The sequence below is a fragment of the Micromonospora echinospora genome, from assembly GCF_900091495.1.
GTDB lineage: Bacteria > Actinomycetota > Actinomycetes > Mycobacteriales > Micromonosporaceae > Micromonospora > Micromonospora echinospora.
In genome coordinates this window covers 1,773,736-1,831,406 of record NZ_LT607413.1, presented here as the reverse complement: position 1 = coordinate 1,831,406, position 57,671 = coordinate 1,773,736, and the positions used below count along the sequence as shown (strand labels likewise).

Below are 57,671 nucleotides of genomic sequence, written 5' to 3'. Positions count from 1 at the left end.
GGTGGAGTCCTTCCTGCTCAAGGCCCGGGTGGCCACGATCGCCGAGTTGGAGCGGCTCATCGTCCGGCTGAACCGCACCCCCGGAGTGGCCTCCACCCGCACCGGCATCGCCCTGTCGACGAAGTGGGAGAACCGCCCCCAGCCGGGCACCCCGCCCACCGGTTGAGCCGCTCCGTGCACGGGGTGGGCGCCCCGCCTATCGGTTGAGCCGGCGCCGTCCACCGGCTGAGCGCCCCGCCCACCCGGGCCGCGCGCGGTACGGTGCGGCGGTGGTGACGGATCGGGCTCCCGGGACGGCGGTGGTGACCGGTGCGGCCGGCGGGCTCGGTCACGCCATCGCCGTCGCACTGCACGCCGACGGTTGGCAGGTGCTCCTCACCGACCTGGACGCCGAGGCCGTGGCCGCCGTCGCCGGTCCGCTCGGTGGCTGGTCCCGCCCGCTGGACGTCCGCGACGAGGCGGCCTGTGCGGCGGTGGCCGCCGAGGCCGCCACCCGCGCCGGTGGCCTCGGGCTCTGGGTGAACAACGCCGGCCTCCTGGTCACCGGCCCGTCATGGAGCCACGACGCGGCCACCCGCCGTCGGGTGGTCGAGGTGAACACCCTCGGCGCGATGAACGGCACCCTGGCCGCCCTGGCGGTGATGCGCGGCCAGGGAGTCGGGCACGTGCTCAACGTGGTGTCGCTCGCCGGGCTGGTCGCCCCGCCCGGCGAGACCGTCTACGCCGCCAGCAAGCACGCCCTGCTCGCCTTCAGCCTCGGCACCCTCGCCGACCTGCGGCTGGCCGGGCACCGGGACGTACACGTCTCCTGTCTCTGCCCGGACGGGATCTGGACGCCGATGCTGCACGACCGGCTGGACGACCCCGGGGCGGTGGCCTCCTTCACCGGGACGCTGCTGTCACCGCAGCGGGTGGCCCATCGGGCCGCCCGGCTGGCCCGGCGGCCCCGACCGGTGGTCGCGCTGCCCCGCTGGCGTGGTGCGCAGGTCCGCCTGCTCGACGCGCTACCGGGGCTCGCGCTCCGGTTGGCCCCGCTGGTCCGCGCCGCCGGCCGGGCCGGGCAGCGCCGCCAGCGCCGGCGGATCGGCGGTACGTGAGTCGGCCGGTACCGTCCGGACGCGAAGGTTGCTAGTTTCTCGGCGTGACTCATCTCGACCGGTGCGACGAGGCTGTCCGGGCGTGGGTGACCGAGGCGATCGCCGCCGTGGAGGCCGACGCGAACCGGTCGGCCGACACCCACCTGCTGCCGTTCCCGCTCCCCCGGGACTGGGGCATCGACCTCTATCTCAAGGACGAGTCGGTGCACCCGACCGGCTCGCTGAAGCATCGGTTGGCCCGCTCGCTCTTCCTCTACGGGCTCTGCAACGGCTGGATCGGCCCGAATACCACGATCATCGAGGCCTCCTCCGGCTCGACCGCCGTCTCCGAGGCGTACTTCGCGCGGATGCTGGGGTTGTCGTTCATCGCGGTGATGCCCGCCTCCACCTCCCCGGAGAAGATCGCCCAGATCGAGTTCCAGGGCGGCCGGTGCCACCTGGTCGACGACCCGGCCAAGGTGGTCGTCGAGGCCCGCTGGCTGGCCGAGGACACCGGCGGGCACTTCATGGACCAGTTCACGTACGCGGAGCGGGCGACCGACTGGCGGGGCAACAACAACATCGCCGAGTCGATCTACGCCCAGCTCACCCTGGAACGGCACCCGGTGCCGGCCTGGGTCGTGGTGGGGGCGGGCACCGGCGGCACCGGTGCCACCATCGGCCGGTTCACCCGGTATCGCCGGCTGCCCACCAAGCTCTGCGTGGTCGACCCCGAGAACTCCGCGTTCTACCCCGCCTGGCAGGCGGCCGACTGGTCCGTCCGCACCGGCCGGGGCTCCCGGATCGAAGGGATCGGCCGACCCACCGTCGAGGCGTCCTTCCTGCCCAGCGTGGTCGACCGGATGGTGCAGGTGCCGGATGCCGCCTCGCTGGCCGCGATGCGGGCCGGCTCGGCGGTCCTCGGCCGGCGGGTGGGTGGCTCGACCGGCACCAACCTCTGGGGTGCCTTCGGGCTGATCGCCGCCATGCTCGCCGAGGGGCAGACCGGCTCGGTGGTGACGCTCATCTGCGATGCCGGCGACCGGTACGTCGACACGTACTACGCCGACGACTGGGTGGCCGCGCAGGGGCTGGACCTGGCTCCGCACCTGGCGACCGTCGAGCGGTTCCTGGACACCGGCGTCTGGCCCGCCGCCTAGCTCGGTCGGCCCGGTTCGCTTCCGGGGCGGAATGCGGTCAGCCGGCAGCCGCCGAGTACCGGCAAGAAAGGGTCGGCGGCTTCGTCGGGCGCGTCCGGCCGACGGGAACGCCGGTCAGCGCTCCGGGACGACCCGGTCGGCGAGTCCCGGGTAGTGCCGCACGTAGCCGTCGGGGTCGAGGTCCAGGTCGGCGGTGAAGTCGCCGCTGGCGAACCGGACCCGCCCGCCGCCGAGCGCCGTGTACGTCTGCTCGGCGGGCAGCACCAGCAGACTCGGCACCAGCACCCAGGCGACCTCGATCCGGCGTTCGGTGCCCGGCTCGGCGTCGCGCAGTCCGAGCCGGCGTACCGGGAGGCTGTTGAACAGCGGTGACCCGCCCAGGTCGACGTCCACCACGTCGGCCAGCCGGTCAGGGTCGTCGGTGCCGGGCAGCCCGACCGGTGGCCGGCTGGCCGCACGGAGCGCGGCGTCGAGGTCGCCCTGCTCGTTGGTCACGACCCGCCAACGGTCCGGCTGCCGCTCCAGCCGGACCCCACGTGACCAGCCCGCCCCCTCGACCTCGACCTCCAGCCGGACGGTCGCCCACTCAGCGGTGGTGGTCAGGGTGTACCGGCAGGTGTACGGGAGGGTGTCGACGGCCAGTGCCGTACCCCGGGCGGTGAGGCCGTTCGCGTCGTCCAACCGGGCGTGCTCGCAGCCGGCGGTGTCGGTGCGGTTCCAGAACAGCGACTTCGGCATGGTCGGCATGAGCCGGACACTACGGCAGGTCGGCACCGCCGGCACCCGGGTCGCGGTGTACCGCCAGCGCACGGACACCGCCGTGGTGACAGGTGCACCACGGCGGCGTCCGGTCGACGTGCCTCAGTAGCTGCGGGCGGGAGCCCGTCCGCCGAACCCGCGTCGGTCGTCGCTGCGGCCACCGAACCCGCGCCGGTCGTCGCTGCGCCCGCCGTGGCCACGCCGGTCGTCGGCGCGCACCGGGTAGGCCCGGTGGTCGTCGGTCCGGCTGCGGTAGCCGGGACGCTCGTCGGTGCGGTGGTGACCGGGACGCTCGTCACCGAAGCGTCGCTCGTCGCGGCCGGTGGGCCGGGTCTCGCCCCGGTCGGCCCAGCGCTGCCCGGCCGGAGCCGCGCGGTGCTCGGCCTGGTCACCGTAGCCGCGTCCACCCCGGCTGTCGCGGTCGCCGAACCGGCCGTCGCGCTCGCCGAACCGTTGTCCACCTCGGCCGTCCCGCTCGCCGAACCGCTGTCCACCTCGGCCGTCGCGGTCGCCGAAGCGTTGTCCGCCCCGGCCGTCGCGGTCGCGGTCGCGGTCGCCGAAGCGTCGGGGACCACCCGGGCGGTCGCCGAACCGGCGCGGCTCCTGCGGCTCGTTCGACACCGGCACCCCACTCGGCTGCCGGGCACCGGTCAGCTCGGTCAACTCCGGGTCACCGGCCCGGACCCGCAGCTCGCCCGGCTCGACACCGGCCTTCTCCATCATGGCCAGGGTGGTCCGCCGCTGCTTCGGCAGGACCAGCGTGGCCACCGCGCCGGACTCGCCGGCCCGCGCGGTACGCCCGGCCCGGTGCAGGTAGTCCTTCGGGTCCTTCGGCGGGTCGATGTGCACCACGAGCGAGACGCCGTCCACGTGGATGCCACGGGCGGCCACGTCGGTGGCGACCAGCACGTTCATCCGTCCCTCGCGGAACTCGGCCAGCGTGCGGGTACGCATCCGCTGGGTCTTGCCGCCGTGCAGGCCGCCGGCCCGGACGCCCACCGCGCCGAGCTGCTCCACCAGCCGGTCCACCCCGAGCTGGGTACGGGCGAACATCATGGTCCGGCCGGGACGGGCCGCGATCGACGCCGCCACCGCGAACTTGTCGTGCGGCGGGATCAGCAGCAGGTGGTGGTCCATCGTGGAGACGGCAGCGGTGGCCGGGGCGGTGGAGTGCGTCACCGGGTCGGTCATGAACCGCTTGACCAGCGAGTCCACGTCGTTGTCCAGAGTGGCCGAGAAGAGCAGCCGCTGGGCGTCGGCCGGCGTCTTCGCGAGCAGTTCGGTGACCTCCGGCAGGAAGCCCATGTCGGCCATCTGGTCGGCCTCGTCCAGGACGGTGATCTCGACGTCGTCGAGGTGGCACACCTGCCGGGAGATCAGGTCGCCGAGGCGTCCCGGCGTGGCCACGATGATCTCCACACCGCGCCGGAGGGCGTCGATCTGACGGTCGTAGGGCACCCCGCCCACGGCGGTCTTGAGGAACACCCCGACCGCCTTGCCCAGCGGCACGAGCGCGTCGTTGACCTGCATGGCGAGTTCCCGGGTGGGCACCAGCACCAGGGCCCGGGGGTGCAGCGGCCGGGCCCGGCCACCGTCGGCGACCCGGGCCAGCAGCGGCAGGCCGAAAGCGAGGGTCTTGCCGGAACCGGTCTGGCCCCGGCCGAGGACGTCCCGCCCGGCGAGGGCGTCCGGCATGGTGGCCCGCTGGATCTCGAACGGGGCGGTGATGCCCTGCCGGGCCAGGGCCCGGACGAGCGGCTGGGGGAGCCCCAGGGCGGCGAAGTCGGGTTGCTCCCCGCCGTCGGTGGGGATGGTCTGGTCGCCGGTGGTCACCAGCGGGATGTCGATGGCGGACGGGGACGTGCTGAGGTCAGCAAAGGTCGTCAAGAAATACCTCTCCAGCGGGGCGCATCTTCGCGATGGCCCGCCGCGGAAGGTGACGCCGCCGGTTCGCCCGCAAGATCGCCCATAAGCACGCGACGACGCGCACCAGGTCAGTGATCAATAACAGTGTACGGCGACCCGCACGGTCGGCAACCGCGCCGCGACGGGGTAGTGGGCGGGCTCACCCCGGCCCGTCGGCACCGGTGCCGGCGTCGGGACGGGGACTCACCCGTTGAGCAGGTTCTCCATCAGGCCACCCAGCGCGTCGTTCGCGATCAGGGCCACCACCACGCTGATCGCGACCAGCAGCCCGAGCGAGGCGACCAGCACGATGATCACCCGGGTGTTACGGGACCGCTCGGTGGGGGTGTCGGCCCAGCCCTGGGCGAGGATGTGCCCGGTCAGGGAGCCGGTGTTCTCGACCGGGTTCCCGGTGGGCAGGGCGACCGTGGCGAAACCGGGCCCCTCGGTCACCGAGCCGCCGTAGACCGTCCCGGAGCGGGCGGACGTGCCCGGACGACCGTCGGCGCCGATGTCGTTCCCGGCGGCCGGGGTGGCAACGATCGCGTTGGGCGGCAGATGGTGGTGCACCGGCGCGCCGCCGCTGGGCACGAGTGGTGACGGTCCGGCCGGCGCCGACCGCCCACCCGGGTCGGTCCCGGTGTGTCCGCCCGGCACGGTCGGTGGCGGCCAGGTCGGCAGGGCCGGCTCCGGGACGACCGACGGTGCCGCTGCGTCGGAGGGCGGGGTGGCCGGTGGGGCCCACGGCGTGGACGGCGCGGAGGCCGGGGTGGCCGGTGGGGCCCACGGCGTGGACGGCGCGGAGGGCGGGGTGGCCGGTGGGCCGGAGGTCGGTGGGACCGATGGCGAGGACGGAGCGGAGAACAGGGAGGCTGGCGTCGGCGGTGCCGAGACCGGGTTGCGGCTTTGGCCGACCGGCGACCCCGGTCCGCCGGGCGGAGCCGGATCGGCCGACGCCGGAACGAAGGGCGGTGCCAGTGACCCGGGAACGGCGGCGCTGCCGCTGATCCGTGCCGGCCCCGGAGCGGACGCCGTCGCGGCAGGAGCCGGGACACCCGAGACCGGGCTGGTAGGCGAGGGGCCGGACGAGTTGGTAGGTGCGGAGGCCGGTGGCGGCGGGAACGGCGGTGCCGGCATCGGTCCGGGCGGTGGCGGTGGCGGGGGAGTCGGCGGGCCGGGCGGCGGCGCGGGCGGACCCGGAGTCGGCGGCACCGGACCCGGTGGAGTGGGTGCCGGACCGGGCGGGACGGGTGCCGGAGGCTTCGGCAGGGGCGGCGTCGGAGTCGGCACCGGAGGTTCGGGCAGCGGCTCGGGTCGCGGCTCCGGGACCGGGGTGGGTGCGGGCAGCGGCTCGGGCTGTGGTTCCGGGACCGGGGTGGGGGCGGGCCGTGGCTCGGGCTGTGGTTCCGGGGCCGACGTGGACTCGGTGGACCGGTACACCTTCGCCCCGCCGGTACGCACCCCGGCGGCGATGCCGGCTTCCTGCGGCGACATCCGCTGCCCGCCCGGCACGGCGGCGCTGGCCCGGGCCGGGGAGGCGGGACCGCGCTGAGCCGGGACGACGGGCGTGTCCGGCGTACCCCCGGACGGGTTGGTGATGCTGGCCCGCCCGCGAGCCGGGGCGGACGCAGCCGGCGCGGCGTCGCCGGCGCCGGGCGGACCGCTCAGCGGGCGGGATCCGGCGCCGGACTCGACGGTCTCAGCCGGACCCTGTTGCTCGCCCATGTTCGTCCTCCGTGCTCGCACCCGGACCCGTGGCGCCGAGCCGGGAGTGCCTGGCTCTCACGGTGCCACATTCCGGTCCGGCCGCACAGCCGGAGTTGGGTTACTGGTCAGCCACCGGTGCTCGGGCTCGCGGAGCCGCTCTGCGCCGGGCTGCCGCTGGGCTCGCCGGTGCTGCTCGCCGAGGCGCTCGGCTCGCCGCCCCCGGTGCTGGTGCTCGGCTCCGGAGCGGTCGTGGTGCTCGGCGTCGGGCCGACCGACGGGGTCGTCGTGGGCGTGGGGTTGGGCGACGTGGACGGCGTACCGGTCGGCTTCGGGGTCGCGCTGCCGGTGGGCTTGGGCGTCCCCGAGTTGGTCGGCTTCGGCGTGGGCGACTTGGTCGGGGCCGGCGACTTGGTGGGGGAGGGCGTGGGCGACGGGGTGGCCCCCGGTGCCGGCACCGCGTCGATGACCCGGGTGGCCGCGAACAGCCGCGACCAGCGGACGGTCGAGATCTTCACCACGTCGCCGGTGGTCGGGGCGTGCACCATCTTGCCGTTGCCGATGTACATGCCCATGTGGTGGATCGACGTCCAGCTGCTGCCCGAGGCGTAGAAGAGCAGGTCGCCGGGGAGCAGGGCGCTCCGGCTGACGGTCTTGCCCTTCGTGGCGTTGTACTGGTCGCGGGAGACCCGGGGCAGGCCGGAGTAGTCGGCGCCCTTCGACCGGTACGCCGCCCAGACCAGGCCGGAGCAGTCGAAACGGTCCGGTCCCTCGGCCGCCCAGAGGTACGGGTCGCCGAGCTGCGCCAGGGCGTACCGGACGGCGGCCATGGCACGCGGGTGGGAGGTCAGCCCGTTGGCGGTCGTGCCTTGGAGGTACTGCTCACCGAGCTTCTGCTCGGCGGCCTCCTGCTGGCGCTCGATCTCGGCGAGCTGGGCGGTGTTGTCCTGCCGCAGCTTGAGCAGGGCCGCTTCCTGGGTGCGGTAGTTCTTCTGGGTGGCGGTGAACTGCTCCGTCGCGGTCCGCAGCCGGCTCTCCGCCGCCGTGTACGCCTGCTGGGCGGCCTGCTCGGTGGTGCGGGCCCGGTTCAGCTCGCCGGTCGCGGCGGTGGTGGTGCCCTCGACCTCCTCGCCCCGGTAGATCCGCTCCAGCACGCTCAACCCGTGCAGGTCCGATGCGAAGCTCCCCGGCGGCAGCTTGGCGGCGGTCTTGAGCGCCTCGGCTGCGGCGGCGTCGGCCTCCCGCTGGGCGACGGCGAGGGTGTCCTTGGCGAGCTTCAGGTCGCGGTCGGCGGTGGCGAGCTGGGTCTTCGCCTCGGACTGGAGTTGTTCGAGCTTGAGTAGTTCCTGCCCGAGCAGGCCGACCTGTGCCTCGGCGGCGGCGATCTGCGCGGCGAGCGGGCCGGTGCCGACCGGGACGATCGGGGTGGTGCCGAGCGGGCCGTTGCCGCCGGGGGCCCCGCCGGGCAGGTGCAGCGGCCCGGCCAGGACCGGACGGGCGCCGGTGTCCGGGACGGTCTGGGGCAGGGCGGGGTCGGCGAAGACCGGGGTGGCGATGGCCGCTGCGGCGACCATGCCGAGCAGCGCGGACCAGAGCTTGGGACGCAGGACCGGCGAAACCAGCGGTGTCCTCCGTCGCGGCCGTCGCATGCGCTTGCTGTCGGTCATCCTGCTCCCGTCCGGCGTGGCGAAGCCGCGCCCTCCCCGAGCGCGGCGTCCGGACGCCGAGTTGCGCGTCCCACTTTGTCTTACCTCAATGTTTCGACTGTGTCGATGGTGCGGCGGTAACGAGAGCCTGAGAGTCCGGTGAAGTATGTCGCTGCTGATGGCCGTGCTCGAAGGTCGGGGGAGGCCGCGACGTAGGCTCGACCGGGACGAGGTGGAAGGGACGGGCTTTTCAATGGACGCCGGACTCAAGCGTGAGCTCGAAGCCAAGGTGTACGCGGGTGAGCGGCTGACCCGGGAGGACGGCATCGCCCTCTACGACAGCGACGACCTCACCTGGCTGGGCCGTCTGGCCCACCATCGGCGTACCGAGCTCAACGGCGACCGGGTGATGTTCAACGTCAACCGGCACCTCAACCTGACCAACGTCTGCTCCGCCTCCTGCGCGTACTGCTCGTTCCAGCGCAAGCCGGGCGAGAAGGACGCCTACACGATGCGGATCGACGAGGCCGTCCGCAAGGCCAAGGAGATGGAGGACGAGCAGCTCACCGAGCTGCACATCGTCAACGGCCTGCACCCGACCCTGCCCTGGCGCTACTACCCGAAGGTGCTGCGCGAGCTGAAGGCGGCGCTGCCCAACGTCAAGCTGAAGGCGTTCACGGCGACCGAGGTGCAGTGGTTCGAGAAGATCAGCGGCCTGCCCGCCGACGCGATCCTCGACGAGCTGATGGACGCCGGCCTGGAGTCGTTGACCGGCGGCGGCGCGGAGATCTTCGACTGGGAGGTCCGGCAGCACATCGTGGACCACGCGTGCCACTGGGAGGACTGGTCCCGGATCCACCGGCTGGCCCACGCCAAGGGGATGCGGACGCCGTCCACCATGCTCTACGGCCACATCGAGGAGCCCCGGCACCGGGTGGACCACGTGCTGCGGCTGCGGGAACTCCAGGACGAGACCGGTGGTTTCGTGGTCTTCATCCCGCTGCGCTACCAGCACGACTTCGTCGACTCGGCGGACGGCAAGATCCGTAACCGGATCCAGGCCCGGACGACGATGGCCTCGCCGGCCGAGTCGCTGAAGACCTTCGCGGTCTCCCGGCTGCTCTTCGACAACGTCCCGCACGTGAAGTGCTTCTGGGTGATGCACGGCCTCTCGGTGGCGCAGCTCTCGCTCAACTTCGGCGTCGACGACCTGGACGGTTCGGTCGTCGAATACAAGATCACCCACGACGCGGACTCCTACGGCACGCCGAACACCATGCACCGGGACGACCTGCTCCACCTGATCTGGGACGCCGGGTTCCGCCCGGTCGAGCGGAACACCCGCTACGAGGTCGTCCGGGAGTACGACCCGGCCCCGTCGCTGGCCGAGCGGCGTTCCGAGCCGCAGCAGGTGTGGGCCTGACCGCCGCCGGGCCGGTCGCCGCCGGGCGGCCCGCCTGCTCACGTACCCTGCAAGCGTCATGAGCGACCGAGAGACACGGGACGGCTTCCCCCGGCGGGATGCCGAGGGGCGGGTCGTCGCCCTGGGCGACCTGCTCGGGGTGACCCTGGCCGGCGTGGTCATCGGGGCCCTGGCCCTGGTGCTGTTCGACTGGACGTTCGAGCTGATCGGCTCGGGGGACTTCGGCCAGGCCAACGGCTGGCTCGCGGTGATCCTGCCGGCCTGGCTCTTCCTGGAGGACTTCCGCGCCTGGAGTTTCGGGGCGGCCCGGGTGGTCGCCGCGCTGGTCGCGGTGGTGCTGGGGGTGGCCGGTGGCCTGCTGGTGGCGGGGCTGGCCGACGGGTTGCCGCCGTTGGCCTCCGGCACGCTGGCGGCGACGGTGTTCACCGTCGTCTACGCCATCGTCTGGTTCAACGGCGTGCACTGGCTGGCCCGCCGGACGGGCTGACCGCCGGCCCGGGCACGGGCTGGACAGTTGGCCCGTCGGGTGGCCGGGCACCGGCCCGGCGGACGGGTCGAGACCTCTCGCCGGACGGTTGTCCGGCGCGGGAGAACGGAGTGGAACGTGAGCGCGGCGGTCAAGTACACGCTGGGCCGGATCGGGCTGTTCACTGTCGTGCTGCTCGCCCTCTGGCCGGTCGAACTGAACATCTTCATCAAGTTGATGGTGGCGCTGGCCTTCTCCGCCGCGCTCTCCTTCTTCCTGCTGCGCGGCTGGCGGGACGAGATGGCCGAGGAGATGGCGGTCGCGGCCGATCGCCGCCAGACCGAGAAGGAGCGGCTCCGCTCCGCCCTGGCCGGCGACGACCAGACCGACACCACGCCGGGGCCGGACGCCCCGCCCGCCGACCAGCCCCGCCGGTAGCGGCGTACCGGCGGGGTTTGTCAGCGGACGGACCGGGCGGGACCCGCCGGTGACCGACGGACCGGACGGGCCCCGCGAACCGGTGGCTCGGACTACCAGTTGGTGGAGCCGGCCGGGCGGCCCGGCCAGGGGGTGTCCAGCGGCTTGATCAGGTAGACGACGCCCCCGGGACCGCCGGCGACGCCACCACTGGCCGTGGTCCGCTTGGTCCGCAGCCAGATCTGCTCGAACTGCTCCCGCTTGTAGACGTTGCGGACCACGTCGTTGCTCGACGACGCCGGGTCGTTGACGATCACGTCACCGTCGGCGGTGAAGCCCACCACCACGAAGAGGTGGCCGGAGGTCCCGTAGTTCGCCCCGTCGAGCTCGCTGGCGAGGAACGACTGGCTGGTCACCACCGGGATGCCGGCGGCGATGAAGCGCTCCAGCTCGTCCAGCGAGTGCAGTCGGGTGACCCGCCCCTCCAGACCACGGAAGCTGGCCGCGTACGCGGTGTTGAAGGGCCAGTTGCCGGCCCCTTCGTAGGTGTAGTCGTAGACCGACCGGGCGGCGTGGTTGACCGTCGGGTCCGGGTAGGTCGGGTCGACCCAGGCGGTGTCCTCCGCGCTGGGACGGCGGCCCCAGTACTCCACCACCATCTCGGTCGAGGTGGGGGAGCACCAGGCCTGGCCACCGCCGTCGTACTCGGGGTAGTGGCCGGAGTGGACCATCTGCGAGTAACGGGGCACCGGCAGCTCGACGCCCCAGGCGATGCCCCCGGCGCTCGGGGTGACGGTGAACCGGTCGGGGACGTGTGAGCTCATCGCGCCGACCATCCGGACCACCGGGGAGACCGACTGGTCGGTCGCCCGGTACAGGGTCAGCCGGAGCTGGTACTCGTGCAGCAGCGGTCCGGCCGTCTTGTTGCGGACGGAGAGGGTGTCGGTCCACACGTCGGAGCGACCGTCCCCCTGGTCGTCGACGGTGGTCCGCCGGATGTCGGCGTCCCCCGAGGCCCAGCGACCCATCACGTACCACGGGGTCCGGACGTCGTCGGTGTACCGGCCCTGCACCTCGACCTGGATCCAGGTGCCGGCCGGGGTCGTCGCGTTCCAGGAGGCGATCATCTCGCTCGCGTCGAAGCCGATCCGGGTGACCGGCGAGGTCCACGTGCCGTACGCCCAGGTGCGGGTGGTGCCGGTGTGCGGGTCCCGGTAGGTGGTGGTGCCGGCCGGGATGCCGAGGGCGAGCCCGGCCGGGGTGGCGACCGTGCCGGCGGTGGTGCCCTGCCGCCACTCGCCCCGGCCGGTCCAGTCCTGCCAGGTGATCTGTTCGTCGTGGGTGGTCTGGCCCTTCCGGTCGGAGCCAGGGGACGCGACGGTGGCGGTGGCGGTGGTGGCGAGGAGGGCGAACGCGGTGACGCCGACGACGGCGACCGCGCGCAGACGTGGTCCGGCCATGGAAGCTCCGCTGCTGGTAGGGGTTGATGCATCGTCGACTTTCACTATCCCGTTCGGTGGGAAGTTTCGCCAGATGTCCATCGAGGGGAAAATTTTTGCCGATGCGAGGATGCGCTTGGCATGAAAGAGATGGCCGTCAATATTGATATGACCATGTGACCGGTGGTGAAGTGTGATCCACCAGCGGAGAAACTCCGCGCCGTCAGGAGGTTGGCATGGCCTTCCGAAAATCCGTCACACTCCGTCGTGGGATGGTGCTCGCCGTCAGTGCCGCGGTGGGGCTCTTCGCCGTCGTCTCCGGACCGGTGGCCGCGGAACCCCGCGCCGACCGGTCCGAACCCGTCGCCGCGCAGTACCAGGTGCACGGTCCGCGTACCGTCGACGACCGCAGCGCGGTGGCCCGCACCGGCGCCAGCATCGACGGCATCGAGCACGGCCGGCTGGTCGTCTCGGCCACCCCGGCCGAGGCCGCCGCGATCACCAAGCTCGGCTTCCGGCTCGACCCGATGGCCGCCCCGCACGACGACCACTCGCACGAATCGTCGGACGTCGGCCCTGCGGCGTTCCCGCCGGCCGACTCGAACTACCACGACTACGCCGAGTTGACCGCGGTGGTGAACAAGGTGGTCGCGGACCATCCCACCCTCGCCCGCAAGATCAGCATCGGTCGGTCGTACGAGGGCCGCGACCTGATGGCGGTCAAGATCTCCGACAACGTCGCCACCGACGAGAACGAGCCGGAGATCGTGTTCAACTCCCAGCAGCACGCCCGGGAGCACCTGACCGTCGAGATGGCGATCTACCTGCTCAACCTCTTCACCGACAGCTACGGCACCGACTCGCGGGTCACCAACGTGGTCAACAGCCGGGAGCTGTGGATCATCCCGACGGTGAACCCGGACGGCAGCGAGTACGACATCGCCACCGGCTCATACCGGTCCTGGCGGAAGAACCGGCAGCCGAACAGCGGCTCGGCGGCGGTCGGCACCGACCTGAACCGGAACTGGGGCTACCAGTGGGGCTGCTGCGGCGGCTCGTCCGGCTCGCCCGGGTCGGACACCTACCGGGGCCCGTCGGCGTTCTCCGCGCCGGAGACCGCGGCGTTCCGGGACTTCGTGAACAGCCGGGTGATCGGCGGCGTCCAGCAGATCAAGGCGAACATCGACTTCCACACGTACTCGGAGCTGGTGCTTTGGCCGTTCGGCTACACGTACAACAACACCGCCCCGGGGATGACCACCGACCAGTACAACACCTTCGCCACCATCGGCCAGCAGATGGCGAACCTCAACGGCTACACCCCGGAGCAGTCCAGTGACCTCTACATCACCGACGGCGACAGCCTCGACTGGATGTGGGGGCAGCACAGGATCTGGGCGTACACCTTCGAGATGTACCCCCGCAACGCCTTCAGCGGCGGCTTCTACCCGCCGGACGAGGTGATCACCCGGGAGACCACCCGGAACAAGGACGCGGTCCTGCTGCTCAGCGAGTACGCCGACTGCCCGTACCGGGCGATCGGCAAGCAGGGCACCTACTGCTCGTAACAGCCTGACCAGGGACGTCGAGGGCGGGCCGGCCACGCCGGTCCGCCCTCACCGTCCGTGTTGCGCTACCGTTCCCCCCGGACCACCCGCAGCGAAGCCGGTCAGAATCCGGCGCTGTCCCGCAACTGTGACGCCTTCCGCCCCGGCCCTCCGGCCGGGGGCGTTCCGGCCTCCCGGGCCGGGGCGCCGCTCCCCGCCGGGTCACCGGCCCGAGTCGGGCGGGAGGACGAGCCAGGCCGCCTGCGGAGGGTCGCGACCCGCGCTCTCGAGGAAGGGCGCCTCGCGGGCGGTCGGGCCGTGGCCCCTGTCGGCGAAGCACACTCCTCGACCGACAGGAGGCCAGATGACACGACGCACCCCTCGACTCCTCACCGTGGCGCTCGCGGTCACCGCGCTCGCGCTCGGTGCCTGCGCCGACCCGGACGACGACGAGCCGACCCCCGGCGCGAGCGGCGCGGCGGGACAGTTCCCGGTCACGGTGGGCGGACTGACCCTGGAGAAGCGACCCGAGAAGATCGTCTCGCTCTCCGCCGCCGCCACCGAGATGCTCTTCGCCATCGGCGCGGGCCCGCAGGTCACCGCCGTCGACGAGCAGTCGAACCACCCGCCGGAGGCACCCAAGACCGACCTGTCCGGCTTCCAGCCGAACGCCGAGGCGATCTCCGCGAAGACCCCGGACCTCGTCGTGCTCTCCGACGACAGGAACAAGATCGTCGACCAGCTCACCGCGTTGAAGATCCCGGTGCACCTCGTGCCGGCGGCGCAGACGCTGGACGACACCTACCGGCAGATCGGCGAGCTGGGCCAGCTCACCGGGCAGGCCGACGAGGCGACCGACCTGACCCGGCGGATGAAGGACGACATCGCCAAGCTGGTCGCGGACCTGCCGAAGCGCGCCGAGAAGCTCACCTACTACCACGAGCTGGGTCCGGAGCTGTACACCGCGACCAGCAAGACCTACATCGGCTCGCTGTACGCCCTGGTCGGGCTGGAGAACATCGCCGACGCCTCCGACGCCGACGGCAAGAGCGGCGGCTATCCGCAGCTCTCCCAGGAGGTCATCGTCAAGGCCGACCCGGACTTCATCTTCCTGGCCGACACCAAGTGCTGCCAGCAGAGCGCGCAGACGGTGGGCGCGCGAGGCGGCTGGGGCGGGATCACCGCGGTGAAGAACAACCAGGTCGTCCCGCTCGACGACGACATCGCCTCCCGCTGGGGTCCGCGCGTGGTCGACCTGCTCCGCGCGATCGTGGACGCCGTGGCCAAGGCCCCGGTCGCGTGACCGTGCCGAGTTGGTAGCAGGGGTCCCCTCCTATGCAGAAAGCGGTAACAGGGGACCCCTCCTCACACCTGGGCGGGGCGGGCACAACCTCGGCTCCGGCCGGTCTGGCGGGGACGCGGCCGGCCGGGCTGCGGTTGCCCTGGCTGGCCGCCGGGATCCTGGCGGTGCTCGTCGCGCTCGTCGCCGGGGTGTCGTTCGGCGCGGTCAGCCTGCCGCCCGGCAGCGTCGCCGTCGAACTGCTCAATCTCCTTCCCGGGGTACGCCTCGACAGCGGACTCACCGAACGTGAGATCGCCATCGTCACCGAGCTGCGCCTGCCCCGCGCCGTGCTCGGGCTGCTCGTCGGTGGGCTGCTCGCCCTGGCCGGCGGCTGCTACCAGGGCGTCTTCCGCAACCCGCTGGCCGACCCGTACCTGCTGGGGGTGGCGGCCGGCGCGGGCCTGGCGGTCACCGCGGCGATCGCCCTCGGCGGCACCGACGGCGCGCTGAGCCGGCTGCCGTTCACGATTCCGCTGGCCGCGTTCGTCGGTTCGCTCGGCGCGGTGGCGATGACGTACCTGCTCGGTGCCGCCGGGGGACGTGACCGCTCCCCGGCGACCCTGATCCTGGCCGGGGTGGCGGTCTCGGCCTTCCTCTCCGCCGGCCAGACCTACCTGCTGCAACGCAACTCCGACAACATCCAGCAGGTCTACTCCTGGCTGCTCGGGCGGCTCGCCACCGCCGGCTGGCACGACGTGCTGCTGGTGCTGCCCTACTTCGCGCTGACCGCCGGGGTGGTGCTGCTGCACCGGCGTGAACTCGACGTGCTCGCCCTCGGCGACGACGAGGCGAGCAGCCTCGGCCTGCACCCGCAGCGCTCCCGGTACCTGTTGATCGCCGCCGCTTCGCTCGGCACCGCCGCCGCGGTCTCCGCCTCCGGGCTGATCGGCTTCGTGGGGATCATCGTGCCGCACACCGTACGGCTACTCGCCGGCTCCAGCTACCGGGCGATCCTGCCGCTGTCGATGCTCTTCGGCGGGGCGTTCCTGGCGCTGACCGACGTGGTGGCCCGGACCGCCGCCGCCCCCGCCGAGGTGCCGATCGGCGTGGTCACCGCCCTGCTCGGCGGCCCGTTCTTCGTGCTGGTGCTGCGCACCGTACGCCGGGTGCCGACGTGACCGCCCACCGCCCGGCCGACGCCGACGCGCCCGTCCACCGCACGCCGGGTGCCGACGTGACCGCCCACCGCCCGGCCGGTGCCGGCGTCCACCGCCCGGCGGGCGCTGCCGGCGCCGCCGTCGAGATCCGGGGACTGCACGTCAGCCTGGACGGCGTCCCGATCCTCACCGGGGTCGACCTGACCGTCGCGGCCGGCGAGTGGGTCACCGTGATCGGTCCGAACGGCGCGGGCAAGTCCACCCTGCTCCGCGCCGTCGGGGGCCTGCTGCCCGCGTCCGGCGCGATCTCCCTGTTCGGTACGCCCAGCGCCGCCCTGCGCCGCCGGGACCGGGCCCGGGTGGTCGCCACGGTCGCCCAGTCCCCCGCCGTGCCGGCCGGCATGTCGGTCTTCGACTACGTGCTGCTCGGGCGGACCCCGTACATCCCGCCGCTGGGCCGGGAGTCCGCCGCCGACGTGGCCACCGTGCACGAGGTGCTCGACCGGCTGGACCTGGCCGGCTTCGCCCGCCGCGAGCTGTCCACCCTCTCCGGCGGGGAACGGCAGCGGGTCTTCCTGGCCCGGGCACTGGCCCAGGGGGCCACGCTGCTGCTGCTCGACGAGCCGACCAGTGCCCTGGACATCGGCCACCAGCAGGAGGTGCTGGAACTGGTCGACCAGCTCCGGCACGCGCACGGACTGACCGTGCTCGCCACCATGCACGACCTCACCGTCGCCGGCGAGTACGCCGACCGGCTGGTGCTGGTCGCCGGCGGCCGTGCGGTCGCCACCGGCGCCCCGCGCGACGTGCTCACCGAGGAACTGCTGGCCACCCACTACCGGGCGCGGGTCCGGGTGGTCGACGGCACCCACGGCCCGCTGGTGGTGCCGGTCCGTCCCCGCTCGTCGTCCACCACGCCCTGACCGCTAACCGGCGCGCGCGATCACGGAGAAGAGGGCGCCCTGCGGGTCGCGGAGGGCGGCGTACCGACCGGACCGGCTGTCCCGGGGCGGCACCAGCACCTCGCCGCCGAGCCGTACCGCGCGGTCGGCCGTCGCGTCCGCGTCGTCCACCGCGAAGTACACCGCCCAGTACGCCGGCAGGTCGGCCGGGAATCCGTCCCCCAGCGGCGGCATCATCCCCGCGACGATCCGGTCCCCGAGCCGCCAGCCGGTGTAGGGACCGTCCGCCGGCTGCTCCTCCGGGTGCCAGCCGAACACCAGCTCGTAGAAGACCTTCGCCGCCTCCGGATCGGGGGTCACCAGCTCGTTCCAGGCCATCGAGCCCGGGACGCCGAGCACCTCCGCGCCGGGCATCGTCATCGGCTGCCAGACCGACAGCACCGCCCCAGCCGGGTCGCTGAAGACCGCCATCCGGCCCTGGTCGAAGACCTCGAACGGCGGGACGAACACCAGCCCACCCGCTGCGGTGACCCGCCCCGCGACCAGGTCCGCGTCGTCCGTGGCCACGTACGTCGACCAGATCGGCACCTGGTCGGGAGCGGCCGGCGGCCCCGCGCCGGCGACCGCCCGGCCGTCGTGCCGGAAGACCGTGTACCCGTGCGCGTCGGGCTCCGGCGAGACGTGCGCCGTCCAGCCGAACAACTCGGGATAGAAGCGCCGCGTGTCCGCCAGGTCGGGGGTGGCCAGGTCGGCCCAGCAGGGCGTACCCGGCGGAACGGCACCGCGCACCGGACCCCCTCTCGCCGGGCGTACCCCGACGGCACGCCCTGCCGGCATCCTCACACCGGCGGGCGCGCCCCGTCCGGCGAACCGGTCAGAACGTCCGCGCGCTACGCCGGTCCGGTGAGCGGGGCGGGCAGGGGAACGGTGTGCAGCACGGCGAGCCGGGAGACCGCCCGGGTGAGCACCACGTAGAGGCGGTGCAGGCCGCGCGGCTCCGCGGCGACGATCGCCGTCGGCTCGACGACCACCACGTGGTCGTACTCCAGGCCCTTGACCAGGGTGGCCGGGACGACGGTGACCCGGGCGGCGGCCTCGACGTCGTCCGCGCCGCCGGTCGGCACGCCGGCCGCGTCGAGGGCGGCGCGCAGACCGTCGACCGCGTCGTCGGCGGCGATCACCCCGACCGAACCGTCGTGGGCCAGCGCCGCGTGCACCTCGGCCACCGTCGCCGCCGTCAGGTCGGTCACGGTACGCACGTCGAGCGTCCCGTCGCGGCGCAGCGACTCCGCCGGCGGTACGTCCACGGCGAGCGCCGGGAGCAGCCGGTTGGCGAACGCCACCACCACGGCCGGCACCCGGAAGCCGACGGTCAGCGGGACCACCGTCGCGTCCGGCTTGCCCAGGTGGGCCAGGCTTTCCCGCCAGTCCGTGGCGGCCCACGGCGCGGTGCCCTGGGCCAGGTCGCCGAGGAGGGTGACCGAGCCGTGTTCGCTGCGTCGGGCGATCACCCGGCACTGCATCGGGGAGAGGTCCTGGGCCTCGTCCACCACCACGTGTCCGTAGCCGGCCGGTCGTTCGATCAGGCCGGCGGCCTCGTCGACGAGGACGGCGTCGGCGGCGCTCCACCGGGTCGCCTTCGGGGTCCGGGCCGGCTTCGCCCAGGTGAGCAGCGCCTGTTCGGCCGGGGTGAGCAGGCCGTCGGCCGCCTCGGCGAGCAGCTGCGGGTCGGCCAGCAGCCGGTGCACCAGCCCCTCCGGGGTGAGCGCCGGCCAGACCGCGTCGAGGAACGCGGTGACCGGTCGGGCCTTGCCCATCCGGCGCAGCCAGGCATCGCCCGGCGACTCGGCCCGCCGCGCCTCGGCCTGTCGTTGCAGCAGCCCGACCACGCGGGCCCGGACCCGTTCCCGTCCGGTGGCGTACGGCAGCCCCTCGCGGCGGGTCTCCTCGACCACCCGGTGCAACGGGTCCAGCCCGATCCGCCAGCGGAACGACCCGTCCGAGACCACGATCGGCTCGGTCGGCTCGCCCACGTGCGACCGGACCGCCCGCCACAGCACCTCCGCCATCCGCGCGTCGTGCTTGAGCGCCGCCACGGCCGGCTCGTCGACCGCGCGGACGGCGACCCGGCCGACCAGGTCCTCCACGGTGGCCTGCTCCACCTCGACCTCGCCGAGCGCCGGCAGCACCGCCGCGATGTACGACAGGAACGCCCGGTTCGGCCCGACGATCAGGACGCCGGACCGGCGCAGCCGTTCCCGGTGCAGGTAGAGCAGGTACGCGGCCCGGTGCAGGCCGACGGCCGTCTTGCCGGTGCCCGGGGCGCCCTGCACGCAGATCGAGTCGGCCAGGTCGGCCCGGACCAGTTCGTCCTGCTCGGGCTGGATGGTGGCGACGATGTCCCGCATCGGCCCGACGCGTGGCCGTTCGATCTCGGCGGTGAGGATGCGGCTGGTGGTGCCGAGTTCCTCGCCCCGGTCGAGGTGCTCGTCCTCGAAGCTGGTCAGCGTGCCCCCGCTGAACCCGAACCGGCGTCGGGTCGCCACGCCCTGCGGGTCGCGGGCGCTGGCCCGGTAGAACGACCGCGAGACCGGGGCCCGCCAGTCCAGCACCAGCGGTTCGCCGGCCTCGTCGGTGACATGCCGCCGCCCGATGTGGTAGCGGTGCCCGGCGTGGTCCAGGTCGGTGCCACCGCCGTGGTGTCCGTCGGCCGCTCGGCCGCTGTGCTGCCCGTCGGCCGTCCGGCCGCTGTGCTGTCGTTCGGCCGCCCGGCCGAAGTCGAGCCGGCCGAAGAAGAGCGGCGTGGCGGGGTCGTCGGCCAGTTCCGCGACCCGGCGGGCCATGTGCCGGCCGAGCTGCTCGGCGGTGTAGGCGTCACCGGCGACCTTGTCGCCGCCAGCGAAGAGGACCTCGGCGCGTTCGCGCATCCGGCGCAGCGCCGTGCGGGACGAGGCCAGGTGGGACTGCTCGGCGGCGAGTTCGTCCGCCAGGGACACGGGGGCGTGCAGGGACATCCGACGTACTCCTCGACACGGGGGAGAAGACACTGCCGCTCGCGTTTCCGACCGTGCGGGTCGGCGCGGGACGTCCGCTGCGGTGCTCGATCACCGCGGCCGTCGGCGGGAACGAAGAGTCTACGCCCCGTCGTCCGGCACAGCCGCCGATATTCCACCCGTGCCGTCGCGAATAACCGGTTGTCCCGAGCGGAGGCGCGCAACTACGTTCCGCGAAATGCCCTCCACCTCCATCCTGTCGGCACCGTCCTCCTCCCGATGGTCCGACGTCGGGTTCGCGACCGTCGCCCGAGGTGTCTCCACCTGTGGGGACTTCCTCGCCGCCACGGCGCTGACCCTGGCACTCCAGTCCGCCGGGGCCGGTGGGCTGGCGGTGTCGGCGCTGCTGCTCGCCGCGACCCTGCCGCTGGTGCTCCTCGCCCCGCTGACCGGACGACTGGCCGACCGGGTGGACAGCCGCACCCTGCTGGTCGGTGCCGGGTTCGCCCAGGCGGCCGTCTGCCTGTCGCTCGCGTACGCCGAGCATCCGGTCGTGATCGTCACGCTGGTGGCGCTGCTCGCCAGCGGTCTCGCGGTCACCCAACCTGTGCTGGCCGCGCTGCTGCCCGCGATGGTCCGCGCCGAGGACCTGCCCCGGGCCAGCGCGTTCAACCAGACCGCCGCCACCATCGGCATGCTCGGCGGGCCGGCCCTGGCCGGGCTGCTGGTGGGACAGTTCGGCACCCGGGTCCCACTGCTCGTCGACGCCGCCAGCTACCTCGCGCTGGTGGTGGCCGGACTCGTCATCCGTACCCGTCGGGGTGGCTCCCGGTCCGCCGGGCCGGCGGGGTCCGGCGGGGAACGCCCGACGCCGGCCTGGCGACTGCGGCGCGACCCGGTGCTGGTGGCGATGGTCGCCACGATGGCCGCGGTGGTCGGTGCGCTCGGGGCGCTCGGGGTGGTCGAGGTCTTCTACCTCCGGGAGACCCTGGACGCCTCCGCGACCATGTTCGGCGTGGTCACCGCGGCCTGGCCGCTCGGCATCCTGCCCGGGGCCTGGCTGCTGGCCCGGTTTGCCGCCCGGTTCACCGACGACGCCACGCTGCTCTGGGGCGGGCTGGTCCTGCTGGCCGTCTGCTGCCTGATGGTCCTGGTCGGGGCGGTGGTGCCGGTCGCGCTGCTGGTGGTGCCGTGCTGGCTGCTGGGCGGGCTGGCCAACGGCGGCGACAGCGTGCTGAACAACCTCCTGCTGGCCCGCCGCGTGCCCGAGGCCGCTCGGGGTCGGGCCTTCGCGGTCTTCGGTGGGGCCACCCAGGGCGCCGCGATGGTCGGTTACCTGATCGGTGGCCTTGCGATGGAGGTGGCCGCGCCCCGCCCGCTGGTCGCCGCCTGCGGTGTGGCGGGACTGCTGGTGGTGGTCGTCTTCGTGGTGCCGGTCGCCCGTGCGGCGCGCACCGACCGGCAGCGGCGGTCGACCCCGGAGGGTGCCGCCGGTGCGGGGTTGCCCACTCCCACCCCCGCCCGGTGAGCGGTCGGTTTTCGACGGGGATACGGTCGGGGCATGGTTGACCGTGTCGCACGCCCCCGGGTCGGGCACATCCAGTTCCTCAACTGCCTGCCGATCTACTGGGGCCTGATGCGCTCCGGTGCGCTGATCGACGTCGACCTGCACAAGGACTCGCCGGACCGGCTCAGCGCCGCGCTGGTCGCCGGTGACCTGGACATCGGTCCCATCTCGCACGTGGAGTACCTGCGCCACGCCGACGAGCTGCTGCTCCTGCCCGACCTGGCGGTGGGCAGCGACGGCCCGGTGCTCTCGGTCAACGTGGTCTCGACGCGTCCGCTGGCCGAGCTGGACGGCCGTCCGGTGGCGCTGGGCTCCACCTCGCGGACCGGCGTGCTGCTGGCCCAGTTGCTGCTCGGCGAGCGGTACGGGGTGTGCCCCGAGTACTTCCGCTGCCCGCCCGACCTGACCCAGATGCTGCTGGAGGCGGACGCCGGTGTCCTGATCGGCGACGTGGCGTTGCGCGCCCTCTACGAGGCCCCGCGCCGGGGGCTGGCGGTGACCGACCTCGGGCAGGCCTGGCGGGAGTGGACCGGCCTGCCGATGGTCTTCGCCGTCTGGGCGGTTCGCCGTGACTTCGCCGCTGCCCATCCGGGGCTGGTGAAGGAGGTGCACGAGGCGTTCCTGCGCTCACGTGACCTCTGCCTGTCCGAGCTGGACGAGGTCGCGGCCTCGGCCGCCCGGTGGGAACCGTTCGACGCGGAGACGCTGGCGTCGTACTTCCGGGTGTTGGACTTCTCCCTCGGCGAGCGCCAGGTCGCGGGGCTGCGGGAGTTCGCCCGCCGCGCTGCCGAGGCGGGCGAGGCCCCGGCGCTGCCGGCCGGCGGCCCGGAGTTCTTCACCGGCTGACTCAGGTGGCGGCTGCCCGGAGCTGCTCGGCGACCTTCTCGCAGTTGGCCATGCCGTACTCGTAGCCCAGGTTGATCGGGTAGCGGACCATCACGCCCATGGTCCAGCCGTCCCCGATGGCCAGGCAGTTGACGTGGATCTCCTGCTCGCGGGTCCGGTCGACCCAGCCGTTCTTGATGGCGATCTGCTTCTGCTCGGCGGCCGGGAAGGCCTTGCGGATGCCGAAGTCACCGGTGCCCCGGACCAGCCTCATCTCCTTCAGCAGCCAGTCGGTCCACTCCGGGCCGGCGGCCCGGCCGTCGGCGATGCAGGCGCCCATCCGGGCGGTGTCGCGTGCGGAGAGGTTGGTCCGGCTCCAGCCCCCGTCGGCGGCCGGGCTGCTGTCGGTCAGCTTGCACGTGGCGATGAGTCGCTTGATCGAGGGCTCGCCGCCGAGCGTGTTGTAGAACTGCTGGGTCCGGGTGTTGTCGCTGTCCCGGATGATCTTGGTGGCGTCGGCGAGCTTCGCGTCGCTCACCGTGCGGCCGGCCTCGTCGGCACGACGCAGGTAGTCCGCGACGATCCAGGCCTTGATCAGCGATGCGGTGGTGTTGGTCTCGCTCATGTTCGCCGAGCCGGCGATCTCGCCGGTGCGGGTGTCCAGCAGACTCCAGCTCCACCAGCCCTCGGCGTCCAGCGTGACCTCGGTCGCGCGCAGCGGCAGCGGCGGCGGCTCGGGCGAGGGGGTCGGGGACGGGGCCGGCGTGCTGCGCGTACTGCGGTCGGTGGCCCCGTCGGTGACCCGGGCCGCCGGGTCGGCGACGGAGCCCCAACGGGCGGCGACGTCCGACTCGAACGGCGATCCGGGCAGCAGTCGCAGGGCGACCAGCACCAGCCCGATCAGGACCACGGCGACGCCGATCAGTCGCAGCGGCGAGGGATCGCCGCCGCCCGCCCGGGTGGCCCGGCGGTTGCCCGCCATCAGGGCTTCGCCACCGGCTGCGGGACCTTGAGCGCGGCACCCGGCTGCGGGGTGACGAGCTGGGTGGTCACGCTCTGGCAGACCTGCGCGCCGTAGTCCAGCCCGTGGTCCTTCGGGTACCGCATCATCACCGCGAGACTCCACTTGTCGGTCACGGCCAGACAGTTCAGGTGCCACTGGAGGTCCGCCCAGAGCATCGTCCAGCCGTTCTTGATGCCCACCGGGCCCTGTCCGGTGATCGACGGCGGCAGGCCGTCGATGATGCCCCACCGGCCGCCGCCCTGCTTGAGCTGCTGGTCCTCGGGGGCGGTGGTGCCCCGGACGTTGGCCATCTCCGTCAACAGGAACGGGGTCCACTTCGGGCCGGCGGCCGTGCCGTCGGCGATGCAGTCGCCCATCCGTACGGCGTCCCGGGGCGACATCTGGGTGTACGCCCACCGCGCCTTCGGGTCGATCCGGGTGTCGGTCAGCTTGCACATGGTGATCAGCCGTTCGAGGACGGCCCTGCTGCCGCCGGCCTGGTAGAGCGCCTGGGCGGCGGTGTCGTTGCTGTCCCGGATGGCGGTGACGGCCTGCTTGCGCCGCTCGGCGGGAAGCGGCTTGTCACCGAGGCGACGCAGGTAGTCGGCGACGATCCAGGACTTGATCATCGACTCGGTGGAGTTGGTGGTGGTGAGGTTCTCCGCGCCCGAGATGGTGCCGGTCTCCCGGTCCATCAGCGCCCAGGAGAAGTACTTGCCGTCGAAGGGCACCGACACGGGGGCGTTCGTCAGGGTGGGCGGCGGGGGCGCGACGGGCGGCGGAGCCGCGACGCTCTCCGTGTCGTCGCCCGAGCTGCTGCTGTCACTGGCGAGACGGACGTACGCGCTGGGGACCAGTATGCCGACGCCGAGCAGCACCGCCAGGATGGCGAGCACCAGGGTCACGCGGGGACGCATGAGCGGGCGAACTCCCAGAAGTCAGGGCCGGGGGACCAGCTTTTCCGATGTACGTCGGCGGGGCGGCCGGGGCCGGGGCGGGATGCGGTCGTCGGGGACGGCGATCGCCCGGAGCCGATCGGTGTGACCGGCAAAGTCTACGTCCGGAACCGGGAGGCGCCAGAAGCCGTGGCCGGGTGACGCGCCGGAAAACCGGGACATCTGACGCATTGCCCCGTATTGCCCGGCTTCTGGGATGTGAGATGGCGCACTGTTCGGCGGATGTCCCGTCGGACCTGGCTGGAGGCGGTCGCCCGCTCGCCCGTCGCCCGACCCTGATCGCTGTTACATCCCTCTAGCGCCCGCTGCGGGGAGCTGTAACACTTGGACCGTGTACGGCAACGACTTCGCGAACCCGGACGAGGCCCCCGGCGGGGGTCTGCTCGATCAGGTCGAGGCGGCGGAGGCGGCCCTGCGGGAGGCCGCCGCCCGGGGGCGTCCCGACGGCGCTCCGCCCGGGGCCGACCTGGAGGCGTACTTCGCCGAGGTGATCGGGGCCGACCAGAAGATCGAGCCCCGCGACTGGATGCCCGAGGCGTACCGCAAGACGCTGATCCGGCAGATCGCCCAGCACGCACACTCCGAGATCATCGGCATGCAGCCGGAGGGGAACTGGATCAGCCGCGCCCCCTCGCTCAAGCGCAAGGCGATCCTGCTGGCCAAGGTCCAGGACGAGGCCGGGCACGGGCTCTACCTCTACTCCGCCGCCGAGACCCTCGGGGTCAGCCGGGACGAACTGGTCGAGATGCTCGTCTCCGGCCGGCAGAAGTACAGCTCGATCTTCAACTACCCGACGCTGACCTGGGCGGACGTCGGCGCGATCGGGTGGCTGGTCGACGGCGCGGCGATCGTCAACCAGGTGCCGCTGTGCCGCTGCTCCTACGGCCCGTACGCGCGGGCGATGATCCGGGTCTGCAAGGAGGAGTCCTTCCACCAGCGGCAGGGCTACGAGATCCTGCACACCCTCGCGCACGGCACGCCGGAGCAGAAGGCGATGGCACAGGACGCCGTCGACCGCTGGTGGTACCCGTCCCTGGCCATGTTCGGCCCGCCGGACGGCGACTCCACCCACTCCGCGCAGTCCATGGCCTGGAAGATCAAGCGTTTCTCCAACGACGAGCTGCGCCAGCGCTTCGTCGACATGTGCGTGCAGCAGGCCGAGATCCTCGGCCTCACCCTGCCCGACGACGACCTGCGCTGGAACGAGCAGCGGCAGGCGTACGACTTCACCCAGCCCGACTACGCCGAGCTGATGCGGGTCATCAAGGGCGACGGGCCGTGCAACCGGCAGCGGATCGAACACCGCCGCCGCGCCCACACCGAGGGGGCCTGGGTGCGCGAGGCCGCCACGGCGTACGCGACCAAGCAGGCGGAGCGGAAGAAGGAGCAGGTCGCCGCATGAGCCAGGAACTGTCCCCGCTCTGGGAGGTGTTCGTGCGCGCCCGGCGCGGGCTGTCGCACACCCACGTCGGCAGCCTGCACGCCCCCGACGCCGAGGTGGCGCTGCGTAACGCCCGGGACCTCTACACCCGACGGCAGGAGGGGGTCTCGATCTGGGTGGTCCCGGCCGGTGCGATCACCGCGTCCAGCCCCGACGAGAAGGACGCCTTCTTCGATCCGGCGGCCGACAAGGTCTACCGTCACCCCACCTTCTACCAGGTGCCGGACGGGGTGGCGCACCTGTGAACCACGACCTGCACGAGTTCACGCTCCGGCTCGGCGACGACGCCCTGGTCGCCGCCCAGCGCCTCGCCGAGTGGACCACCCGGGCGCCGGAGATGGAGGAGGACGTCGCGCTGGCCAACATCGCCCTCGACCAGCTCGGCGCGGCCCGGCTGCTGCTGACCTACGCCGGTGAGCTGGAGGGCGCCGGGCGGGACGAAGACGCGTTGGCGTTCCTCCGCGACGACCGGGAGTTCCGCAACTGCCTCCTGGTCGAGCTGCCCAACGGCGACTTCGCGGTGACCATGGCGAAGCTGCTCTTCCTCGCCGCCTACCAGCACCCGATCTACACCGCGTTGGCCGGTCGCGCCGACGAACGACTCGCCGCGATCGCCGCGAAGGCCCGCAAGGAGTCCGCGTACCACCTCGACCACGCTGCGCTCTGGGTGCGGCGGCTCGGCGACGGCACCGAGGAGTCGCACCGGCGGATGCAGGCCGCCGTGGACGAGGTCTGGCCGTACACCCACGAGCTGTTCGCCGCCGACGAGCTGACCGCCCGGCTGGACGACGCCGGGCTGGCCGCCGCCCCGTCCACCCTGCGCCCGCAGTGGTTGGAGCGGGTGGAGGCGGTGCTCGCCGAGGCCACGCTGACCCGTCCGGCGGACGGCTGGGGCCCCTCCGGCGGGCGCGACGGCGTGCACACCGAGCACCTGTCCTACCTGCTTGCCGAGATGCAGGTCCTGCACCGCGCCCACCCGGGTGCCCAGTGGTAGGTCCCCGGGAGGCGGTGGCGGCGGTGGTGGACCCGGAGATCCGGGTGGTCACCATCGACGACCTCGGCATCCTGCGCTCGGTGGAGGAGGATCCGGCCACCGGCCGGGTGGTGGTGACCATCACCCCCACCTACACGGGCTGCCCCGCGATGGACGTCATCCGGGCCGACATCCGCCGCGCGCTGGCTGCCGCCGGCCATCCTGACGCCGAGGTCCGCACGGTGCTCACCCCCGACTGGAGCACCGACTGGATCTCCGACGCCGGGCGGGCCAAGCTCGCCGCCGCCGGCATCGCCCCACCGGCCCCGACCCGGAGCGGTGGGGTCGTGCCGCTGACCCTGGCGGTCCGCTGCCCGCGCTGCGGGTCGCCGGAGACCGAGCAGATCAGCCGGTTCGGCTCCACCGCCTGCAAGGCGCTGTGGCGGTGCCGATCCTGTCGTGAACCCTTCGACCACCTGAAGGCGCTGTGACTGTCACCATCACCCGGCCGGTCCGTCGTCGGCCGGTCTTCCACCCGCTGCCGGTCGCCGCCGTCGACCGGCTCACCGAGGACGCCGTGGCGATCACCTTCGCGGTGCCCGAGGAGTTGCGCGCGACGTTCACCTTCCGCGCCGGCCAGCACCTCACCGTGCGGCTACCCGGCGGCGGAGCCGGCGACGCCGAGGTGCGCCGGTCGTACTCGATCTGCTCGACGCCGGACGAACTGGACCGGCACGGTCGGCTGCGGATCGGCGTGCGCGAGGTCCCCGGCGGGGCCTTCTCCACCTTCGCCTGCGGCGCGCTGCGCTCCGGCGACACCGTCGAGGTGTTGCCGCCGCTGGGGCACTTCACCACGGCGTTCGCGCCGGACCGGGTCCGCCACTACGGCGCGGTGGTGGCCGGGTCGGGGATCACCCCGGTGCTCGCGCTGGTCGCGACCGCGCTGGCCGTCGAACCGGCCAGCACGTTCACCCTGGTGTACGGCAACCGCACCGCGAACACGGTGATGTTCGCCGAGGAACTGGCCGACCTGAAGGACCGCCACCCCACCCGGCTGCACCTGGTGCACGTGCTCTCCCGGGAGCCGGGTGAGTCGCCGCTGCTCTCCGGACGCGTCGACGCCGACCGGCTCGGCCGCCTGCTGGACAGCATCGTCCCCGGCGACCGGATCGACGAGTGGTTCCTCTGCGGCCCGTACGGCATGGTGGTCGACGCCAAGGCGGTGCTGACCGACCGGGGCGTCCCGGCGTCGGCGGTGCACACCGAACTGTTCCACGTCGACGCGCCACCGGAGCCGCCGCGCCGACCGGCCGACGCGCCGGGGACCGGGGCCGAGGTCACCATCCTGCTGGACGGCCGGGCGTCGACCTTCACCATGGGACGCGAGCAGCGGGTACTCGACGCCGCCCTGAAGGTGCGCGGTGAACTGCCGTACGCCTGCAAGGGCGGGGTCTGCTCGACGTGCCGGGCGAAGGTGGTCTCCGGCGAGGTGTCGATGGCCCGCAACTACGCCCTCGAACCGGACGAGGTGGCTGCCGGATACGTGTTGACCTGCCAGTCGTCCCCGACCACCGACCAGCTCGTCATCGACTACGACGCCTGACCGGTCGACCACTGCCGTCCGGTCGACCACCGCCGCCCCGGTCACCGCCGCCCCGGTCACCGCCGCCCCGGTCACCGGCGGCGGCCGGTGCCGGTGGTGGGCCGCCTCGGCCCGGGCGAGAGGGTTCGGCGAACCTCTCGGACGATGTGGTCCGGGCGGAGGTAGAGGTCCCGATCGGTGAAGTAGCGCATGGTCCAGCCCTGGGCCGACAGCCAGTTCCTCCTGGCCCGGTCGCTCCGGAGGCGCTCGCGGGTCAGGTGGAACCATGATCGACGGGGTTGGGTGTAAGCGGGGTGAGGAGCGGGGAGAGCAGGCTGGAGGGCTGGACGGTGGTGGGGCGGTCGCTGACCTGTCCGTCACCGAGCTCGACCACCCGCCATTCGCCGTCGTCGCGGCACGCCAGGTCGACCGTGACGAAGGGCAGCCCAAGGGCGGCCACCAGCGGTGCGAGGGTGGTCAGGTCAGGGTCGGTGGCGGTCGGTCGGTCCGGGGTGTCCGGGTGCGGGCCGACGAGCACGCACCGACCGTCGCACCACCAGGTGCGCACCTCCGCCGAGGTGAACCGCTCGAAGCGGCGTAGCACGAAGCCGCCGACGAAGTCGTCCTCGCGCAGTTCGCGGAACCGGCGGGCCACCCGCCAGGCGGCCTCGGCGTCGGTCAGGTCGGGGATGAAGGCCGCCTCGTCCCAGTGGTGCTTCATCGACTTGCAGTAGTCGCGGAGCACGGCCGGGCCGTCGCCCAGCTCGATGCGGGCCCGGTCGAAGGCTTCACGCCCGTCACCTGAGGTCCAGGTCGTCGCCGGCGTCACCGACGCCAGGTCCGGATACCAGCCGGGCAGTTCGTGTGCCCGGCGGTACTGCTCGCTGCCGGTGTGCAGGAAGACCCTCCGGGCGGCCAGCGCTTCCGCGAAGGCCGCGTACCGCTCGGCGCGGAGCATCCAGCCCCGGTAGACCGCCTCGCCCTCGCCGGTCAGGCGCCGCAGTGCGGCGTCCGTGTCGCCCCGGGCGAGCGCGTCGTGGTCCACCACCGCGACCGGTACGCCGGCCTCCCGGGCAGCCGCCTCCTCCGATGCGAAGTGCTGGTCGGGGCGGTACGGACGGAGCGGGTCGGCAGGCACCAGCAGCAGCATCGGGCCATTCTCGCCGGGCCCGCCGCTCCGGTCAGGCCGGTCAGCTCGGGGCCTTGACCTGGCCGTCGTAGGCGATGCTGCGCCACAGGTCGAACTGGCGGTCGTTGCCGACCAGGGGGTTGCCAGCCAGGGCGACGGCGGCGTGCACCTCCTCGTCGTTACGCAGTTGCCGGAAGTAGCCGGGCCCGACCAGGGCGATGCCCGGAACGTCGAGTCGTCACGTTCGAGAACCAGGCGAGCAGTGTTGATCTTTGCCGCCTGCTCCACCAGTTCGACGAGGCATGCCCCGCGGGCTGCCCGGGAGTCTCGGTGGTTCTTTGCGTCGAAGACCACAGCATGGATCGGCAACACGCTGATGGCCTCGACCAACTGCGGTGCGGGCGTGGCGGGTTAGGTTCCTGGGCGCAGTAGGCTCGCAGGTGTGAGTGTGAGCCGGGAGATCGACGACATCCTGCAGCGCGGCGCGGACGGCGGGCGGATCACGCCTGAGGAGGCGCTGCTGCTCTACACCGAGGCGCCGTTCCACGCCCTCGGTGAGGCGGCCGACGCGGTGCGGCGGCGGCGGTACCCGGACAACATCGTCACGTATCTCATCGACCGCAACATCAACTACACCAACGTCTGCGTCACCGCGTGCAAGTTCTGCGCGTTCTACCGCGCGCCGAAGCACAAGGAGGGCTGGACCCACCCGACCGAGGAGATCCTGCGCCGCTGCGGCGAGGCGGTCGAGCTGGGCGCGACGCAGGTGATGCTCCAGGGCGGCCACCACCCCGACTACGGCGTGGAGTACTACGAGGAGTTGTTCTCCTCGGTCAAGAAGGCGTACCCGAACCTCGCGATCCACTCGATCGGGCCGAGCGAGATCCTGCACATGGCGAAGGTCTCCGGGGTGAGCCTGGACGAGGCGATCGCACGTATCAAGGCCGCCGGGCTGGACTCGATCGCCGGGGCCGGGGCGGAGATGCTGCCGGAGCGCCCACGGCGGGCGATCGCACCGCTGAAGGAGTCCGGCGAGCGCTGGCTGGAGGTCATGGAGCTGGCCCACCGGCAGGGGGTCGAGTCGACCGCCACGATGATGATGGGCACCGGTGAGACCGCCGCCGAGCGGATCGAGCACCTGCGGATGATCCGCGACGTCCAGGACCGGACGAAGGGCTTCCGCGCCTTCATCCCGTGGACGTACCAGCCGGAGAACAACCACCTGAAGGGGCGCACCCAGGCGACGACCCTGGAGTACCTGCGCCTGATCGCGGTGGCCCGACTCTTCTTCGAGACCGTGCCGCACCTCCAGGCGTCCTGGCTGACCACCGGCAAGGACGTCGGTCAGCTCGCCCTGCACATGGGAGTGGACGACCTCGGCTCGATCATGCTGGAGGAGAACGTCATCTCCTCGGCCGGTGCCCGGCACCGCTCCAACCTGCACGAGCTGATCGCGATGATCCGCTCGGCCGACCGGATCCCGGCCCAGCGGGACACCCTCTACCGGCACCTGGCGGTGCACCGCACGCCGGCCGAGGACCCGACCGACGACCGCGTCGTGTCGCACTTCTCGTCGATTGCGATTCCGGGCGGCGGCGTCGGCCGTTCACTGCCTTTGGTGGATGCCCAGTAAACGGTCGGTAATCATCGTCGTTATTGCGGGATCGACCGAACGGGCAATGGTTGTCCGGCGGGCGGGCCGATCGCGGTAACCATTGGGGCCAGAGTTACCTGTGATTCTGCCCAGTAAGCGCATCAATTCGGACAATCCTTAAGTGGTTCTTAGTCGAGCAGCTCACTGCGGGTCTCCCCAGGGGGTGGCGGGGGCGACCGTGGACCGCTAACGTCCCGGTCGGCGGTGCCGGGTGGACGTCGCGCCCGGACGCATTCTTTCCCGTCTCCCTAGGGGAACACCTCAATGATCTTCCGTAACCGAGCGTTGACGGCGCGGGTTGGCGCTGCCGCACTGCTGGCCTCCGGCGTGTTCACCGCGCTCGGCGTTCCGGCCCACGCCGCCGGCACCGAGACCGACCTTTCCCTCGACGTGGTCGGCACCCGGGTCGCCGCCGGCAGCGAGGGGAAGGTCGTTTTCGCCAAGGTCACCAATCGGGGTAAGAACACTCCGACCGACCTGTCGATCAGCGCGGACCTGTCGAAGGTGGACACCGACAAGGCGGTCCCCGTTCCGGCCGTGCCGGACTGCGACCTGAACGCGGCCGGCTGGTCCTGCAAGGTGCCGTCGGAGTTGCTGCCGGGTCCGGGCGAGACGGTCGAGCTCCCGGTGGTGCTCTTCAAGCAGGAGGGCTTCGAGGGCACGTACAAGGCCCCGATCACCTTCTCCATCGCCTCCACCGACGACACCGACGACAGCAACAACAGCAAGTCCGCCACGATCGAGTTCACCGACGAGAGCGGCCCGGACCTGCTCCTCCTCGCCGGTGACGTGAAGCAGGCGGTGAAGGTCGACGAGAACGGCGAGCTGTCCGTCGTCGGCGACCTGCACGCCGGCGAGACCGGCGTGCTCCAGTACTTCGTGGTCAACCAGGGTGACCGGGCGGCCGGGGGTCTCACCGTCACGGTCGAGCTTCCCAAGGGCGTGACCTTCACCGAGGCGGAGCCGGACTGCGAGTACAACGCGGCCAACACCGAGGCCGTCTGCACCTACCGCCAGCTTCCGCTGGTTCCGGTCGACGAGGACACCGACGAGAACGACGACGTCTTCTCCGCCGGTGACTTCTACCACCTGCTCTCGGTCGGAGCGGACGTGAAGGCCGGCAGCCTCACCGGCGGCAGCGTGACCGTCGAGCCGATCGTGGCGACGCAGCCGCTGCGGGGTCTCGCCCGGAAGGCCACCAAGCTGCCGGAGAACGTCACCGGCATCCGGGGCGCCGACGTGGACGCCAGCGACAACACCGACGGCTACGCGGTCGTCGTGGCCGCCAGGGGCGGCTCCGGTGGCGGCGACGGCGACGGCGGCCTGCCGGTGACCGGCCCGCAGGCCGGCCTGATCGGCGGGATCGGCGGTGCCGTGCTGCTCGCCGGTGGTGCCATGTTCCTGGCCGCCCGTCGTCGCCGGGTGGTCCTGGTGACCCCGGGCGACGAGACGTCGACCGTCTGACGGTCGTCCTCAACCGGCCCGTGCGGGCCGTCTACATAACGCACCGCGAGGGGGGCGGGATGGGTGACCGTCCCGCCCCCACCGTTTCCAGGTGCGGTCCGACCCGGGCCGCCCCCACCTCACGCTCGCAACTCCGAGGGACCGCATGAACCTGTTCACCCGCGCGGCGCTGGCCCGAACTGGCGCCGTGACCCTGCTCACGGCCGGGTTGGTCGCGGTCGGCGCGCCGGCCCAGGCGGCCGACCAGGTCGACCTGAACCTCATTCCGCTCAGCGGCCAGATCGCCAGGGGCGTCTCCGAGGCCAAGGCCAAGCCCTTCAAGTTCACCGTGGACAACACCCGAAGCACGGCGGACGCCCGCAACGTCACCGTCAAGGTGGACGCCCGGAAGGTCAACCACAAGAGGGTCGGCTTCTTCGTGCCGGACGGCTGCCAGCAGCAGGGCAAGGCCGTCTACTCCTGTGTCCTCGGCGACCTCTCCGCCGGGACCAGCGAGGACTTCGGCATCCCGCTGTTCAGCACCGGTACGCGTGGTCCCGCCGGCACCCTGGTGGTCTCCATCACCTCCGAGACCGCCGAGGCGGACCCGGAGGACAACACCGTCGAGGTCGACCTCACCGTGACCAAGCCCGGCTACGACCTGGTCACCTGGGCCCAGGACGTCTACGCCGACGTCGAGGTCGACGGTGACGAGGAGACCGGCCTGCGGCCGGTCCGTCCAGGTGAGACCGCCCCGCTGGACTGGGCCGTCTACAACGGCGGCAGCCGGCGGGCGACCGGGCTGTTCTACCTGATCTCCCTGCCGGCCGGGGTCAGCTTCGCCGAGCTGCCGGAGAACTGCGTCCAGGAGGACTTCCTCGGGATCGCCCAGGCGTTCTGCGACGACCCGGCCGTGGTGCTGAAGCCGGGTGAGTACTACACCGACAGCGTCCGGGTGAAGGTGGCCAAGGAGGTCACCGAGCCGGTGCTGCGGATCGGCAACATCTACGCCGCCGGCCTGGACCGGGCCCTCGCGGGCGAGCCGGAGGAGGAGCCGGAGGTCGCCGGACCGGCCCAGCGCCGGGCGTTCAGCGAGGTCGACGACATCGACAACAGCGCGCTCTTCGACGTCTTCGTCGACCTGACCACCCCGACGCCGGGCCCGAGTGCCTCGCCGTCGGTCTCGCCGAGCGTCCCGCCGGCGGCGGGTGGCGGTAGCGGTGGCGGCGACGGCGGGCTGCCGGTGACCGGTGTCCAGGCCGGTCTGATCGGTGGCGTCGGCGGCACCGTCCTGCTGGTCGGGGGCGCGCTGCTGGTGCTCTCCCGCCGCCGTCGGGTGGTGCTGGTGACCCCGGCCGACGAGAAGTCCACCAACTGACGTCCTGCTGACGCCCGGGGCCGGGCGGGATGGGTGACCATCCCGCCCGGCCCCGTCGTGCATCGGGCTGGCAGAGTGGGGGCGTGAGCCGTACCCCGCAGGGCCAGCGCGCCAGTCTGGACAAGCAGCCGCACGAGGTCGCCGCGATGTTCGACGGCGTGGCCGCTCGATACGACCTGACCAACACCGTGCTCTCCTTCGGGCAGGACCGGGGGTGGCGCCGGGCGACCCGGGCCGCACTGGCCCTGGAGCCGGGTGAGCGGGTGCTGGACGTGGGCGCCGGCACCGGGGTCTCCACCGAGGAACTGGCCCGCAGCGGGGCGTACGCCGTCGGCGCCGACCTGAGTCTGGGCATGCTCGCCGCCGGGCGGCGGGTACGGCCGGAGGTGCCGCTGCTCGCCGGGGACGCGCTGCGGCTGCCCTTCGCCGACGCGACCTTCGACGCGGTGACCATCTCCTTCGCGTTGCGTAACGTGTCGGACCCGGACGCGGCCCTGCGCGAGCTGGCCCGGGTCACGCGTCCCGGCGGGCGGCTGGTGGTCTGCGAGTTCAGCACCCCCACCAACCCCGCGTTCCGGACGGTCTACCTGTCGTACCTGATGCGGTCGCTGCCCACGGTGGCCCGGTCGGTCTCCAGCAACCCGGACGCCTACGTCTACCTCGCCGAGTCGATCCGGGCCTGGCCCGACCAGCCGGCGCTGGCCGCGCGGATCGGTGCCTCGGGGTGGGGCCGGGTGGCCTGGCGCAACCTGACCGGCGGCATCGCGGCGCTGCACCGGGCGGTCCGCGACTAGTCACCCTCACGTTCCCTGTTATCCCTTTTTGGCGGCCTTTGCCCCCGTAGGCTGTCCGCCATGACGGGAGCAGACGAGGCGTACCGGGTGGTTGCCGACGAGGACGACACGCGCGAACTCGTCGACCAGCTCCGGCAGCTCGCCGGTGCCGACCCGGCCACCGTCCGGCAGGTGGTGGCGGAGGTGCTGGCCGCCCTGGACCGGGTGGCCGGCGGGGCGCTGCGCGACCAGTTGCCCGAGGCGATCCGGCTCGACGTGGGCCTGGACAGGGTCACTCCCGGTCATCCCTGAGTGCTCACTCAGGTCTCCAGGACCCCCCTCCAGGCAAGTTAGGGTCACCTAACCCTGGGCGGGGGTAATGACGGTCATAGACTCCTCCCCGACTGGCTTGTGAAGTGTTTCACGAGCGTATGGGGAGGAGGCCCGGATGACGACGGTGGAGCACGACGCCGACGTGATCGTCGTGGGCGCCGGACCCGGCGGCTCGGCGACCGCGTACCACCTGGCGCGGCACGGAGCCCGGGTGCTGCTGCTGGAGAAGACCGAGTTCCCCCGGGAGAAGGTCTGCGGTGACGGGCTGACCCCGCGCGCGGTCCGGCAGCTCATCCGGATGGGCGTGGACACCTCGCCCGAGGCCGGCTGGCTCCAGAACCGGGGCCTGCGGGTGATCGGCGGCGGCCTCCGGCTGGAGCTGGACTGGCCCGACCTGGCCAGCTTCCCCAACTACGGGCTCGTGCGCACCCGGCTGGACTTCGACGACCTGCTCGCCCAACGGGCCGTCGCGGCCGGTGCCGAGCTGCGCACCGGCGTGAACGTCATGGGTCCGGTGCTCGACCCCACCGGCCGGGTCACCGGCGTCGAGGCCGAGGTCGGCCCGGACAAGGTCCCGGCCACCTTCCACGCCCCGCTGGTGGTCGCCGCCGACGGCGTCTCCGGCCGGTTCCCCCTCGCGCTCGGCCTGGCCAAGCGGGAAGACCGCCCGATCGGCGTGGCGGTCCGGCGGTACTACCGCTGCCCGGCCAAGCACGACGACAACTACCTCGAGTCCTGGCTCGAACTGCGCAGCAAGGGCAGCGACGCGCTGCTGCCCGGGTACGGCTGGATCTTCGGCCTCGGTGACGGCCGGGTCAACGTCGGCCTGGGCGTGCTCAACTCCTCCTCCGCCTTCGGCAAGACGAACTACCGGCGACTGCTCACCGACTGGCTGGCCAACACCCCGGCCGACTGGGGCATGACCGACGAGGCGAACGCCGAGGGTCCGATCCTCGGCGCGGCGCTGCCGATGGGCTTCAACCGGGTGCCGCACTACACCCGGGGCGTGCTGCTGGTCGGCGACTCGGGCGGCATGGTCAACCCCTTCAACGGCGAGGGCATCGCGTACGCGATGGAGTCCGGCGAGCTGGCCGCGGAGATCGCGGTGCAGGCGCTGGCCCGGCCGGCGGGCGCGGAGCGCGAGCGGGCGCTGACGGCGTACCCGACGGAGCTGAAGGCGCGGTTCGGCGGCTACTACCGCCTCGGCGGGATCTTCGTGAAGCTGATCGGCCGACCGGAGATCATGCGGATCGCCACCAAGCACGGCATGCCGCACCCGATGCTCATGCGCTTCGTGCTGAAGCTGCTGGCCAACCTGACCGACCCGCGTGGCGGGGACGCGATGGACCGGGTCATCAACGCGATGACGAAGGCGGCCCCAGCGGTCTAGCCGCACCCCGGCGCAGGTTGCCGGAGGTGAAGTTAATAGTGTGATTTCGCCAACCACCGAGGGCAGGGAAGGACGAGCAGGAGACAACCATGACGCTCTCGCCTTACGCACCCATCATCGGGCTGTTCGCCCTCGCCACGGCGTTCGCGATCTTCTCGATCGCCGGCGCCCGCCTCGCCGGCCCGCGCCGCTACAACAAGGCCAAGCTCGAGGCGTACGAGTGCGGCATCGAGCCGAGCCCGCAGCCGGTCGGCGGGGGCCGGTTCCCGATCAAGTTCTACCTGACGGCGATGCTCTTCATCGTCTTCGACATCGAGATCATCTTCCTCTACCCCTGGGCGGTCTCGTTCGACGCCCTGCCGATCTTCGGCTTCGTGGAGATGGTCCTGTTCATCGTCGCGGTCTTCGTCGCGTACGCCTATGTCTGGCGGCGTGGCGGCCTGGACTGGGACTGAGGGAGGAACCTCACATGGGTATCGAGGAGAAGCTTCCCGCCGGCATCCTGCTGACCTCGGTGGAGAAGCTGGTCAACTGGTCGCGGAAGTCGTCGGTCTGGGGCGCCACCTTCGGCCTGGCCTGCTGCGCGATCGAGATGATGGCGGCCGGTGGCCCGCACTACGACATGGGCCGCTGGGGCATGGAGGTGTTCCGCGCCTCGCCCCGGCAGGCCGACCTGATGATCGTCGCGGGTCGGGTGAGCCAGAAGATGGCCCCGGTCCTGCGGCAGATCTACGACCAGATGGCCGAGCCCCGCTGGGTGCTCTCGATGGGCGTCTGCGCCAGCAGCGGCGGGATGTTCAACAACTACGCCATCGTCCAGGGCGTCGACCATGTCGTCCCGGTCGACATGTACCTCCCCGGCTGCCCGCCCCGCCCGGAGATGCTGATCGACGCGATCCTCAAGCTCCGCGAGAAGATCGGGCACGAGCCGCTCGGCCCGAACGGCCGCAAGATGCTGGAGGCCCGCCAGGCCCGCGGTGACGTGCCCGTCGTCCCGTACGGCTCGATGCCGTCGTCGTACCGCGAGGACAAGGCCCGCCGCGCCGAGTGGACCCAGGCGGTCCGGGAGGGGCGCGAGGAGCAGCTCCGGATCGAGAACTGGATGAACGCCCAGAACCACCTCCACCCGTACGGGGGCATCAAATGACGGCTCCGAACGACAAGCCGAACGACGGGGGCGTCCCGGTGCCGGTGACGCCGGCCGGGGCGAGCAGCACCGCGCCCGCCGAGTACCCGCCGGCCAGCCCGGCCGGTCGGGGCATGTTCGGCATCCAGGGGTCCGGTGACACCTCCGGCTTCGGTGGCCTGGTCCGGCCGCGTCGGCCGATCGAGGAGGCCGCCCGGCCGTACGGCGGCTACTTCGACGAGGTCCGCGACGCGCTGGAGGAGGCGTACCCGGCCTTCGGCGAGGCGATCGAGAAGGTCGTCGTCGACCGGGGCGAGCTGACCCTGCACGTCCGCCCGGAGAAGATCGCCGAGGTCTGCCAGGTGATGCGGGACGACCTGGCCCTCCGCTTCGAGCTCTGCTCCTCGGTCTCCGGGGTGGACTACCTCGGCGCGGACGAGCGCCGACTGCACGTGGTCTACCACCTGACCTCGATGACCTACCGCCGCCGGGTGCGGCTGGAGGTCGCCGTGCCGGCCGAGAACCCGCACCTGCCGAGCGTCACCGCCGTCTACCCGACCGCCGACTGGCAGGAGCGGGAAGCGTACGACATGTTCGGTGTCCTCTTCGACGGTCACCCCAACCTGACCCGGATCCTCATGCCGGACGACTGGGAGGGGCACCCGCAGCGTAAGGACTACCCGCTCGGCGGCGTCCCCGTCGAGTACAAGGGCGCCGAGATCCCACCGCCAGACCAGCGGAGGTCCTACCAGTGAGCACCCCGAGCTACGCCACCGAGCGCGAGACGACCGAGGGCAGGGTCTTCACCGTCACCGGCGGGGACTGGGACCAGGTCGTCTCCGGCACCGACCCGATCAACGACGAGCGGATCGTCGTCAACATGGGTCCGCAGCACCCGTCCACGCACGGCGTGCTGCGGCTGATCCTGGATCTGGAGGGCGAGACCGTCCGCGAGATGCGTACGGTCGTCGGCTACCTGCACACCGGGATCGAGAAGAACCTCGAATACCGCAACTGGGTGCAGGGCTCGACCTTCGTGACCCGGATGGACTACCTCGCCCCGATCTTCAACGAGACGGCGTACTCCCTGGCGGTGGAGAAGCTGCTCGGGATCGAGGAGCAGATCACCGAGCGGGCCACCACGATCCGGGTCCTGATGATGGAGCTGAACCGGATCTCCTCGCACCTGGTCTGGCTGGCCACCACCGGCATGGAGCTGGGCGCGATCTCGATCATGCTCTACGGCTTCCGGGAGCGGGAGTACATCCTCGAGATCTTCGAGCTCGTCACCGGCCTGCGGATGAACCACGCGTACGTCCGGCCGGGCGGGGTCGCCCAGGACGTGCCGGACGACGCGATCGTCAAGATCCGCAAGTTCCTCAAGGAGATGCCGAAGAAGCTCGACGAGTACGAGGACCTCCTCTCCGGGCAGCCGATCTGGGTCGAGCGGACGAAGAACGTCGCCGTGCTCGACGTGACCGGATGCCTGGCGCTCGGCGTGACCGGGCCGGTGCTCCGCTCCGCCGGGCTCCCCTGGGACCTCCGCAAGACCGATCCGTACTGCGGCTACGAGACGTACGACTTCGACGTCCCGACCCACCCGGACGGCGACGTCTGGGGCCGCTACCAGGTCCGGCTCGCCGAGATGCGGGAGTCGCTCAAGATCGTCGAGCAGGCGCTGGACCGGCTGAAGCCGGGACCGGTGATGGTCGCCGACAAGAAGATCGCCTGGCCGGCGCAGCTCGCCATCGGCGTCGACGGCATGGGCAACTCGCTGGAGCACGTCGCGAAGATCATGGGTCAGTCGATGGAGTCGCTGATCCACCACTTCAAGCTCGTCACCGAGGGGTTCCGGGTCCCGCCGGGCCAGGTCTACGTGGCGATCGAGGCGCCCCGGGGCGAGCTGGGCGTGCACGCGGTCTCCGACGGCGGCACCCGGCCGTACCGGGTGCACTACCGGGAGCCGAGCTTCGTCAACCTCCAGGCGCTCCCGGCCATGGCCGAGGGTGGCCTGATCGCCGACGTGATCGCCGGTGGCGCCTCGCTGGACCCCGTGATGGGTGGTTGTGACCGATGAGTGTTTTCACCGAAGAGACCCGGGCCCGGGCACGGGAGATCATCGCCCGTTACCCGGCCGACCGGTCCCGTTCCGCGCTGCTCCCGTTGCTGCACCTGGTGCAGTCCGAGGAGGGGTACGTCTCCCCGGCCGGGGTCGAGTTCTGCGCCGAGGTGCTCGGCCTGAACAAGGCCCAGGTCGGCGCGGTGGCCACCTTCTACACCATGTACAAGCGCCGGCCGACCGGTGACTACCTGGTCAGCGTCTGCACCAACACCATGTGCAACGTGCTCGGCGGTCAGGACGTCTACGACACCCTCGCCGAGCACCTGGGCGTGGGGCACGACGAGACGACCACCGACGGGAAGATCACCCTGGAGCACGCCGAGTGTCTCGCGGCCTGCGACTACGGCCCGGTGATGACGGTCAACTACGACTTCTTCGACGGCGTCGACCCGCAGACCGCCCTCGGTGTGGTCGAGGAACTGCGCTCCGGTGGCCGGCCGACGCCGACCCGGGGCGCCCGCCTCTGCACGCTGAAGGAGATGTCGGTCCAGCTCGCCGGCTTCGCCGACGAGCGGGAGGGCGCGGTGGCCGACGGCGGGCCGGGCGAGCCGACCCTGCGCGGGCTGCGCCTGGCGCAGCAGCACGGCATCTCGGTGCCCGGCTTCGACCCGAACACCCCGATCCGCAGCAAGGCCGAGGCCAACCAGGCCGCCGCCGAGGCGAAGGCCCGGGCCGAGGCCGCGAAGCCGGCCCCGGCGCCCGAGCCGGCGACGCCGAAGGCGGCCACCGGCAGCACCGCGCCGGACGTGAAGGCCCCGGACGACAAGTCACCCGAGGTGCGGGCCGCCGAGACCCGGCAGCCGGACGCGAAGACCGCCGTCCCGGACTCGCCGGGCACCAAGGTTCCGGTCGACGGCGCGCCGCCGGCCCCGCGCGACGCGCGGGCGGCCGAGGCCGAGGGCGCGGCGACCAACGTGCCGGCCGGCGACGGCAAGCCCGCCGGTGACGACGCCGCTGCGCAGGAGCGCTCGCTCAAGGAAGCGGAGGCCAACAAGTGACCACGCCTCGGCCGGAGACGCTGGCCAAGCTGACCCCGGTGCTCACCAAGCGGTGGCTCTCGCCGGACGCCTGGCGGATCGACACGTACCAGAAGCTGGACGGCTACGCCGCCCTGCGCAAGGCCCTCAAGGCCCACCCGGACGACCTCATCCAGCTCATCAAGGACTCCGGGCTGCGCGGTCGCGGTGGCGCGGGCTTCCCGACCGGCCTGAAGTGGGGCTTCATCCCGCAGGGCGACGGCAAGCCGCACTACCTCGTGGTCAACGCCGACGAGGGCGAGCCGGGCACCTGCAAGGACCTCCCGCTGATGACGCACGACCCGCACTCGCTGGTCGAGGGCGTCATCATCGCGTCGTACGCGATCCGGGCCAACCGTGCGTACATCTACATCCGGGGCGAGGCCGTGCACGCCGCGCGCCGGCTGCGCAACGCGGTGCGGGAGGCGTACGACCGGGGCTACCTCGGCCGGAACATCCAGGGCTCCGGGTTCGACCTGGACCTGGTGGTGCACTCCGGCGCGGGCGCGTACATCTGCGGCGAGGAGACCGCCCTGCTGGACTCGCTGGAGGGCTTCCGGGGCCAGCCCCGACTGCGTCCGCCCTTCCCGGCGACGCACGGCCTCTACGCCAGCCCGACGGTGGTCAACAACGTCGGCACCATCGCCAGCGTGCCGTACATCGTGCTCGGCGGGGCCGACTGGTGGAAGACCATGGGCACCGAGAAGTCCTCCGGGCCGATGATCTACTCGCTCTCCGGCCGGATCGCCAACCCCGGCCAGTACGAGTGCTCGATGGGCATCACCCTGCGTGAGCTGCTGGAGTTGGCCGGGGGCATGCAGCCCGGCCACAACCTGCGGTTCTGGACGCCGGGCGGATCGTCGACCCCGCTGCTCACCGACGAGCACCTCGACGTGCCGCTGGACTTCGAGGGCGTCGCGGCAGCCGGCTCGATCCTGGGCACCACGGCCACCCAGATCTTCTCCGACCAGGACTGCCCGGTCTACGCGACGTACCGGTGGCTGGAGTTCTACCACCACGAGTCGTGCGGCAAGTGCACCCCGTGCCGAGAGGGCAACTACTGGATGGTCCGGGTGTACCGGCGGATCCTCGCCGGCCGGGGCACCCACGAGGACCTGGACACCCTGCTCGACACCTGTGACAACATCCTCGGCCGCTCGTTCTGTGGTCTGGGTGACGGGGCGACCAGTTCGGTGACCTCGTCGCTGAAGTACTTCAAGCAGGACTACCTCGACTACATCGAGGGACGGACTGCTCCCAAGTTGTCGGAGAAGACCCTGGTAGGGGCGCACTGATGACCGACGTAGCGAAGCAGACCGAGACGGTCACCCTCACCATCGACGGCATCGAGGTCACCGCCCCGAAGGGGGCGCTGCTGATCCGGGTCGCCGAGCAGATGGGGATCGCGATCCCCCGGTTCTGCGACCACCCGCTGCTGGCCCCGGCCGGCGCGTGCCGGCAGTGCCTCGTCGACGTGGAGGGGCAGCGCAAGCCGGTCGCCTCCTGCACCCAGACGGTGGCCGAGGGCATGGTGGTCCGGACCCAGCTCACCTCCCCGGTGGCCAAGAAGGCGCAGGAGGGGGTGATGGAACTGCTGCTGATGAACCATCCGCTCGACTGCCCGATGTGCGACAAGGGCGGCGAGTGCCCCCTGCAGAACCAGGCGATGTCCACCGGCCGCACCGACTCCCGCTTCCACGAGCACAAGCGGGAGTACGAGAAGCCGCTGAACATCTCCACCCAGGTCCTGCTGGACCGGGAACGGTGCGTGCTCTGCCAGCGGTGCACCCGCTTCTCCGAGGAGATCGCCGGGGACAAGTTCATCGACCTGATGGGCCGGTCCTCCGCCGAGGAGATCAACATCTACCGGGACGAGGCGTACGGGGCCGCCGAGGGCGAGGACGACGGCGACGTGCCGTTCAACTCGTACTTCTCCGGCAACACCGTGCAGATCTGCCCGGTCGGCGCGTTGACCGGCGCCCAGTACCGCTTCCGCGCCCGCCCCTTCGACCTGGTCTCCACCCCGAGCGTCTGCGAGCACTGCTCGGCCGGGTGCTCCCAGCGCACCGACTGGCGGCGGGGCAAGGTGCTGCGCCGGCTCGCCGGTGACGACCCGCAGGTCAACGAGGAGTGGAACTGCGACAAGGGCCGCTGGGGCTTCCAGTACGCCCGCGCCTTCGACCGGATCACCACCCCGCTGGTGCGGGACGCGAAGACCGGCGAGCTGCGCGAGGCGTCCTGGAGCGAGGCGCTCACCGTGGCTGCCGAGGGGCTGGCCGCCGCACGCGACGGCGGGCAGGGCACCGCGGTGCTCACCGGTGGCCGGCTGACCGTCGAGGACGCCTACGCGTACGCGAAGTTCGCCCGGGTCGCGCTGAACACCAACGACATCGACTTCCGGGCCCGCCCGGTCTCCCGTGAGGAGACGGAGTTCCTGGCCAGCAACGTGGCCGGGATCACCGACGTCACCTACGCCGACGTCGAGAACGCCTCGGCCGTCGTGCTGGCCGGCCTGGAGCCGGAGGAGGAGTGCCCGATCCTCTTCCTGCGGCTGCGCAAGGCGTACCTGAAGAAGAAGCTCAAGGTGTACGCGCTGGCGCCGTTCGCCACCCGGGGCCTGGAGAAGCTCGGCGCGAAGCTCGCCCGGGTGGTGCCGGGCGAGGAGGCGCTGCTGCTCGCCGAGCACGACACGGTCCGCGAGGCGCTCGGCGCCGAGGGCGCGATCCTGATCGTGGGCGAGCGGCTGGCCAGCGTCCCCGGTGGCCTCTCCGCCGCCGCCGACGTGGCCCGGCGTACCGGCGCGAAGCTGGCCTGGGTGCCGCGGCGCGCGGGTGACCGGGGCGCGGTCGACACCGGCTGCCTGCCGAACCTGCTCCCCGGCGGACGCCTGGTCACCGAGCCCGGTGCCCGCGCCGAGCTGGGCGAGGCGTGGGACATCGCGGCCGGGGTGATCCCCAGCCAGGCCGGTCGGGACACCGACGGCATCGTCGCGGCGGCGGCGGCCGGCAAGCTCGGCGCGCTGGTGGTGGCCGGGGTCGACCCGGCCGACCTGGCCGATCCGCGCCTGGCCGAGCAGGCCCTCGACGAGGTGCCGTTCCTGGTCAGCCTGGAGCTGCGGATGAGTGCGGTGGCCCGCCGGGCGGACGTGGTCTTCCCGGTCGCCCCGGTGGTCGAGAAGGCCGGCAGCTTCCTGGACTGGGAGGGGCGGCTGCGGCCGTTCGACGCGGTGCTCCAGACCCCGGCGATGTCCGACGGCCGGGTGCTCGACGCGATCGCCGACCGGCTGGGCGTCCAGCTCGGCACCGGTGACGTGCTCAGCGTCCGCCGCGAACTGGGCTCCCTGCCGGCGACCCGCACCGACCGCCCGTCGGTCCCGTCCGTGGAGCCGCAGCCGGCGCCCCGCACGGGCGACGGCGAGGCGGTCCTCGCCACCTGGCACCAGCTCATCGACCTGGGCAGCCTCATCGACGGCGACGAGCACCTGGGCGGCACCGCCCGGCCGCCGGTGGTGCGGCTGGGCAAGGGCACCGCCGAGGCGCTCGGCGTCGCCGACGGTGACGCGGTGACGGTGGGGACCGACCGGGGGGCGCTGACCCTTCCGGCGGCCATCACCGAGATGCCGGACGGCGTCGTCTGGCTGCCGACCAATTCACCCGGTTCGACCGTCCGGCGCAGCCTCGGCGCGACGTCCGGCTCGGTGGTACGCGTCTCCGCCGCGACGGAGCCGGCCACCGCGACCGAACGCGTCGCCGCGGACGCCGCCGACCGCCCGGGCCCGCTCCTCAACACCGGGGGTGTATCCCAGTGAACGCGGTCTACCTCGCGCAGGACCCGACGCTGGCCGACTTCGGCAAGGACCCGTGGTGGCTGGTCCTGATCAAGATCGTCTTCGCCTTCGTCTTCGGCCTGCTCGCCACCCTGCTCGGCGTCTGGTTCGAGCGGCGTGTGGTGGGTTACATGCAGGTCCGGCCGGGCCCGAACCAGATCGGCCCGTTCGGCCTGCTCCAGACCCTCGCCGACGGTCTCAAGATGGCCTTCAAGGAGGACATCCTCCCGAAGGCGGCGGACAAGGTCGTCTACTTCTTCGCCCCGGCCGTCTCGGTGATCTGCGCGGTCACCGCGCTGTCGGTGATCCCGTTCGGCCCGATGGTGAGCATCTTCGGCCACCGGACGCCGCTCCAGGTCACCGACGTGTCGGTGGCGGTGCTGGTGGTGCTGGCCTGCTCCTCGATGGCGGTCTACGGCATCGTGCTCGGCGGCTGGGCCTCCGGCTCGACGTACCCGCTGCTCGGTGGTCTCCGCTCCAGCGCCCAGATGATCTCGTACGAGGTCGCGCTCGGGCTGAGCATCGTCGCCGTCTTCATGACCGCCGGCACGATGTCCACCAGCGGGATCGTCGCCGCCCAGGCCCACGGCTCCCAGCTCAACGTCTTCGGGCTGGAGTTCTCCGCCCCGGGCTGGTACGCGATCCTGCTCATGCCGAGCTTCATCATCTTCTTCATCGCCACCGTCGGTGAGACCAACCGGGCACCGTTCGACCTGCCGGAGGCGGAGTCGGAGCTGGTCGCGGGCTTCATGACCGAGTACAGCTCGCTGAAGTTCGCGCTCTTCATGCTCTCCGAGTACGTCGCGATGGTGACCATGTCGGCCTTCACCGTGACGCTGTTCCTCGGCGGCTGGCGGGCCCCCGCGCCGATCACCACCTTCTGGGAGGGGGCGAACTCCGGCTGGTGGCCGATGCTGTGGTTCTTCGGCAAGGTCGTCCTGCTGGTCTTCGTCTTCGTCTGGCTGCGGGGCACCCTGCCCCGGCTCCGGTACGACCAGTTCATGCGGCTGGGCTGGAAAGCCCTGCTCCCGATCAACCTGGTCTGGATCCTGGTGCTGGCCTGGCTGCGCTCGATCGAGGACTGGGACAGCCGGGGCCGGCTGACCGGCATCGGCGTGCTGGCCGGTGTGCTGCTGCTCGCCGTACTGCTCTGGCCGAGCCGCAAGCCGGAGCGGAAGCTCACCCCGCAGGAGCAGGTCGACAAGCGCCCGCACGGCAGCTTCCCGGTGCCCCCCATGGACCTGCAGGTGCCACCGAGCCCGCGCACCAAGCGGGTGGTGGCCGAGCGGGAGCCGGCCAACATCGGCGCCGGCCCGGACTCGAAGGAGGTGTGACGTGGGCGGGATCACCGGAACGTTCAAGGGCTTCGGCGTCACCTTCTCGCACATGTTCAGGAAGGTCGTCACGACTGACTACCCGTTCAAGCCGCCGACCCCGGCGCCGCGCTACCACGGGCGGCACATCCTCAACCGGCACCCGGACGGGCTGGAGAAGTGCATCGGCTGCGAGCTGTGCGCCTGGGCCTGCCCGGCGGACGCGATCTACGTCGAGGGCGGCGACAACACCGACGAGCAGCGCTTCTCGCCGGGTGAGCGGTACGCCAGCACCTACCAGATCAACTACGCCCGCTGCATCTTCTGTGGGCTCTGCATCGAGGCCTGCCCGACCCGTTCGCTGACCATGAGCAACGAGTACGAGCTGGCCCGGGACAACCGGCAGGACCTCATCTTCACCAAGGAGCAGCTGCTCGCGCCGCTGCTGCCCGGGATGGAGCAGCCGCCGCACCCGATGCGGCTGGGTGACAGCGAGAAGGACTACTACGTCGGAGCGCTGGAGAACCCGGGTACCTCGGCCGGGGCGGAGCGCTCTCCGATGGGCCCCGGCCGGTACGCGCTCGACGAGACCCCGGGCGTGACCTTCCCCGGCGCCGAGCAGGCGGCCCAGCGGGCCGAGGCGGCCAAGGGCAGCAAGGGAGACAGGGCATGACCACGGCTACGGTGCTGGCCGCGGCGGGCGAGGTGTCCGGCGGCGAGGAGATCACCTTCTGGATCCTCGCCCCGCTGGCGCTGCTCGGCGCGATCGGCATGCTCTGGGCGCGCAACGCGGTGCACTCGGCGCTCTGGCTGGTGCTGACCATGCTCTGCCTGGGCGTCTTCTACGTGCTCCAGGCGGGCCCGTTCATCGGCATGGTGCAGATTATCGTCTACACCGGCGCGATCATGATGCTGTTCCTGTTCGTGCTGATGCTGGTCGGTCGGGACTCGTCCGACTCGCTGATCGAGACGCTGCGCGGCCAGCGCGTCGCGGCGGTCCTGCTCGGTCTCGGCTTCGCCGGCCTGGTCGGCGGTGGTCTCGCCCGCGCGCTGGACGGCACCACGCCGGTCGGCCTGGACGAGGCGAACGCTGAGGGGAACGTGCAGGGCATCGCCCGGCTGCTCTTCACCAAGTACGTCTTCGCCTTCGAGCTGACCTCGGCGCTGCTGATCACCGCCGCGGTCGGGGCGATGGTGCTGGCGCACATCGAGCGGCGCCGGGAGGACAAGGTCGACCAGATCGCGACCATGAAGGCCCGCTTCGCCCCCGGTAACTACCCCGGTCCGAAGCCCGGCCCGGGTGTGTTCGCCACCTCCTCCTCGGTGGCCACCCCGGCCCGCTTGCCCGACGGCCGGCTGACCGAGCGCAGCATCCCCGAGATCATGCCGGTCCGGGAGCTGTCGGCGGAGGAGACGACCTTGAAGGGGACCGACCGATGACCCCCGACTACTACCTGATCCTGGCCGCGGTGCTCTTCACCATCGGCGCGGTCGGGGTGCTCATCCGCCGCAACGCGATCGTGCTGTTCATGTGCATCGAGCTGATGCTCAACGCGGCGAACCTGACCCTGGTCACGTTCGCCCGGATCAACGGTGACCTGAACGGGCAGATCATGGCCTTCTTCGTGATGGTGGTGGCCGCCGCCGAGGTCGTGGTCGGACTCGCGATCATCATGTCGATCTTCCGGACTCGACGCTCGGCGAGCGTCGACGACGCCAACCTGCTCAAGTACTAGAGGGGCCGACGCAGTGGAAGAAACTGTGCGTTACGCAGAGGCCACGGGTTTGCTCGGCAGCGTCTGGCTGCTGGTGGCCATCCCCCTGGTCAGCGCGGCGATCCTGCTGCTGCTGGGCCGGCGGGCCGACCGGTGGGGACACTGGCTCGGCGTGGCCGCCATCGGTGCCGCCTTCGTCCTCGGCCTCACCTACTTCTTCCAGCTGCGTGGCCTGGAGAACAAGTCGGTCGAGCGGAGCCTCTGGGACTTCATCGCCGTCGGTGACTTCCGGGTGGACTTCGGCCTGCTCTTCGACCCGCTGGCGGCGGTCTTCGTCCTGCTGATCACCGGCGTGGGCTTCCTGATCCACCTGTACGCGGTGGAGTACATGGCCCACGACGCGGGGCGGCGACGCTTCTTCGCGTACTTCAACCTGTTCGTCGCCGCCATGCTCCTGCTGGTGCTCGGCAACAACTACGTGATGCTCTACTTCGGCTGGGAGGGCGTCGGTCTGGCGTCGTACCTGCTGATCTCCTTCTGGTCCGACCGGCCGAGCGCGGCCACCGCCGGCAAGAAGGCGTTCCTGATGAACCGGGTCGGCGACGCCGGCCTGGCCATCGGCATCTTCATCATGTTCGCGACCCTGGGCACCACCCAGTACGACGAGGTGTTCAACGGCGTCAGCGGCCTGGCCGGCGGCACCGTCCTGGTCCTCGGTCTGCTGCTGCTGCTCGGCGCGACCGGCAAGTCCGGTCAGTTCCCGCTCCAGGCGTGGCTCCCGGACGCGATGGAGGGCCCGACCCCGGTGTCGGCGCTCATCCACGCGGCCACCATGGTCACCGCGGGCGTCTACCTGATCGCCCGCTCCAACCCGATCTACTCGGCCAACGAGACGCTCCAGCTCGTGGTGGTCAGCGTCGGCGCGCTCACCCTGCTGCTCGGCTGCGTCATCGGGGCGGCCAAGGACGACATCAAGCGGGTGCTCGCCTGGTCCACGGTGAGCCAGATCGGCTACATGTTCCTCGGCGTGGGGCTCGGCGGCGCGGCGTACGCGCTGGCCATCGTGCACCTGCTGGCGCACGGCTTCTTCAAGGCCAACATGTTCCTCGGGGCCGGCTCGGTCATGCACGGCATGAAGGACCAGGTCGACATCCGACGCTTCGGCGGGCTGTCGAAGTACATGAAGGTCACCTGGATCACCTTCATGATGGGCTGGCTCGCCATCATCGGCATGTTCCCGTTCTCCGGCTTCTTCTCCAAGGAGCCGATCATCGTGGCCGCCTTCGAGCGGGACGACTGGACGGCGTGGCTGTTCGGCGGCGCGGCGCTGGCCGGTGCCGGACTGACCGCCTTCTACATGACCCGGCTCTTCGTGCTCACCTTCCACGGCCCGAAGCGGTGGACCGAGGACATCGAGCACCCGCACGAGTCGCCGGCGCTGATGACGATCCCGCTGATCCTGCTGGCCGTCGGCTCGGTCGGGGCCGGCTTCCTCCTCTCCACCTCCGTCCCGGACTGGCTGACCGCCACCGCCGGCCTCGGCGGCGAGGAAGGGCACCACGAGGCGGTCCTGTCGCACACCGTCATCACGGTGCTCTCCCTGCTGGTCACCGTGCTCGGTGTCGGACTGGCCTGGATGCTGTTCCGCAACGGCACCGCCACCGCGCCGCAGCCGGCCGGGGTGCTGGTCACCGCCGCCCGGCGCAACCTCTACACCGACGCGTTCAACGAGGCGGTCTTCGAGAAGCCGGGCATCTTCCTCACCCGGGCGCTCGTCTACCTGGACAACCGGGGCATCGACGGGCTGGTCAACGGCCTCGCCGCAGCGGTCGGTGGAGGCTCCGGCCGGCTCCGGCGGCTCCAGACCGGCTTCGTCCGGTCGTACGCGACGTCGATCCTGACCGGCGCGCTGCTGGTGGTGGCGGCGTTCCTGGCCGTACAGGCGGGGTGGTTGGCGTGATCGACCTCTTCCCGGGGGCCGCCGCTGCCGGCGGACCGCGCAGTCACGACGGAGGTAAGGCCGCATAATGTCCGACTTCCCCTTCCTCTCGGTGCTGACCGTGGCGCCGCTGGTCGGCGCCCTGATCGTGGCCTTCCTGCCGCGCAGCCGGCCCGAGTTCGCCAAGCAGGTGGCCCTGGTCTGGTCGCTGGCGGTGCTGGCGCTGACCGTGGTCATGTGGGTGGCCTTCAAGACCGGGGGCGAGCGGTTCCAGTTCCGCGAGTCCTACACCTGGATCCCGCAGTGGGACGCCCGGTTCACCTTCGCCGCCGACGGCATCGCGCTGGTGATGCTGATGCTGATCGCGGTGCTGGTGCCGCTGGTGATCCTGGCCTCCTGGCACGACGCCGAGCAGTCGAAGCGGTCCGTGCCGGCCTACTTCGCGCTGCTGCTGGTGCTCGAGAGCACGATGATCGGCGTCTTCGCCGCCGCCGACGTCTTCCTCTTCTACCTCTTCTTCGAGGTCATGCTGGTGCCGATGTACTTCATCATCGGCAGCTACGGCGGTCACCAGCGCCAGTACGCCGCAGTGAAGTTCTTCCTCTACTCGCTGGTCGGCGGTCTGTTCATGCTGGCCGCGGTGATCGGCCTCTGGGTCGTCGGCGGGAAGACCTTCGACTGGCAGGCGCTGGTCCAGGCGGACATCTCCGCCGGCACCGAGCGCTGGCTCTTCCTCGGTTTCTTCATCGCCTTCGCGATCAAGGCGCCGTTCTTCCCGTTCCACACCTGGCTCCCGGACGCCGGTGGCGCGGCCCCGGCCGGCTCCGCCGCGCTGCTCGTCGGCGTCATGGACAAGGTCGGCACCTTCGGCATCCTGCGCTACTGCCTGCCGATGTTCCCGGAGGCGTCGAAGTGGTTCGCGCCGTGGGCGCTGGCGCTGGGCGTGATCGGCATCATCTACGCCGCGCTGCTGGCGGTCGGGCAGAACGACCTGAAGCGGTTGGTGTCGTACACCTCGATCGCGCACTTCGGCTTCATCGGCGTCGGCATCTTCGCCTTCACCACCCAGGCCGGCACCGGAGCGGTGCTCTACATGGTCAACCATGGCCTCGCCACCGGCCTGCTCTTCCTGGTGGTGGGCATGCTGATCGCGCGGCGCGGCTCGGCGCTGATCAGCGACTTCGGCGGTGCGGGCAAGCTGGTCCCGGTCCTGGCCGGGGTGCTCTTCTTCGCGGGTCTCGCCTCGCTGGCGCTGCCCGGCACCGCGCCGTTCATCTCCGAGTTCCTGGTGCTGATCGGCACCTTCACGGTGAACAAGCCGGTCGCGGTGATCGCCACGCTCGGCATCATCCTGGCGGCGGCGTACGTGCTCTGGATGGTGCAGCGCACCACGCAGGGCACCCTCAACCCGGCGCTGACCGAGGTCGAGGGCATGAAGCGTGACCTGAACCTGCGCGAGAAGGTCGTGGTCGCCCCGCTGATCGCGCTGATCGTGCTGCTCGGCTTCTATCCCAAGCCGCTCACCGATGTCATCAACCCCGCCGTCCAGGCGACCATGCAGGACGTCGGCAAGACCGACCCCGCTCCGACGGTCGGCAGCGTCCAGGAGGCAGCAAAGTGACCGAGCAGCTCGAGTTGCCCTCGATCGACTATCTGGCGCTCCTGCCGATCCTGATCATGCTGGGCGCGGCCCTGCTCGGCGTCCTGGTCGAGGCGTTCGTGCCGCGCCGGGGCCGACACCCGGTCCAGCTCATGCTCGCCCTGGTGGCGGTGGTGGCCGCCTTCGTGGCGGTGGTCTTCGCGGACGACCGGCGCGGCATCACCATCGGTGGGGCGATCACGGTGGACGGGCCGACCCTGTTCCTCCAGGGCGGCATCCTGCTCCTCGCCGCGGTGGCGCTGCTGCTGATCGGCGAGCGGACGGTGGAGCGGGGCGGGGCGTTCGTGGCCCAGGCCGCGGTCCGGGCCGAGTCGGCCGAAGACCGCCGGCAGGCGGACGGGCAGAACGGGGCCACCGAGGTCTTCCCGCTGACCACGTTCGCCATCGCCGGCATGCTGATCTTCGTGGCGGCGAACGACCTGCTGACCATGTTCATCGCCCTCGAGGTCTTCTCGCTGCCGCTCTACCTGCTCTGCGCGCTGGCCCGCCGGCGTCGGCTGCTGAGCCAGGAAGCCGCGCTGAAGTACTTCATGCTCGGCGCGTACGCTTCGGCGTTCTTCCTCTTCGGTGTGGCGCTGATCTACGGCTTCACCTCCGGCACGCCGGGCCGGGACGCCGGGGTCGACCTGGACACGGTCGCCGCCGCGGTGAGTGAGTCGACCTCCAGCCGGGTGCTGCTCTTCGCCGGTATCGCGCTGCTCTCCATCGGCCTCCTCTTCAAGGCCGCGGCGGCCCCCTTCCACGTCTGGACCCCGGACGTCTACCAGGGCGCGCCGACCCCGATCACCGGTTTCATGGCGGCCTGCACCAAGGTCGCCGCCTTCGGTGCCCTGCTGCGGATCTTCCACGTCGCCTTCGGCGGGGCCGCCTGGGACTTCACGCCGGTGCTCGGCGGGGTCGCGGTGCTCACCATGCTGATCGGCGCGGTGCTGGCGGTCACCCAGACCGACATCAAGCGACTGCTGGCGTACTCGTCCATCGCGAACGCCGGGTACCTGCTGGTCGGCGTGCTCGCCCCCGGCAAGGACGGTGTCGCCGGCACGATGTTCTACCTCGTCGCGTACGGCTTCTCGGTGCTCGCCGCGTTCGCCGTGGTGACCCTGGTCCGGGACGCCGACGGCGAGGCCACCCACCTGTCCCGGTGGGCGGGTCTGGGCCGTCGGTCGCCGTTCTACGCCGCGCTGTTCACCCTCATCCTGCTGGCCTTCGCCGGTATCCCGCTGACCAGCGGCTTCATGAGCAAGGTCGCGGTCTTCGGTCCGGCCCTGGACGGCGGGCAGGCGTGGCTGGTGATCGCCGGTGTGCTGACCAGCATGGTGCTGGCCTTCCCGTACCTGCGGGTCGTGGTGATGATGTGGCTCTCCGAGCCGGGCGACGCCACCCCGACGGTCACCGTGCCGGGTGGGCTGACCGCCGCCGCCCTGATGATCGGCGTGGCCGCCACCGTGCTCCTGGGGGTGGCTCCGGCCCCGCTGCTCGACCTGGCGGACGGGGCCTCGCAGTTCATTCGATGACCCAGTCGATCGGCCGGTCCCGGCCACCGTCGTCGCCTCCGGTCCACCGGACGCCACGGCAGTGGTCGGGACCGGCCGTTCCGGTGGTCGGGCGGGTGCCGCCGGGCCTGCCCCGACCGGAACAGGTCGAGCGGGTGTGGCATGGTTGAGGGCGTGGAGACAGCGGCTGGCCAGCGAACAGGTGCCCCCGGCTCCGGCGGTCGTCGGACCCGGCCGGGAACGGGGCAATTCGACTCGCTCGGTCTCTACCTCGCCGACGCCCGGCTCGAAGCCTCCGTCCTCGGGCTGCTGGAGGCGGTCGAGGCTGACCTGAGGTCGAGCGTGGCGAGCGCCGACCCGCTCGTCACCGAGGCCGCCCGGCACCTGGTGGAGGCCGGCGGCAAGCGGTTCCGGCCGCTGCTGGTGGCGCTCGGCGCCCAGTTCGGCGACCCGGCCGGCCCGCAGGTGGTGCCGGCGGCGGTGGTGATGGAACTCACCCACCTGGCGACGCTCTACCACGACGACGTGATGGACGAGGCGTCGGTGCGCCGGGGCGCGCCCAGCGCCAACTCCCGGTGGACCAACTCGGTGGCGATCCTGGTCGGCGACTACCTCTTCGCCCGCGCCGCGGACATCGCGGCCGACCTGGGCACCGAGGCGGTCCGCCTCCAGGCGCGCACCTTCGCCCGCCTGGTGCACGGTCAGATCGCCGAGACCGTGGGTCCGCGCGCCGGGGACGACCCGGTCCAGCACTACCTGCGGGTGATCGCCGAGAAGACCGGCTCGCTGATCGCGACCTCGGCCCGTTTCGGCGGCATGTTCGGCGGTGCCCCGGCCGCCCACGTCGAGGCGCTCGCCGGGTACGGCGAGACCATCGGCCTGGCCTTCCAGCTCTCCGACGACCTGCTCGACATCTCGTCGGAGTCGGTGCAGTCGGGCAAGACGCCGGGCACCGACCTGCGCGAGGGCGTCCCCACCCTGCCGGTGCTCTACGCGCTGGCCTCGGACGACGCGGACGCCGCGTCGGTGCGGCTGCGGGAGGTCCTGGCGACCGGTCCGCTGACCGACGACGACCTGCACGCGGAGGCGCTCGGGTTGCTCCGGGAGAGCCCGGCGCTGAAGCGGGCCCGGGAGACGGTGCGCAGCTACGCCGAGGAGGCCCGGGAGCAGCTCTCACCGCTCCCCGAGGGCCCCGCCCGCCGGGCTCTCGAATCCCTCTGCGACTTCGTGGCCGACCGCACCAGCTGACCCCACCGCACCCGCTCCCCGGAAGGTAGCACCGCCCAGGGGGTGACGGTCGCGGTCAGCGCGGCAGGGCCCGGGTCGCGGTCAACATGAGCGCGGCGGCCAGGATCATCGCCGCCGCGGCGGTGCCCCACATGGTGGGGTAGCCGAACCGGTCGGCCAGCAGGCCGAGCGCCAGCGGGCCGAGGCAGCCGCCCGCGTACACGCCGGTCTGGGTGATCGAGGTGGCGGCGGCCGGGGCCTGCGGGTAGAGCCGGACCACACCGAAGGTCATCACCCCGGGCCACGCCCAGCCCAGGCCGAAGCCGAGCACCACGCCGACCACCAGTGGAACCGTTCCGGCGACGGCGAGCAGCACCAGCCCCAGCGCGCCCACCCCCAGCATCCCGGCGACGACCACCACGTGGCTGCCGGTGCGCCGGTCGGCGAACCAGCCGGCCGACACCCGGGCCAGTACGCAGACCGCGCTGCCCAGGGTCAGCGTCAGACCGGCCAGCCCCGGATCCAGCCCACGGGCGGCGGCGGAGTCGACCAGGAAGGTGCCGAGCGCGTTCGCGGCGGCGGCGGCGAGCGTCGCGGCCATCCCGATCAGCACCAGCGGCGTCGGGGGACGCCCCCGCTGGCCGGTGCCGGCACGTCGCACCGGGCGGGTTTCCCCACCGGGTACGGCGAACAGCGCCGCCACGGCCGCGCCCGCCGCGACGCCGAACGCCCAGCGCCAGCCGGCGGTCAGCGCGACCGCTGGTACGGCCGCACCGGCCAGCAGGGTGGCGACCGGGACCGCCGCCTGCTTCACGCCGAACGACAGCCCCTGCCGGTGGGCGGGCACGTGCCGGGCCAGCGTGGTGTTGCTGGCGAGTTGCCCGAGCGCGTTCGCGGCGGCGCCGACCGCCAGCAGGACCACCAGAACCGGGTACGATCGCGCGACCGTCGCCACGGCGAGCAGCGACCCGGCGGCCAGCAGGATGCCGGCGCGGGCCGTCCGGGCGGGGCCGTACCGCTCCACCAGTGCCCCGGAGGGCACCGAGGCGAGCGCGCTCACCCCGAAGTAGACGGCGACGGCCACGCCCAGTCCGGTGGCGGAGAAGCCCAGATCCGAGCCCATCTGCACGGCCATGCCACCGACCAGGAAGACGGGCAGCACGCAGGCGACGGTGGTGGTGACCGCGCCGACGCCGACGCATACCGGACGGGCCGGGGCCGGGCGGACGGTGGCGGAGACGGTGTCGGTCATGGTGCGGCCAACCTACCCAGCGCGGGTCAACTCACGATGAATTCGGGCACGGATCACAGTCGATCAACCCACGGTGTCTGTCGGTGCACACACAGTCGATGGATATCTGGCATCCTCGATCGGGCAGGCATTTCCTACGAGGCCTGTTTTTCATATGGTGTAGACCCCGGCGGCGGAGGTGGTTGTGCGCGACCCCTTGGCGGAACCTTCCGATCTCATCCGGAGCGTGTCCCGCGCGCTACGAGTGCTCGAGGCGGTCGGTCGCGCCCCGAAGGGCCTGACCGTCAAGCAGATCGCCCGACGCTGCGAGTTGACGGTGGCCACCACCTACCATCTCGTCCGGACCCTCGCCTACGAGGGATACGTGATCCGGCGTGAGGACGGTACGTACATCGTCGGGCTGGAGATCGCCGACCGGTACCGGGAACTGGTGACCGCCTTCCGCGGTCCCGCCGTTGTCGGCGAGACGTTACGCCGGGCGGCCCTGGACAGTGGGTACAGCCACTTCCTCGGCCGGTTCGTGGGCGGCCAGGTGGCGATCACGGCGGTGGTCGAGGGGGCGCGCTCGCCGTACCTGGAGGACCTGATGCCCGGCTTCGACGAGGCCGCCCACGCCACCGCGCTCGGCAAGGCCATGCTGGCCACGCTCACCGCCGAGCAGCGCTTCCGCTACCTGCGGGAGTACGGCATGCGTCCGTTCACCGCCACCACGCTGACCACGGTCGAGGCGTTCGAGGCCGACCTGGCCGCCGGTGACCGGCGCGGCATGCAGATGGAACTGGGCCAGTTCCGGCAGGGGGTGGCCTGCGCGGCGGTGCTCGTGGCACCCGACAAGGACATCGAACGCCGGGTGGTGCTCGCCTGTGCGATGCCCGCCGGTGAGCTGATGACCTCGGCCCGGGTGGTCCGCGCCAAGCTGCTCACCGTGGCCCGGACCGTCGCCGAGAGCCTCACCACCGAACCCTGACCCACCGGGGCACCGAGCACCGCACGGGGCACCGAGCGCTACACCGAGCACCGAGCGCAGCGTCGGGCACCGCACGCCGCGCTGAGCACTGCGCCGCCGGCCCAGGTGGTAGCAGGGGTCCCTTGTTACTCAAAAAGCGGTAACAAGGGACCCCTGCATACACCTCAGGCGCCGATGTGGCCGCCGTCGAGGCGCCAGGTCACGACCACGCCGGGCTTGGCGAAGTCGCCGTCCGGCCAGTTCGAGGCCGGGTTCTCCAGCGAGGCGCCGCTGATCTCACCGGGGTGCTGCACGGCCACGAAGACCGAGCGGTCGTCGGTGGTGATGAACGGGCCGCAGGCCTCCGCGCCGAGCGGCACGGTGAGGAACTGCTTGAGGTGGCCCCGCTCCGGGCCCTCGATCGGCGCGGCGAAGAGGCCGTCGTTGCTGCCCAGCGCGTTGCCGTCGGTGGAGATCCAGAGGTTGCCGGTGCTGTCGAAGGCGACGTTGTCCGGGCAGGAGATCGGGGAGACCTTCGCCTTGTCGTACCCGGCGAAGTAGGTCGACGGGTCGGTCGGGTCGCCGCAGACGATCGGCAGCGACCAGGCGAACGCCTCGGCGGTGTTGTCGCCCCGGTCCTCGACCAGCTCCAGGATGTGCCCGTGCTTGTTGGCGTTGCGCGGGTTGGCCTCGTCCGCCTTCGGGTTGCTGCCGACGCCCCGGTTGGTGTTGTTGGTCAGCGCCACGTACACCTTGCCGGTGGCGAGGCTCGGCTCGACGTCCTCCGGGCGGTCCATCTTGGTGGCCCCGACCTTGTCCCCGGCGAGCCGGGTGAAGGTCAGCACGTCGGCGGCGGTCATCCCGTCGACGTACGAGCGGTTGCCGCTGACCAGCTTGATCCACCGGCCACGGCCGTTGAACGCGCCGTCGGAGGGGAGCTTGCCCGAACCGTCGATCTCGCCGGCACTGGTCTCGTCGAGCTTCGCCACGTAGAGCGTGCCCGACTCCAGCAGGGTCAGGTTGTGCCGGCGGGCGTGCCAGGAGTTGCCCTTGAGGTACTTCTTGTCCGACACGAACTTGTAGAGGTAGTCGAACCGCTCGTCGTCGCCCATGTACGCCACCACGTGGCCGTTCTTGGCGACGATGACGTTCGCGCCCTCGTGCTTGAACCGGCCCAGCGCGGTGTGCTTGCGCGGTCGGCCGTCCGGGTCGAACGGGTCGACCTCGACGATCCAGCCGTGCCGGTTCGCCTCGTTGGGGTGCTTGGCCAGGTCGAAGCGCTCGTCGGCCCGCTCCCACTTGCGGCTGCCCGACGGGTACCGCTTGGCGGTGTCGATGCCGTACCGGGCGAGCTTCGGCTTGGCGTCCGCCGGCACGGCGTCGCCGCCGACGAAGTACTGGTTGAAGTTCTCCTCGCCGGAGAGCACCGTGCCCCACGGGGTGATTCCGCCGGCGCAGTTGTTCAGCGTGCCGACGACGGTCCGGCCCTTCGGGTCGGCGGCGGTCTTCAGCCACGCCGAGCCGGCCGCCGGGCCGGTCACGTCGAACTTGGTCGCCAGCGCGGTGATCCGCCGGTTGTACGGGCGCGCGCCCCGGGCCACCGGGCGCCACTCGCCGGTGTCGCCGACCCGCTCGATCTCGACGACGGAGAGCCCGTGCGCGGCCATGGCGGCCCGCACCTGCTCCACGGTGAGCGCGTCCTGGCTGGTGAAG

The 57,671-nt window shown here is 71.9% G+C and carries 51 protein-coding genes and 1 pseudogene (2 of these 52 only partly in view); 40 read left to right on the top strand and 12 right to left on the bottom strand.

Features of this window, described 5'->3' with window-relative positions; genetic code table 11:
• The 3 genes from GA0070618_RS08265 to cds1 all read left to right on the top strand — a co-directional run.
• A protein-coding gene (locus GA0070618_RS08265) for an Lrp/AsnC family transcriptional regulator (RefSeq protein ID WP_088981115.1) crosses the window boundary here: on the top strand, positions 1-166 show its final stretch. 293 nt of this gene lie to the left of the window's left edge; only the last 166 of its 459 coding nucleotides appear in the window; its start codon lies off the left edge, out of view; its stop codon occupies positions 164-166.
• A gap of 103 nt (positions 167-269) precedes the next feature.
• A complete protein-coding gene (locus GA0070618_RS08260; RefSeq protein ID WP_172900272.1) occupies positions 270-1,097 on the top strand; it encodes an SDR family NAD(P)-dependent oxidoreductase in 828 nt (275 codons plus the stop codon).
• A gap of 44 nt (positions 1,098-1,141) precedes the next feature.
• Positions 1,142-2,236 (top strand): L-cysteine desulfhydrase Cds1, encoded by a 1,095-nt coding sequence (gene cds1 / locus GA0070618_RS08255; protein WP_088981114.1) that lies wholly within the window; start codon positions 1,142-1,144, stop codon positions 2,234-2,236.
• 114 nt (positions 2,237-2,350) lie between these two features.
• On the opposite strand, the gene GA0070618_RS08250 is transcribed toward cds1, so the two are convergent.
• The 3 genes from GA0070618_RS08250 to GA0070618_RS34590 all read right to left on the bottom strand — a co-directional run bounded on the left by GA0070618_RS08250 (position 2,351) and on the right by GA0070618_RS34590 (position 5,491).
• Complete coding sequence (locus GA0070618_RS08250; RefSeq protein WP_231931657.1) at positions 2,351-2,983, bottom strand: putative glycolipid-binding domain-containing protein; 633 nt, start codon at positions 2,981-2,983, stop codon at positions 2,351-2,353.
• Between the two features lie 114 nt (positions 2,984-3,097).
• Entirely contained in the window at positions 3,098-4,882 is a 1,785-nt protein-coding gene (locus tag GA0070618_RS08245; RefSeq protein WP_414467566.1) for a DEAD/DEAH box helicase, read from the bottom strand.
• A gap of 222 nt (positions 4,883-5,104) precedes the next feature.
• Positions 5,105-5,491: a hypothetical protein gene (locus GA0070618_RS34590; protein WP_088981113.1), complete on the bottom strand. Its 387-nt coding sequence runs from the start codon at positions 5,489-5,491 to the stop codon at positions 5,105-5,107.
• Between the two features lie 136 nt (positions 5,492-5,627).
• On the opposite strand from GA0070618_RS34590, the gene GA0070618_RS33345 reads away from it, so the two are divergent.
• Positions 5,628-6,452, top strand: a complete 825-nt coding sequence (locus tag GA0070618_RS33345; protein WP_157748923.1) for a hypothetical protein — start codon at positions 5,628-5,630, stop codon at positions 6,450-6,452.
• A 280-nt stretch (positions 6,453-6,732) separates the two neighbouring features.
• Here the strand turns inward: GA0070618_RS33345 and GA0070618_RS08230 are convergent, their stop codons facing one another.
• A complete protein-coding gene (locus GA0070618_RS08230; RefSeq protein WP_088981111.1) occupies positions 6,733-8,271 on the bottom strand; it encodes a C40 family peptidase in 1,539 nt (512 codons plus the stop codon).
• Positions 8,272-8,503: 232 nt separating this feature from the next.
• Here GA0070618_RS08230 and mqnE point away from each other — a divergent pair, with 232 nt between their 5' ends.
• From mqnE to GA0070618_RS08215, 3 genes are all read left to right on the top strand, one after another.
• The gene (gene mqnE / locus GA0070618_RS08225; RefSeq protein ID WP_088981110.1) at positions 8,504-9,673 is read left to right on the top strand and encodes an aminofutalosine synthase MqnE; all 1,170 of its coding nucleotides are present in this window, start codon (positions 8,504-8,506) and stop codon (positions 9,671-9,673) included.
• A gap of 58 nt (positions 9,674-9,731) precedes the next feature.
• Positions 9,732-10,160, top strand: coding sequence for a hypothetical protein (locus tag GA0070618_RS08220; protein WP_088981109.1), 429 nt, complete (start codon positions 9,732-9,734; stop codon positions 10,158-10,160).
• Between the two features lie 117 nt (positions 10,161-10,277).
• Positions 10,278-10,577 carry a DUF4229 domain-containing protein gene (locus GA0070618_RS08215; RefSeq protein ID WP_088981108.1) on the top strand — a complete coding sequence of 100 codons (300 nt, stop codon included), beginning with the start codon at positions 10,278-10,280 and terminating at the stop codon, positions 10,575-10,577.
• Positions 10,578-10,669: 92 nt separating this feature from the next.
• On the opposite strand, the gene GA0070618_RS08210 is transcribed toward GA0070618_RS08215, so the two are convergent.
• Entirely contained in the window at positions 10,670-12,016 is a 1,347-nt protein-coding gene (locus tag GA0070618_RS08210) for a C39 family peptidase (protein WP_088981107.1), read from the bottom strand.
• Between the two features lie 215 nt (positions 12,017-12,231).
• Between GA0070618_RS08210 and GA0070618_RS08205 the strand changes: the two are divergent.
• The 4 genes and pseudogenes from GA0070618_RS08205 to GA0070618_RS08190 form a co-directional block, all read left to right on the top strand.
• Positions 12,232-13,557: pseudogene (locus tag GA0070618_RS08205) on the top strand (M14 family metallopeptidase); the annotation flags it as partial.
• A gap of 349 nt (positions 13,558-13,906) precedes the next feature.
• Entirely contained in the window at positions 13,907-14,845 is a 939-nt protein-coding gene (locus tag GA0070618_RS08200; RefSeq protein ID WP_088981105.1) for an ABC transporter substrate-binding protein, read from the top strand.
• Positions 14,846-14,877: 32 nt separating this feature from the next.
• Positions 14,878-16,002 carry a FecCD family ABC transporter permease gene (locus GA0070618_RS08195; protein ID WP_231931656.1) on the top strand — a complete coding sequence of 375 codons (1,125 nt, stop codon included), beginning with the start codon at positions 14,878-14,880 and terminating at the stop codon, positions 16,000-16,002.
• 125 nt (positions 16,003-16,127) lie between these two features.
• Positions 16,128-16,904, top strand: coding sequence for an ABC transporter ATP-binding protein (locus GA0070618_RS08190; protein WP_231931820.1), 777 nt, complete (start codon positions 16,128-16,130; stop codon positions 16,902-16,904).
• Positions 16,905-16,907: 3 nt separating this feature from the next.
• On the opposite strand, the gene GA0070618_RS08185 is transcribed toward GA0070618_RS08190, so the two are convergent.
• Positions 16,908-17,720, bottom strand: coding sequence for a VOC family protein (locus GA0070618_RS08185; protein WP_088981104.1), 813 nt, complete (start codon positions 17,718-17,720; stop codon positions 16,908-16,910).
• 53 nt (positions 17,721-17,773) lie between these two features.
• Complete coding sequence (locus tag GA0070618_RS08180) at positions 17,774-19,897, bottom strand: HelD family protein (protein WP_088981103.1); 2,124 nt, start codon at positions 19,895-19,897, stop codon at positions 17,774-17,776.
• 217 nt (positions 19,898-20,114) lie between these two features.
• Between GA0070618_RS08180 and GA0070618_RS08175 the strand changes: the two genes are divergently transcribed.
• Positions 20,115-21,404 carry an MFS transporter gene (locus GA0070618_RS08175; protein WP_088981102.1) on the top strand — a complete coding sequence of 430 codons (1,290 nt, stop codon included), beginning with the start codon at positions 20,115-20,117 and terminating at the stop codon, positions 21,402-21,404.
• 33 nt (positions 21,405-21,437) lie between these two features.
• Positions 21,438-22,289, top strand: coding sequence for a menaquinone biosynthetic enzyme MqnA/MqnD family protein (locus GA0070618_RS08170; protein WP_088981101.1), 852 nt, complete (start codon positions 21,438-21,440; stop codon positions 22,287-22,289).
• 1 nt (position 22,290) lies between these two features.
• Here GA0070618_RS08170 and GA0070618_RS08165 read toward each other — a convergent pair whose 3' ends face one another.
• Both GA0070618_RS08165 and GA0070618_RS08160 read right to left on the bottom strand, forming a co-directional pair.
• Positions 22,291-23,250, bottom strand: coding sequence for a serine hydrolase (locus tag GA0070618_RS08165; RefSeq protein ID WP_088981100.1), 960 nt, complete (start codon positions 23,248-23,250; stop codon positions 22,291-22,293).
• Positions 23,250-24,188: a hypothetical protein gene (locus GA0070618_RS08160; RefSeq protein ID WP_088981099.1), complete on the bottom strand. Its 939-nt coding sequence runs from the start codon at positions 24,186-24,188 to the stop codon at positions 23,250-23,252. The genes GA0070618_RS08165 and GA0070618_RS08160 overlap by 1 nt, the downstream gene beginning before the upstream one ends.
• Before the next feature lie 370 nt (positions 24,189-24,558).
• Between GA0070618_RS08160 and paaA the strand changes: the two genes are divergently transcribed.
• The 5 genes from paaA to paaE are packed head-to-tail and all read left to right on the top strand — an operon-like array spanning position 24,559 to position 28,244.
• A complete protein-coding gene (gene paaA, locus GA0070618_RS08155) occupies positions 24,559-25,629 on the top strand; it encodes a 1,2-phenylacetyl-CoA epoxidase subunit PaaA (protein WP_088981098.1) in 1,071 nt (356 codons plus the stop codon).
• Complete coding sequence (gene paaB, locus GA0070618_RS08150) at positions 25,626-25,913, top strand: 1,2-phenylacetyl-CoA epoxidase subunit PaaB (RefSeq protein ID WP_088981097.1); 288 nt, start codon at positions 25,626-25,628, stop codon at positions 25,911-25,913. The genes paaA and paaB overlap by 4 nt, the downstream gene beginning before the upstream one ends.
• Positions 25,910-26,662: a 1,2-phenylacetyl-CoA epoxidase subunit PaaC gene (gene paaC / locus GA0070618_RS08145; RefSeq protein ID WP_088981096.1), complete on the top strand. Its 753-nt coding sequence runs from the start codon at positions 25,910-25,912 to the stop codon at positions 26,660-26,662. Before paaB ends, paaC begins: the two co-directional genes overlap by 4 nt.
• The gene (gene paaD / locus GA0070618_RS08140; protein WP_088981095.1) at positions 26,656-27,132 is read left to right on the top strand and encodes a 1,2-phenylacetyl-CoA epoxidase subunit PaaD; all 477 of its coding nucleotides are present in this window, start codon (positions 26,656-26,658) and stop codon (positions 27,130-27,132) included. The genes paaC and paaD overlap by 7 nt, the downstream gene beginning before the upstream one ends.
• Positions 27,129-28,244 carry a 1,2-phenylacetyl-CoA epoxidase subunit PaaE gene (gene paaE / locus GA0070618_RS08135; RefSeq protein WP_088981094.1) on the top strand — a complete coding sequence of 372 codons (1,116 nt, stop codon included), beginning with the start codon at positions 27,129-27,131 and terminating at the stop codon, positions 28,242-28,244. Before paaD ends, paaE begins: the two co-directional genes overlap by 4 nt.
• A 253-nt stretch (positions 28,245-28,497) precedes the next feature.
• Here the strand turns inward: paaE and GA0070618_RS08130 are convergent, their stop codons facing one another.
• Positions 28,498-29,373: an ATP-grasp domain-containing protein gene (locus GA0070618_RS08130; RefSeq protein ID WP_088981093.1), complete on the bottom strand. Its 876-nt coding sequence runs from the start codon at positions 29,371-29,373 to the stop codon at positions 28,498-28,500.
• Positions 29,374-29,794: 421 nt separating this feature from the next.
• Here GA0070618_RS08130 and mqnC point away from each other — a divergent pair, with 421 nt between their 5' ends.
• The 21 genes from mqnC to GA0070618_RS08025 all read left to right on the top strand — a co-directional run bounded on the left by mqnC (position 29,795) and on the right by GA0070618_RS08025 (position 53,781).
• Positions 29,795-30,985 (top strand): cyclic dehypoxanthinyl futalosine synthase, encoded by a 1,191-nt coding sequence (gene mqnC, locus GA0070618_RS08125; protein WP_088981092.1) that lies wholly within the window; start codon positions 29,795-29,797, stop codon positions 30,983-30,985.
• Between the two features lie 285 nt (positions 30,986-31,270).
• Positions 31,271-32,470: an LPXTG cell wall anchor domain-containing protein gene (locus GA0070618_RS08120; protein ID WP_088981091.1), complete on the top strand. Its 1,200-nt coding sequence runs from the start codon at positions 31,271-31,273 to the stop codon at positions 32,468-32,470.
• Between the two features lie 145 nt (positions 32,471-32,615).
• Entirely contained in the window at positions 32,616-33,827 is a 1,212-nt protein-coding gene (locus GA0070618_RS08115) for an LPXTG cell wall anchor domain-containing protein (RefSeq protein WP_088981090.1), read from the top strand.
• 83 nt (positions 33,828-33,910) lie between these two features.
• Positions 33,911-34,621: a demethylmenaquinone methyltransferase gene (locus tag GA0070618_RS08110; RefSeq protein ID WP_088981089.1), complete on the top strand. Its 711-nt coding sequence runs from the start codon at positions 33,911-33,913 to the stop codon at positions 34,619-34,621.
• 60 nt (positions 34,622-34,681) lie between these two features.
• Complete coding sequence (locus GA0070618_RS08105; RefSeq protein ID WP_088981088.1) at positions 34,682-34,912, top strand: hypothetical protein; 231 nt, start codon at positions 34,682-34,684, stop codon at positions 34,910-34,912.
• 136 nt (positions 34,913-35,048) lie between these two features.
• Positions 35,049-36,323 carry a geranylgeranyl reductase family protein gene (locus tag GA0070618_RS08100; protein ID WP_088981087.1) on the top strand — a complete coding sequence of 425 codons (1,275 nt, stop codon included), beginning with the start codon at positions 35,049-35,051 and terminating at the stop codon, positions 36,321-36,323.
• 89 nt (positions 36,324-36,412) lie between these two features.
• A complete protein-coding gene (locus tag GA0070618_RS08095) occupies positions 36,413-36,778 on the top strand; it encodes an NADH-quinone oxidoreductase subunit A (protein ID WP_088981086.1) in 366 nt (121 codons plus the stop codon).
• 14 nt (positions 36,779-36,792) lie between these two features.
• Positions 36,793-37,470, top strand: coding sequence for a NuoB/complex I 20 kDa subunit family protein (locus GA0070618_RS08090; RefSeq protein ID WP_088981085.1), 678 nt, complete (start codon positions 36,793-36,795; stop codon positions 37,468-37,470).
• The gene (locus GA0070618_RS08085; protein ID WP_088981084.1) at positions 37,467-38,204 is read left to right on the top strand and encodes an NADH-quinone oxidoreductase subunit C; all 738 of its coding nucleotides are present in this window, start codon (positions 37,467-37,469) and stop codon (positions 38,202-38,204) included. The genes GA0070618_RS08090 and GA0070618_RS08085 overlap by 4 nt, the downstream gene beginning before the upstream one ends.
• Complete coding sequence (locus GA0070618_RS08080; RefSeq protein ID WP_088981083.1) at positions 38,201-39,526, top strand: NADH-quinone oxidoreductase subunit D; 1,326 nt, start codon at positions 38,201-38,203, stop codon at positions 39,524-39,526. Before GA0070618_RS08085 ends, GA0070618_RS08080 begins: the two co-directional genes overlap by 4 nt.
• Positions 39,523-40,569: an NADH-quinone oxidoreductase subunit NuoE gene (gene nuoE, locus GA0070618_RS08075; protein ID WP_088981082.1), complete on the top strand. Its 1,047-nt coding sequence runs from the start codon at positions 39,523-39,525 to the stop codon at positions 40,567-40,569. Before GA0070618_RS08080 ends, nuoE begins: the two co-directional genes overlap by 4 nt.
• Positions 40,566-41,882: an NADH-quinone oxidoreductase subunit NuoF gene (gene nuoF / locus GA0070618_RS08070; protein ID WP_088981081.1), complete on the top strand. Its 1,317-nt coding sequence runs from the start codon at positions 40,566-40,568 to the stop codon at positions 41,880-41,882. Before nuoE ends, nuoF begins: the two co-directional genes overlap by 4 nt.
• Positions 41,882-44,395, top strand: a complete 2,514-nt coding sequence (locus GA0070618_RS08065) for an NADH-quinone oxidoreductase subunit G (protein ID WP_088981080.1) — start codon at positions 41,882-41,884, stop codon at positions 44,393-44,395. The genes nuoF and GA0070618_RS08065 overlap by 1 nt, the downstream gene beginning before the upstream one ends.
• Positions 44,392-45,747 (top strand): NADH-quinone oxidoreductase subunit NuoH, encoded by a 1,356-nt coding sequence (gene nuoH, locus GA0070618_RS08060; RefSeq protein WP_088981079.1) that lies wholly within the window; start codon positions 44,392-44,394, stop codon positions 45,745-45,747. The genes GA0070618_RS08065 and nuoH overlap by 4 nt, the downstream gene beginning before the upstream one ends.
• 1 nt (position 45,748) lies before the next feature.
• Complete coding sequence (gene nuoI / locus GA0070618_RS08055; protein WP_088981078.1) at positions 45,749-46,399, top strand: NADH-quinone oxidoreductase subunit NuoI; 651 nt, start codon at positions 45,749-45,751, stop codon at positions 46,397-46,399.
• Entirely contained in the window at positions 46,396-47,166 is a 771-nt protein-coding gene (locus tag GA0070618_RS08050; protein ID WP_088981077.1) for an NADH-quinone oxidoreductase subunit J, read from the top strand. Before nuoI ends, GA0070618_RS08050 begins: the two co-directional genes overlap by 4 nt.
• Positions 47,163-47,462: an NADH-quinone oxidoreductase subunit NuoK gene (gene nuoK, locus GA0070618_RS08045; RefSeq protein WP_088981076.1), complete on the top strand. Its 300-nt coding sequence runs from the start codon at positions 47,163-47,165 to the stop codon at positions 47,460-47,462. The genes GA0070618_RS08050 and nuoK overlap by 4 nt, the downstream gene beginning before the upstream one ends.
• A 13-nt stretch (positions 47,463-47,475) precedes the next feature.
• A complete protein-coding gene (nuoL, locus tag GA0070618_RS08040) occupies positions 47,476-49,401 on the top strand; it encodes an NADH-quinone oxidoreductase subunit L (protein WP_088981075.1) in 1,926 nt (641 codons plus the stop codon).
• Between the two features lie 67 nt (positions 49,402-49,468).
• The gene (locus GA0070618_RS08035) at positions 49,469-51,001 is read left to right on the top strand and encodes an NADH-quinone oxidoreductase subunit M (protein WP_088981074.1); all 1,533 of its coding nucleotides are present in this window, start codon (positions 49,469-49,471) and stop codon (positions 50,999-51,001) included.
• The gene (gene nuoN, locus GA0070618_RS08030) at positions 50,998-52,554 is read left to right on the top strand and encodes an NADH-quinone oxidoreductase subunit NuoN (protein ID WP_088981073.1); all 1,557 of its coding nucleotides are present in this window, start codon (positions 50,998-51,000) and stop codon (positions 52,552-52,554) included. Before GA0070618_RS08035 ends, nuoN begins: the two co-directional genes overlap by 4 nt.
• A 141-nt stretch (positions 52,555-52,695) precedes the next feature.
• Positions 52,696-53,781 (top strand): polyprenyl synthetase family protein, encoded by a 1,086-nt coding sequence (locus GA0070618_RS08025; RefSeq protein WP_088981072.1) that lies wholly within the window; start codon positions 52,696-52,698, stop codon positions 53,779-53,781.
• 55 nt (positions 53,782-53,836) lie between these two features.
• Here GA0070618_RS08025 and GA0070618_RS08020 read toward each other — a convergent pair whose 3' ends face one another.
• Complete coding sequence (locus GA0070618_RS08020) at positions 53,837-55,012, bottom strand: MFS transporter (RefSeq protein WP_088981071.1); 1,176 nt, start codon at positions 55,010-55,012, stop codon at positions 53,837-53,839.
• Positions 55,013-55,196: 184 nt separating this feature from the next.
• Here GA0070618_RS08020 and GA0070618_RS08015 point away from each other — a divergent pair, with 184 nt between their 5' ends.
• On the top strand, positions 55,197-55,979 hold the full coding sequence (locus tag GA0070618_RS08015) for an IclR family transcriptional regulator (protein ID WP_088981070.1): 783 nt from the start codon (positions 55,197-55,199) through the stop codon (positions 55,977-55,979).
• Between the two features lie 164 nt (positions 55,980-56,143).
• Here the strand turns inward: GA0070618_RS08015 and GA0070618_RS08010 are convergent, their stop codons facing one another.
• On the bottom strand, positions 56,144-57,671 hold the 3' portion of the coding sequence (locus GA0070618_RS08010; RefSeq protein ID WP_088981069.1) for a PhoX family protein. The gene runs 593 nt beyond the window's last position; only the last 1,528 of its 2,121 coding nucleotides appear in the window; the start codon falls outside the window, past its right edge; the stop codon is at positions 56,144-56,146.

Coding starts and splice junctions, on each gene's coding strand:
- GA0070618_RS08250 (WP_231931657.1), bottom strand. CDS start 2,983: ATGCCGACCATGCCGAAGTCGCTGTTCTGGAACCGCACCGACACCGCC.
- GA0070618_RS08230 (WP_088981111.1), bottom strand. CDS start 8,271: ATGACCGACAGCAAGCGCATGCGACGGCCGCGACGGAGGACACCGCTG.
- mqnE (WP_088981110.1), top strand. CDS start 8,504: ATGGACGCCGGACTCAAGCGTGAGCTCGAAGCCAAGGTGTACGCGGGT.
- GA0070618_RS08220 (WP_088981109.1), top strand. CDS start 9,732: ATGAGCGACCGAGAGACACGGGACGGCTTCCCCCGGCGGGATGCCGAG.
- GA0070618_RS08210 (WP_088981107.1), bottom strand. CDS start 12,016: ATGGCCGGACCACGTCTGCGCGCGGTCGCCGTCGTCGGCGTCACCGCG.
- GA0070618_RS08200 (WP_088981105.1), top strand. CDS start 13,907: ATGACACGACGCACCCCTCGACTCCTCACCGTGGCGCTCGCGGTCACC.
- GA0070618_RS08195 (WP_231931656.1), top strand. CDS start 14,878: ATGCAGAAAGCGGTAACAGGGGACCCCTCCTCACACCTGGGCGGGGCG.
- GA0070618_RS08185 (WP_088981104.1), bottom strand. CDS start 17,720: ATGCCGGCAGGGCGTGCCGTCGGGGTACGCCCGGCGAGAGGGGGTCCG.
- GA0070618_RS08180 (WP_088981103.1), bottom strand. CDS start 19,897: ATGTCCCTGCACGCCCCCGTGTCCCTGGCGGACGAACTCGCCGCCGAG.
- GA0070618_RS08175 (WP_088981102.1), top strand. CDS start 20,115: ATGCCCTCCACCTCCATCCTGTCGGCACCGTCCTCCTCCCGATGGTCC.
- GA0070618_RS08170 (WP_088981101.1), top strand. CDS start 21,438: ATGGTTGACCGTGTCGCACGCCCCCGGGTCGGGCACATCCAGTTCCTC.
- GA0070618_RS08165 (WP_088981100.1), bottom strand. CDS start 23,250: ATGGCGGGCAACCGCCGGGCCACCCGGGCGGGCGGCGGCGATCCCTCG.
- GA0070618_RS08160 (WP_088981099.1), bottom strand. CDS start 24,188: ATGCGTCCCCGCGTGACCCTGGTGCTCGCCATCCTGGCGGTGCTGCTC.
- paaB (WP_088981097.1), top strand. CDS start 25,626: ATGAGCCAGGAACTGTCCCCGCTCTGGGAGGTGTTCGTGCGCGCCCGG.
- GA0070618_RS08130 (WP_088981093.1), bottom strand. CDS start 29,373: ATGCTGCTGCTGGTGCCTGCCGACCCGCTCCGTCCGTACCGCCCCGAC.
- GA0070618_RS08120 (WP_088981091.1), top strand. CDS start 31,271: ATGATCTTCCGTAACCGAGCGTTGACGGCGCGGGTTGGCGCTGCCGCA.
- GA0070618_RS08115 (WP_088981090.1), top strand. CDS start 32,616: ATGAACCTGTTCACCCGCGCGGCGCTGGCCCGAACTGGCGCCGTGACC.
- GA0070618_RS08105 (WP_088981088.1), top strand. CDS start 34,682: ATGACGGGAGCAGACGAGGCGTACCGGGTGGTTGCCGACGAGGACGAC.
- GA0070618_RS08100 (WP_088981087.1), top strand. CDS start 35,049: ATGACGACGGTGGAGCACGACGCCGACGTGATCGTCGTGGGCGCCGGA.
- GA0070618_RS08095 (WP_088981086.1), top strand. CDS start 36,413: ATGACGCTCTCGCCTTACGCACCCATCATCGGGCTGTTCGCCCTCGCC.
- GA0070618_RS08090 (WP_088981085.1), top strand. CDS start 36,793: ATGGGTATCGAGGAGAAGCTTCCCGCCGGCATCCTGCTGACCTCGGTG.
- GA0070618_RS08085 (WP_088981084.1), top strand. CDS start 37,467: ATGACGGCTCCGAACGACAAGCCGAACGACGGGGGCGTCCCGGTGCCG.
- nuoE (WP_088981082.1), top strand. CDS start 39,523: ATGAGTGTTTTCACCGAAGAGACCCGGGCCCGGGCACGGGAGATCATC.
- GA0070618_RS08065 (WP_088981080.1), top strand. CDS start 41,882: ATGACCGACGTAGCGAAGCAGACCGAGACGGTCACCCTCACCATCGAC.
- GA0070618_RS08050 (WP_088981077.1), top strand. CDS start 46,396: ATGACCACGGCTACGGTGCTGGCCGCGGCGGGCGAGGTGTCCGGCGGC.
- nuoK (WP_088981076.1), top strand. CDS start 47,163: ATGACCCCCGACTACTACCTGATCCTGGCCGCGGTGCTCTTCACCATC.
- GA0070618_RS08035 (WP_088981074.1), top strand. CDS start 49,469: ATGTCCGACTTCCCCTTCCTCTCGGTGCTGACCGTGGCGCCGCTGGTC.
- GA0070618_RS08025 (WP_088981072.1), top strand. CDS start 52,696: ATGGTTGAGGGCGTGGAGACAGCGGCTGGCCAGCGAACAGGTGCCCCC.
- GA0070618_RS08020 (WP_088981071.1), bottom strand. CDS start 55,012: ATGACCGACACCGTCTCCGCCACCGTCCGCCCGGCCCCGGCCCGTCCG.